The organism is Streptococcus parasanguinis (assembly GCF_901875555.1).
Lineage (GTDB): Bacteria > Bacillota > Bacilli > Lactobacillales > Streptococcaceae > Streptococcus > Streptococcus parasanguinis_H.
Map to the genome: position 1 here is coordinate 113,667 of NZ_CABFMD010000011.1, position 57,671 is coordinate 171,337.

General features: G+C 41.8%; 52 protein-coding genes and 1 pseudogene (2 of these 53 cut by a window edge). 45 read left to right on the forward strand and 8 right to left on the reverse strand.

Annotation, left to right across the window (positions count from 1 at the left end; genetic code table 11):
* Positions 1-1,501: the 5' portion of a peptide ABC transporter substrate-binding protein gene (locus JX304_RS03265; RefSeq protein WP_205011242.1), read on the reverse strand. 464 nt of this gene lie to the left of the window's left edge; the window shows 1,501 of its 1,965 coding nt (coding positions 1-1,501); its start codon is at positions 1,499-1,501; its stop codon lies beyond the left edge, outside the window.
* A 249-nt stretch (positions 1,502-1,750) separates the two neighbouring features.
* Here JX304_RS03265 and JX304_RS03270 point away from each other — a divergent pair, with 249 nt between their 5' ends.
* The 17 genes and pseudogenes from JX304_RS03270 to JX304_RS03350 all read left to right on the forward strand — a co-directional run bounded on the left by JX304_RS03270 (position 1,751) and on the right by JX304_RS03350 (position 17,453).
* Positions 1,751-2,080, forward strand: coding sequence for a PadR family transcriptional regulator (locus JX304_RS03270; RefSeq protein WP_205011243.1), 330 nt, complete (start codon positions 1,751-1,753; stop codon positions 2,078-2,080).
* Positions 2,074-2,874, forward strand: coding sequence for a hypothetical protein (locus tag JX304_RS03275; protein WP_205011244.1), 801 nt, complete (start codon positions 2,074-2,076; stop codon positions 2,872-2,874). The genes JX304_RS03270 and JX304_RS03275 overlap by 7 nt, the downstream gene beginning before the upstream one ends.
* Entirely contained in the window at positions 2,871-3,701 is an 831-nt protein-coding gene (locus JX304_RS03280) for a hypothetical protein (protein ID WP_205011245.1), read from the forward strand. The genes JX304_RS03275 and JX304_RS03280 overlap by 4 nt, the downstream gene beginning before the upstream one ends.
* A 108-nt stretch (positions 3,702-3,809) precedes the next feature.
* Entirely contained in the window at positions 3,810-4,046 is a 237-nt protein-coding gene (locus tag JX304_RS03285) for a DUF2829 domain-containing protein (protein ID WP_000141913.1), read from the forward strand.
* Positions 4,039-4,737, forward strand: coding sequence for a 3-oxoacyl-ACP reductase (locus tag JX304_RS03290; RefSeq protein WP_205011247.1), 699 nt, complete (start codon positions 4,039-4,041; stop codon positions 4,735-4,737). Before JX304_RS03285 ends, JX304_RS03290 begins: the two co-directional genes overlap by 8 nt.
* A 9-nt stretch (positions 4,738-4,746) precedes the next feature.
* A complete protein-coding gene (locus JX304_RS03295; protein WP_205011248.1) occupies positions 4,747-5,226 on the forward strand; it encodes an NUDIX hydrolase in 480 nt (159 codons plus the stop codon).
* A gap of 7 nt (positions 5,227-5,233) precedes the next feature.
* On the forward strand, positions 5,234-5,965 hold the full coding sequence (locus JX304_RS03300) for a GNAT family N-acetyltransferase (RefSeq protein WP_205011249.1): 732 nt from the start codon (positions 5,234-5,236) through the stop codon (positions 5,963-5,965).
* Positions 5,966-6,003: 38 nt separating this feature from the next.
* Positions 6,004-6,907 (forward strand): annotated as a pseudogene (locus tag JX304_RS03305) (putative PEP-binding protein).
* Complete coding sequence (locus JX304_RS03310) at positions 6,849-7,307, forward strand: ASCH domain-containing protein (RefSeq protein ID WP_205011251.1); 459 nt, start codon at positions 6,849-6,851, stop codon at positions 7,305-7,307. The pseudogene JX304_RS03305 and the gene JX304_RS03310 overlap by 59 nt, the downstream one beginning before the upstream one ends.
* Positions 7,308-7,650: 343 nt before the next feature.
* Entirely contained in the window at positions 7,651-9,030 is a 1,380-nt protein-coding gene (glmU, locus tag JX304_RS03315) for a bifunctional UDP-N-acetylglucosamine diphosphorylase/glucosamine-1-phosphate N-acetyltransferase GlmU (RefSeq protein ID WP_205011252.1), read from the forward strand.
* Between the two features lie 9 nt (positions 9,031-9,039).
* The gene (locus JX304_RS03320) at positions 9,040-9,585 is read left to right on the forward strand and encodes an NUDIX hydrolase (RefSeq protein WP_205011253.1); all 546 of its coding nucleotides are present in this window, start codon (positions 9,040-9,042) and stop codon (positions 9,583-9,585) included.
* An 11-nt stretch (positions 9,586-9,596) separates the two neighbouring features.
* Entirely contained in the window at positions 9,597-9,932 is a 336-nt protein-coding gene (macP, locus tag JX304_RS03325; protein ID WP_205011254.1) for a cell wall synthase accessory phosphoprotein MacP, read from the forward strand.
* Positions 9,933-9,956: 24 nt separating this feature from the next.
* Positions 9,957-10,649: a 5'-methylthioadenosine/adenosylhomocysteine nucleosidase gene (locus JX304_RS03330; RefSeq protein WP_205011255.1), complete on the forward strand. Its 693-nt coding sequence runs from the start codon at positions 9,957-9,959 to the stop codon at positions 10,647-10,649.
* Between the two features lie 134 nt (positions 10,650-10,783).
* Positions 10,784-11,407: an endonuclease III gene (gene nth / locus JX304_RS03335; RefSeq protein WP_205011256.1), complete on the forward strand. Its 624-nt coding sequence runs from the start codon at positions 10,784-10,786 to the stop codon at positions 11,405-11,407.
* A 264-nt stretch (positions 11,408-11,671) separates the two neighbouring features.
* Complete coding sequence (locus JX304_RS03340) at positions 11,672-13,639, forward strand: peptide ABC transporter substrate-binding protein (protein WP_205011257.1); 1,968 nt, start codon at positions 11,672-11,674, stop codon at positions 13,637-13,639.
* A 157-nt stretch (positions 13,640-13,796) separates the two neighbouring features.
* Complete coding sequence (locus JX304_RS03345; RefSeq protein ID WP_205011258.1) at positions 13,797-15,479, forward strand: Hsp70 family protein; 1,683 nt, start codon at positions 13,797-13,799, stop codon at positions 15,477-15,479.
* A gap of 9 nt (positions 15,480-15,488) precedes the next feature.
* A complete protein-coding gene (locus JX304_RS03350) occupies positions 15,489-17,453 on the forward strand; it encodes a DnaJ domain-containing protein (RefSeq protein ID WP_205011259.1) in 1,965 nt (654 codons plus the stop codon).
* 51 nt (positions 17,454-17,504) lie between these two features.
* Here JX304_RS03350 and JX304_RS03355 read toward each other — a convergent pair whose 3' ends face one another.
* Positions 17,505-17,891, reverse strand: a complete 387-nt coding sequence (locus tag JX304_RS03355) for a bleomycin resistance protein (protein WP_205011260.1) — start codon at positions 17,889-17,891, stop codon at positions 17,505-17,507.
* An 11-nt stretch (positions 17,892-17,902) separates the two neighbouring features.
* Positions 17,903-18,730, reverse strand: coding sequence for an exodeoxyribonuclease III (locus JX304_RS03360; RefSeq protein ID WP_205011261.1), 828 nt, complete (start codon positions 18,728-18,730; stop codon positions 17,903-17,905).
* A gap of 135 nt (positions 18,731-18,865) precedes the next feature.
* Here JX304_RS03360 and JX304_RS03365 point away from each other — a divergent pair, with 135 nt between their 5' ends.
* The 14 genes from JX304_RS03365 to JX304_RS03430 all read left to right on the forward strand — a co-directional run bounded on the left by JX304_RS03365 (position 18,866) and on the right by JX304_RS03430 (position 35,844).
* Positions 18,866-19,318, forward strand: a complete 453-nt coding sequence (locus tag JX304_RS03365) for a DUF3290 family protein (RefSeq protein WP_205011262.1) — start codon at positions 18,866-18,868, stop codon at positions 19,316-19,318.
* Positions 19,315-19,947 carry a DUF421 domain-containing protein gene (locus tag JX304_RS03370; RefSeq protein WP_205011263.1) on the forward strand — a complete coding sequence of 211 codons (633 nt, stop codon included), beginning with the start codon at positions 19,315-19,317 and terminating at the stop codon, positions 19,945-19,947. The genes JX304_RS03365 and JX304_RS03370 overlap by 4 nt, the downstream gene beginning before the upstream one ends.
* A gap of 138 nt (positions 19,948-20,085) precedes the next feature.
* Complete coding sequence (pbp2b, locus tag JX304_RS03375; protein ID WP_205011264.1) at positions 20,086-22,137, forward strand: penicillin-binding protein PBP2B; 2,052 nt, start codon at positions 20,086-20,088, stop codon at positions 22,135-22,137.
* A gap of 10 nt (positions 22,138-22,147) precedes the next feature.
* Positions 22,148-22,744, forward strand: a complete 597-nt coding sequence (gene recR, locus JX304_RS03380; protein ID WP_187540902.1) for a recombination mediator RecR — start codon at positions 22,148-22,150, stop codon at positions 22,742-22,744.
* Positions 22,745-22,820: 76 nt separating this feature from the next.
* Positions 22,821-23,867 carry a D-alanine--D-alanine ligase gene (locus JX304_RS03385; protein WP_205011265.1) on the forward strand — a complete coding sequence of 349 codons (1,047 nt, stop codon included), beginning with the start codon at positions 22,821-22,823 and terminating at the stop codon, positions 23,865-23,867.
* Positions 23,868-24,139: 272 nt separating this feature from the next.
* Complete coding sequence (locus tag JX304_RS03390) at positions 24,140-25,507, forward strand: UDP-N-acetylmuramoyl-tripeptide--D-alanyl-D-alanine ligase (protein ID WP_205011266.1); 1,368 nt, start codon at positions 24,140-24,142, stop codon at positions 25,505-25,507.
* Positions 25,508-25,564: 57 nt separating this feature from the next.
* Entirely contained in the window at positions 25,565-26,260 is a 696-nt protein-coding gene (locus JX304_RS03395) for a TIGR02206 family membrane protein (protein WP_205011267.1), read from the forward strand.
* A 9-nt stretch (positions 26,261-26,269) separates the two neighbouring features.
* Positions 26,270-26,950, forward strand: a complete 681-nt coding sequence (locus JX304_RS03400) for a TIGR02206 family membrane protein (protein WP_205011268.1) — start codon at positions 26,270-26,272, stop codon at positions 26,948-26,950.
* Positions 26,951-27,005: 55 nt separating this feature from the next.
* Entirely contained in the window at positions 27,006-28,931 is a 1,926-nt protein-coding gene (locus tag JX304_RS03405; protein ID WP_205011269.1) for a DUF2207 domain-containing protein, read from the forward strand.
* A 334-nt stretch (positions 28,932-29,265) separates the two neighbouring features.
* Positions 29,266-30,813 carry a peptide chain release factor 3 gene (locus tag JX304_RS03410; RefSeq protein WP_205011270.1) on the forward strand — a complete coding sequence of 516 codons (1,548 nt, stop codon included), beginning with the start codon at positions 29,266-29,268 and terminating at the stop codon, positions 30,811-30,813.
* Between the two features lie 79 nt (positions 30,814-30,892).
* Entirely contained in the window at positions 30,893-31,273 is a 381-nt protein-coding gene (locus JX304_RS03415) for a PH domain-containing protein (protein ID WP_187539401.1), read from the forward strand.
* 45 nt (positions 31,274-31,318) lie between these two features.
* Complete coding sequence (locus JX304_RS03420) at positions 31,319-32,227, forward strand: magnesium transporter CorA family protein (protein WP_205011271.1); 909 nt, start codon at positions 31,319-31,321, stop codon at positions 32,225-32,227.
* Between the two features lie 804 nt (positions 32,228-33,031).
* The gene (locus JX304_RS03425; RefSeq protein ID WP_205011272.1) at positions 33,032-34,603 is read left to right on the forward strand and encodes a DEAD/DEAH box helicase; all 1,572 of its coding nucleotides are present in this window, start codon (positions 33,032-33,034) and stop codon (positions 34,601-34,603) included.
* 347 nt (positions 34,604-34,950) lie between these two features.
* Positions 34,951-35,844 (forward strand): aldose 1-epimerase family protein, encoded by an 894-nt coding sequence (locus JX304_RS03430; protein ID WP_205011273.1) that lies wholly within the window; start codon positions 34,951-34,953, stop codon positions 35,842-35,844.
* Positions 35,845-35,860: 16 nt separating this feature from the next.
* Here JX304_RS03430 and JX304_RS03435 read toward each other — a convergent pair whose 3' ends face one another.
* The 3 genes from JX304_RS03435 to JX304_RS03445 form a co-directional block, all read right to left on the reverse strand.
* Positions 35,861-36,124 (reverse strand): GIY-YIG nuclease family protein, encoded by a 264-nt coding sequence (locus tag JX304_RS03435; RefSeq protein ID WP_004219743.1) that lies wholly within the window; start codon positions 36,122-36,124, stop codon positions 35,861-35,863.
* Positions 36,114-36,860 (reverse strand): tRNA1(Val) (adenine(37)-N6)-methyltransferase, encoded by a 747-nt coding sequence (locus JX304_RS03440; RefSeq protein ID WP_205011274.1) that lies wholly within the window; start codon positions 36,858-36,860, stop codon positions 36,114-36,116. Before JX304_RS03440 ends, JX304_RS03435 begins: the two co-directional genes overlap by 11 nt.
* A 232-nt stretch (positions 36,861-37,092) precedes the next feature.
* Positions 37,093-39,432 carry a cation-translocating P-type ATPase gene (locus tag JX304_RS03445; RefSeq protein ID WP_205011275.1) on the reverse strand — a complete coding sequence of 780 codons (2,340 nt, stop codon included), beginning with the start codon at positions 39,430-39,432 and terminating at the stop codon, positions 37,093-37,095.
* 172 nt (positions 39,433-39,604) lie between these two features.
* Between JX304_RS03445 and JX304_RS03450 the strand changes: the two genes are divergently transcribed.
* From JX304_RS03450 to JX304_RS03515, 14 genes are all read left to right on the forward strand, one after another.
* Positions 39,605-40,351 (forward strand): lysophospholipid acyltransferase family protein, encoded by a 747-nt coding sequence (locus tag JX304_RS03450; protein ID WP_205011276.1) that lies wholly within the window; start codon positions 39,605-39,607, stop codon positions 40,349-40,351.
* 66 nt (positions 40,352-40,417) lie between these two features.
* Complete coding sequence (locus JX304_RS03455) at positions 40,418-41,086, forward strand: helix-hairpin-helix domain-containing protein (RefSeq protein ID WP_205011277.1); 669 nt, start codon at positions 40,418-40,420, stop codon at positions 41,084-41,086.
* Positions 41,067-43,313 (forward strand): DNA internalization-related competence protein ComEC/Rec2, encoded by a 2,247-nt coding sequence (locus tag JX304_RS03460; RefSeq protein WP_205011278.1) that lies wholly within the window; start codon positions 41,067-41,069, stop codon positions 43,311-43,313. Before JX304_RS03455 ends, JX304_RS03460 begins: the two co-directional genes overlap by 20 nt.
* A 75-nt stretch (positions 43,314-43,388) precedes the next feature.
* The gene (locus JX304_RS03465; RefSeq protein ID WP_205011279.1) at positions 43,389-43,991 is read left to right on the forward strand and encodes a DUF805 domain-containing protein; all 603 of its coding nucleotides are present in this window, start codon (positions 43,389-43,391) and stop codon (positions 43,989-43,991) included.
* Positions 43,992-44,014: 23 nt separating this feature from the next.
* Entirely contained in the window at positions 44,015-45,049 is a 1,035-nt protein-coding gene (holA, locus tag JX304_RS03470) for a DNA polymerase III subunit delta (protein WP_205011280.1), read from the forward strand.
* 88 nt (positions 45,050-45,137) lie between these two features.
* Positions 45,138-45,743 carry a superoxide dismutase SodA gene (gene sodA / locus JX304_RS03475; RefSeq protein ID WP_061455362.1) on the forward strand — a complete coding sequence of 202 codons (606 nt, stop codon included), beginning with the start codon at positions 45,138-45,140 and terminating at the stop codon, positions 45,741-45,743.
* 194 nt (positions 45,744-45,937) lie between these two features.
* Positions 45,938-47,410, forward strand: a complete 1,473-nt coding sequence (locus JX304_RS03480; RefSeq protein WP_205011281.1) for a helicase HerA-like domain-containing protein — start codon at positions 45,938-45,940, stop codon at positions 47,408-47,410.
* Positions 47,411-47,487: 77 nt separating this feature from the next.
* Entirely contained in the window at positions 47,488-48,555 is a 1,068-nt protein-coding gene (locus JX304_RS03485) for a serine hydrolase (RefSeq protein ID WP_205011282.1), read from the forward strand.
* Between the two features lie 316 nt (positions 48,556-48,871).
* Positions 48,872-49,561: a Crp/Fnr family transcriptional regulator gene (locus JX304_RS03490; protein ID WP_205011283.1), complete on the forward strand. Its 690-nt coding sequence runs from the start codon at positions 48,872-48,874 to the stop codon at positions 49,559-49,561.
* 236 nt (positions 49,562-49,797) lie between these two features.
* The gene (gene arcA / locus JX304_RS03495; protein ID WP_205011284.1) at positions 49,798-51,027 is read left to right on the forward strand and encodes an arginine deiminase; all 1,230 of its coding nucleotides are present in this window, start codon (positions 49,798-49,800) and stop codon (positions 51,025-51,027) included.
* Between the two features lie 84 nt (positions 51,028-51,111).
* A complete protein-coding gene (gene argF / locus JX304_RS03500; RefSeq protein WP_205011285.1) occupies positions 51,112-52,128 on the forward strand; it encodes an ornithine carbamoyltransferase in 1,017 nt (338 codons plus the stop codon).
* 85 nt (positions 52,129-52,213) lie between these two features.
* On the forward strand, positions 52,214-53,158 hold the full coding sequence (gene arcC, locus JX304_RS03505; RefSeq protein ID WP_205011286.1) for a carbamate kinase: 945 nt from the start codon (positions 52,214-52,216) through the stop codon (positions 53,156-53,158).
* 124 nt (positions 53,159-53,282) lie between these two features.
* The gene (locus JX304_RS03510) at positions 53,283-54,794 is read left to right on the forward strand and encodes a YfcC family protein (protein WP_205011287.1); all 1,512 of its coding nucleotides are present in this window, start codon (positions 53,283-53,285) and stop codon (positions 54,792-54,794) included.
* A 17-nt stretch (positions 54,795-54,811) separates the two neighbouring features.
* The gene (locus JX304_RS03515; RefSeq protein ID WP_205011288.1) at positions 54,812-56,146 is read left to right on the forward strand and encodes a dipeptidase; all 1,335 of its coding nucleotides are present in this window, start codon (positions 54,812-54,814) and stop codon (positions 56,144-56,146) included.
* Between the two features lie 29 nt (positions 56,147-56,175).
* On the opposite strand, the gene JX304_RS03520 is transcribed toward JX304_RS03515, so the two are convergent.
* Positions 56,176-56,646: an arginine repressor gene (locus JX304_RS03520; RefSeq protein WP_205011289.1), complete on the reverse strand. Its 471-nt coding sequence runs from the start codon at positions 56,644-56,646 to the stop codon at positions 56,176-56,178.
* 11 nt (positions 56,647-56,657) lie between these two features.
* Positions 56,658-57,671 carry the 3' portion of a tRNA preQ1(34) S-adenosylmethionine ribosyltransferase-isomerase QueA gene (gene queA / locus JX304_RS03525; RefSeq protein WP_205011290.1) on the reverse strand. The gene runs 15 nt beyond the window's last position, so the window shows 1,014 of its 1,029 coding nt (coding positions 16-1,029); its start codon lies off the right edge, out of view — the gene reads right to left on this strand; it ends in the stop codon at positions 56,658-56,660.

Here is a 57,671-nt window from a genome sequence, read left to right on the forward strand (position 1 = left end):
CCCAACCAGTGATATCCATATCAAAGTCTTTTTGGTCTGGTGATTGGGCAAAGTAAGTAGCGTTATCAGCATCGTCTGTAGACAATTTTTGTACATCGATCACGACATTGTCTTTACCAAGGGCCGCTTCGATTGAGCTCTTCATAGAGTCTGCTTGTTGGACAAGAGCATTAGAAGATTGATCTACAACATAGTCGATATGGATTGGGAATTGAACACCTTGCGATTGCAATTCAGTCTTAGCTTTTTCAAGTTCTGCTTTGGCTTTATCCGCATTATGCAAGCTATCTTGAGCATCTGCGAAGCTAACACCTTTCCACTCATCTCCTGTTGCGGCAAGTTTTTCTTCAACGAGAGTACCGAAGTCTTTCCCGTCTGCTTGCACAAATGTCGGTGGAACTAGAAGGGTACGAAGGGTTTTGGTTGCTCCGTCTTTCCCGTTAACTTGAGCGCTGTAGGAAGTTCTATCTAAAGCAAAGTTCAAAGCTTGACGGAAGTTTTTGTTTTGAAGGGCTGTCTTAGTGCTGTTCTTTTGCTCATCAGATGTCTTCTTCGTATGGCCGTAGTTTTGACGGTTGACGTTGAAGTAAGCGTAGTAAACAGTAGAATCTTGTGGGGAATAAACGATGTTATCCTTGAATTTCTTCTCAATTGTACTGTAGGTTGAGCTTGTTGGGAAGAGGCGAGCAGTAGATAGGTTACCATCTGAGAAGTTACGAGCAAGATAGTCTTGGTCGGATCCATCGAAGTACGTTAATTTAACCGTATCGATGTGAACATTTTTCTTGTCGTAGTATTCAGGGTTTTTATCCAACTCAATTTGTGATTTTGAAGTGAAGGACTTCAAAATGTAGGCACCGTTGTAAAGGATACCATTTGGTTTCACGCTACCGAAGTCTTTCCCTGCTGATTCCAAGAATTTTTCATTGACCGGCATCATGGTAGAAGTGGTCAATTTAGAATTCCAGAAAGATTCTGGTTGGTTCAAAGTATATTGAAGAGTGTGATCATCAACAGCTTTGACCCCAACAGTTGAGAAGTCTTTGGTTTTTCCGTTCACATAATCATCCAAGCCTTTGACTGAGTTTTGAACCAAGTAAAGAGCATCGGATTTTTTATCGGCTACATATTTCAGAGCTGTCACGAAATCATGTGCAGTGACGTCAGCGTATTCATTTCCTTCTGAATCATACCACTTCGCGTCTTTTCGAAGCTTGTAGGTATAAGTCAGACCGTCTTTTGAAACGGACCAGTCCTCAGCAAGAGCAGGCACTAGGTTACCGTATTGGTCGTTTTCAAACAAACCATCGACCAAGTTGGTAGTAATGTCGCTTGTAGTTGAACGATTTGAAGTCAAATAGTTCAAGGAATCAGGGTCTGTAGCATACACGTAGTTGTAGGTTGTTCCCTTTGATGAGTTAGAAGATGAGCCACATGCAGCAAGGAAAAGTGTTGATGCTGCGGCTACACCTGCTAAGAGAGCAAGCTTAGATTTTTTCATATTCACAACTCCTTTTGAATAATTACGTTTATTATACTCCAATCAATTGCCAAAATAAAGTGTTTTTTGTACTTTTTTTGTATATTTACACACTAAAGGGCTGGAAAGCCTTTATTTTAAGGCATTTTTAAGGATTCAAAAAATTTTTACTATTATGCTTTACATACTAGTTAAGAAAGAGTATACTAAGAGTGAAAGGACTAGTATGTAAAACAAACTAGTAAGGTAGTAAACAAAGAGGTGAGAAGGATGAAAGAGTCCCAATTACTAAAGGGAATCCTGGAGGGCTGTGTGCTTGAGATTATTTCCAAAAAGCCCATTTATGGTTATGAATTGATCCAAAGTCTCAAAGAGATGGGATTTGACAAGATTGTTGCGGGGACCATTTATCCCTTGCTTCAAAAATTGGAGAAACAAGGGGTTATTCATGGGGAAATGAGACCATCTCCAGATGGTCCCGATCGCAAATATTTTTCACTGAGTGATGCTGGGAAAGAGCGCTTAGGGGAATTTTGGGACCAGTGGCAGGAGCTAGTTACAAAAGTAGAACGTATCAAGAAGGAGGGGGAAGAATGGTAGAAAGTTATACAGAAAAAATGTCAGATGAATTGATTCATTTAAATAAAGAGGATCAAGCCTATGTGAAAAAAATGGTCGCTTATATTGGGGCTAAGTCCTATTTTTATGATGATGAAGCACTCGGTGAACAGCTCTACAATATGGTTTGCGATCTAAAAGTTGCTGAGAAAGAAGGCATTCGAGCAGTGGATTATTTTGGAAAGGATCCACGAGCGATGGTGGATCAAGTGTTTGCTGAGTTACCTAAACGTTCTTTAGGATCTTATGTGGGACTCGTCTTCATCCTTGGAGTGATCTTAGTTGGCATGCGTTATTTAATGGATTTTACCTGGATGATGCCACTGAAAATACAACCCTTAACATATGTTGTCATTCTACTTAATTTCTTGGTATTCAATCAGTTCATCCTGTGGCTTTGGTCCAAACAGAGCTATGGAGAAATGAAGCGTCCTTGGGCTATTTTTATCAGTGTGATCAGCCTGCTAGTGTTTCTGAACATCGTACGACTATTTTCGACCTATTTTGGCCACATTGGGAGTATTTTCTTATCAGATGGTTGGGCGATTGCTCTTGCTGTCCTAGTCCTACTTGGGTTTGCGGTTATGGCTTATAGAAGTAGAGATCGTCTGATGTCGAGTCTGCTAGTACTGGGGCTGACTTTCCTTGTTACTGGATGCTGGATTCGTCTTGTGAATCAGGAAACTGCTCATTTAATAGGCTGGCTACTTCCTCTTATAGGACTAGTCCTGTTCCTCCTTGTATTTCGTCTCCAAAGAAAGGGGAAAGCAATATGACATCAGTTATTTATTATGAAGAAACGCAGGCTTTGGTTCAAACCTTTCGTCAGGAGGACCAAGCTTATTTCCAAGACCTCTGGGATTATTTCAATTTTGCCGGTTTCTTATATGAGGAGAAGGCTTTGAGAGAGCAGGTCTATAATCTAGCGCTAGATTTTTCGCAAGCAGGAGCGGATGGATTGACAGCAAAGGACTATTTTGGTCTCGATCCAAAGGAAATGGCAGACCAAATTATCGAGAATATGCCTAGAGAATCGGCTCGGTCTATTCTGCAATATGGGGCGATTGTCCCAGGAATAGTCATTTTTTATCGCCTCTTAAGTGATTTTGCTTCTCAAGCGGTCCTTGTGCTCAAGCCTCTAGTCTATTTTACCGACATCATTTTGGGACTCCTAGCAATTGGGCTACTCTTCTATCTCCTTCGTCGCCTCATTTTTGCAGAAGAAAAGTCGAAAAAAGCAATCCATGTGGCAATCGTTTTGGTTTTAGGATTCTATTTTGTCGGTGAAATAGTGGGCGTCCGCTTCTTGCCTGCTTTTGCTTGGTTGACAGTGCCGAATCCATGGGATACTCTCCTTATGACAGGGGCTAGTGGCGCCCTCATTTTGTGGCAGTGGAAAGAAGAGATTGGCAGAGCCTTCATCTTTCCTATCGTCGCCTTTTTAGTGGTTGGATTCTTACATCGCTGGACCTTGGCACAAGGGATTCAGAATCTTGGTACGACAGTTCTTCTGCCCACAGTGATCATTGGTATAGGATTGATGATTTACTATTGGTTTATGATTCGTGACTTGAAAAAGGACAAGGAGAAAAGTGGTGAATAGAAAGAAAAGGGGGAGGAAGCTCTCCTTTTTCTGTTGGAAACCAACGAGCAAGCCTGATTTTTGGTATAATGAAAGGTGTAACTAGGAATGATAATAAAGGAGAACACCATGACATTTGAAGAGATTTTACCAGGCTTAAAGGCCAAGAAAAAATATGTACGAACAGGATGGGGTGGAGCAGAAAACTATGTCCAATTGTTTGATACCATTGAGCAAAATGGAGTAGCTCTAGAAGTGACGCCTTATTTCCTCATTAACGTCTCTGGAGAAGGCGAAGGATTTTCTATGTGGAGTCCAACCCCTTGTGATGTCTTAGCGACAGATTGGGTGGAAGTCCATGACTAAACGAGTCTTGATTACGGGCGTAAGCTCCGGGATTGGCCTGGCGCAAGCTCGCCTGTTTTTAGAAAAAGGTTATCAAGTTTACGGAGTGGATCAAGGAGCGGATCCTCAGTTGCCAGGGGGTTTCCATTTTTTGCAACGGGACTTGACCCTAGATTTGACGCCGATTTTTGACTGGTGTCCTGAGGTAGACGTCTTGTGCAATACGGCTGGGGTCTTGGATGATTACAAACCGCTTCTTGAGCAAAGCGCTCAGGAGATTCAGGAGATCTTTGAGATCAACTTCGTGACTCCAGTAGAGCTGACACGGCATTATCTGACTCAAATGTTGGAGAAGAAGCAAGGGATCATCATCAATATGTGCTCCATTGCCTCCAGTCTAGCAGGCGGGGGTGGTCACGCCTATACCTCGTCTAAGCATGCTCTAGCAGGTTTTACCAAGCAGTTGGCTCTAGACTATGCAGAAACTGGCATTCAGGTCTTTGGCATCGCGCCAGGTGCAGTCAAAACTGGTATGACCGCAGCGGATTTTGAGCCAGGTGGTCTAGCAGACTGGGTAGCCGGTGAAACCCCCATCAAGCGCTGGATTGAGCCAGAGGAAGTAGCAGAAGTCAGCCTCTTTTTAGCTAGCGGGAAGGCATCCGCCATGCAAGGACAAATCCTGACGATTGACGGTGGCTGGAGTTTGAAGTAGGAGGATTTGATGGAAATCAAACATCACTTTGGGGTATATGGAGTTTGTCTTCAAGAGGGGAAACTGCTCTGTATTGAAAAAACAAGAGGCCCTTATCAACAGCGCTATGATCTACCGGGTGGTAGTCAAGAACTAGGTGAGGGACTGACTGAAACCCTCAAGAGAGAAGTTCTGGAAGAGACGGGCTATACGCTTAGCCGTTACTTAAATCCTAGGATTTATGATGTGCTGGTTCATGAAGAAGGGCAAGGCTTCGCAGTGCACCATATCATGGCCTTTTATGATATGGTACTCGATTTCGAACAATCTCAAAAACCACTTCTTCAGGAGGTTCATGATGGAAGCAATGATTCAGCAAACGTCATTTGGTTGAATTTGGAAGAAATTACCGAAGACAATGCCTCGCCTTTAGTATTAAAAGTGAAGGCAGAGTTACGAGGATTTCCTGAATTGGACAAGACCTCTTACACGAATTGGAAGGTAAAATAGAGGGATAATGGAACTATTTAAAACATGGAAGAAATATATGGTTCTCTATGGCCTTAAATCTCAAATCGGGACTGTTTATCGAAACAGTGATAGGACAACGAGTTTTTATGATATTGGGAATTTTCTATACCTAGCAGGGGAGTTGGATTCCAGATTTTGGGAAGATTTTGTTAGGCAATATGGTTTAGATGATAAGATTATTATTTCAGAAGACACTAAGTGGCAAGATTTTCTGCGTCAGAAAGTGGAGCTAATTTCTTTTACTCGCTATTCTTTTAAAGATAAGGCAAATTTTCAAGTTGAATTTCTAAATGATCTAGTTAGTCAGTTAGAGAAAGGTTGCAATATTGTGCCTATTGATAATCGTATTTATAACTGCCTTTCTGAGGAAGAATGGTCACAAGATTTACAGGGGGATTTTGAGTCCTACCAGGATTTTGCTTTAAAAGGTGGATTTGGCTTTGTGATTCTTAAAAATAATGAAGTGATTGCTGGGATTTCCTCAGGGTTAGTTTACCATGGAGCAGTTGAAGTGGAAGTTGCAACTAGACCAGATAAACAAGGAAATGGATTTGCTAAAAAACTTGGTGCTGCAATGATTCTAGAGAGTTTAAATAGAGATATATTTCCACTTTGGGATGCTCATAACGAGGCTTCCAAAAAAGTAGCAGAATTTTTAGGATATGAGTTAGTTGAACCTTATGAAGCTTTTGAACTAGAGGAAAGTGTCGTATACTGATATCTGATATTGTATCTTTTAAGACGAGGTGAATGAACATGCAAAATCAACTAGCTCTTAGTGGCGAAAAAATTGTTGAAAAAGTTTATCCCCATTTATTGCACAACGTCGGCTTGATTCGTGGGGAATACTTGTTGAGAGAACTAAACCAAAACATACTATTACCAAATTGTCAGCAATTCGTAAAAGATTATCTAAGCTCAATTTGCTCCTTATACTCAGATGAAGAAGTCTGGTATCGCTTTTCAGAGTTAACAAATGCAGAAGCAAATATTCTAGACGGGACTAAAGAGTATTTTGACGAACGCCACCCCTTATTTGGATACAGAGGCATCAGGCGTTTGTTGGCGTGTTCAGATGAATTTCAGGCTGAGACAAATGTTGTTACAGAAGTTTTTCAAACTAATCCCAATCTGTCTGTTGTTTTTCCTTTTGTCAATGGTGCCGAACAATTAAAACAAGCTATTACAGTATTACGTCAGTATGGTTTTACTGGGAAAGTCGGCACGATGATTGAATTACCATCAGCTTATTTCGACTTGGACAGGATACTGGAAACGGGCATTTCAAAGATTGTAGTTGGAATGAATGATTTAACTTCTTTTATTTTTGCGACTGTAAGAAACAGTCAATGGCATGATATGGAAAGTCCCATTATGTTAGAAATGCTGAGACAGATGCAGGATAAAGCAAGGATGAAAAAGATAGATTTCGCTGTAGCAGGCTATCTGAATACTTCTTTCATACAAAAAATGAATCAGATGGGTATCGAATGTATTCTCCATTACAGCTCTATTCCAGAGATTTTTGATTTAGAAATTGACCATCCAGACCATCTTAAACGTATAAAAGAAGAAAGTAAAAAATTACAAAGGAGCAACCTATGACACCTCAAGAAATGTGGAATGCCTACAAGCAAATGAACCCCTCAATTGGAGATGAGATAGATGCCTGGGCCTTTGGAGTGGATCCAGACCTTTTAGCGGATCTGGTCTATAAAGGCGAAAAAACAGCAACAACCTCAGCCTACGACCTCTATGCAGTGGAGGATGAACCTCTTCCGCAAGAAGGGTCCTTTGATGTTGTTTTAGACAGTCAAGATCAAGCTGTCTGCATTATCGAAATTACCAAGGTTTCTGTTCAGCCTTTCAAACAGGTTTCAGCCGACCATGCCTATAAGGAAGGTGAGGGAGACAAATCTCTGGCCTATTGGCGTCAGGTTCATGAAGATTTTTTCAAAGACTGCTTTGGAGAAGCGGGTCTGACGTTTACACCTGACAGCAAGGTTGTTTTAGAGGAATTTCGCAAGGTTTATCCATTGCAGGACAAGCTTAGAATGTAGACAAATTATTTCAAAATAAGTTAAGCGATTCTGAAAAGAAATAAAAATTGTTCTATTTATTAGAATGAATCAAAAAATCCCGAAACTTTCCGCTGTGAGAAAAGTTCCTGAAACAATTTAGTTTCAGGAACTCGGAATTATTGAGACCTTAGGCTCAATAATTAGTCATGGAACTTCGAAGAAGTTCGCTGACGTCCGTACTCACCTAAGGAAAGTTATTAAGAAGACTTTGACTTCAATCAGAGCTCTCCTATCAGGAGAGTTTTTTGGTTTGGGTCTTATTTTCCAAAAGGGGTGAAAAATGGTATAATAAGTACGATATCGTACAGAAAAGAGAAATGTTATGCCAAATTATGCCATTATTTTAGCAGCGGGGAAAGGTACCCGTATGAAATCTGATCTGCCCAAGGTTCTTCACAAGGTTGCAGGGATCTCTATGTTGGAGCATGTCTTCCGTAGTGTTGGAGCCATCTCACCGGAGAAGACTGTAACGGTTGTGGGCCACAAGGCGGAATTGGTAGAAAAGGTATTAGAAGGTCAAACAGAGTTTGTCAAGCAAACTGAGCAATTGGGAACAGGTCATGCGGTCATGATGGCAGAACCAGTCTTGGAAGGTCTTGAAGGCCACACCCTTGTCATTGCAGGTGATACTCCTTTGATTACGGGTGAAAGCCTCAAACACTTGATCGATTTTCATATCAACCACAAAAATGTGGCAACGATTCTGACAGCTGAAGCAGCCAATCCATTTGGCTATGGCCGGATTGTCCGTAATGACAATGCGGAAGTGCTTCGAATTGTTGAGCAAAAAGATGCGACAGATTTTGAAAAGCAAATCAAGGAAATCAATACAGGGACGTATGTCTTTGACAATGCCCGCCTTTTTGAAGCTTTGAAAAATATCAACACCAACAATGCCCAAGGAGAATACTATATCACAGACGTCATCGGTATTTTCCGAGAAGCAGGTGAAAAAGTTGGGGCCTATACGCTCAAAGACTTTGATGAAAGTCTTGGGGTTAATGACCGCGTGGCCCTTGCAACAGCAGAAGGCATCATGCGTCGCCGTATCAACCAAGCTCACATGGTCAATGGAGTGAGCTTTGTTAATCCAGATGCGACCTATATCGATGTCGATGTTGAAATCGCTCCTGAAGTGCAAATCGAAGCCAATGTTACCCTCAAAGGAAACACAAAAATTGGGGCTGAGACCGTCTTAACCAATGGAACTTATATCGTGGACAGTGAAATTGGGGTAGGTGCTGTCATTACCAACTCCATGATTGAGGAGAGCACGGTAGCCGACGGCGTGACAGTAGGGCCATATGCTCATATTCGTCCAGCTTCTAGCCTCGCCAAAGATGTCCATATTGGGAACTTTGTCGAAGTCAAAGGTTCGTCTATTGGCGAAAATACTAAGGCAGGTCACCTGACCTATATCGGTAATAGTGAAGTCGGTAGCAACGTCAATTTTGGTGCGGGAACCATCACGGTGAATTATGATGGCCAACACAAGTTTAAGACGACCATCGGAAACAATGTCTTTGTTGGTTCAAATTCGACCATCATTGCGCCAGTTGAGCTCGGGGACAATTGCCTAGTTGGTGCTGGATCTACCATTACCAAAGATGTGCCAGCTGATGCGATTGCCATTGGTCGTGGCCGTCAAGTGAACAAAGAAGAATATGCTCTTCGCTTGCCCCATCATCCTAAAAATAAATAGGAGATTCGTATGAATTTTGAAGAAAAAACCCTTGAACGCAAGGAACTCTATCAAGGACCGATTTTCAAAGTGGTGACTGATCAAGTAGAGTTGCCTGATGGAAAAGGTCAAGCGCAGCGCGATCTCATCTTCCATAATGGAGCTGTAGCTGTCTTGCCCATCACAGAAGAAGGAAAGACCATCTTGGTCAAACAGTACCGCAAGGCGATCGAAAAGACCTCTGTAGAGATTCCGGCTGGAAAGTTGGAAAAAGGAGAAAATGCAGATCCCAAAGCGGCTGCTCTGCGTGAATTGGAAGAAGAAATTGGCTACACAGCGGATTTAGAGTTGCTCTATGATTTTTATTCAGCCATTGGATTTTGTAACGAACGGATCAAACTCTATGTTGCGACCAACTTAAAAAAGGTGGAAAATCCTCGTCCGCAAGATGCAGATGAGACCTTGGAACTCTTAGAAGTGACTTTGACGGAAGCAAAAGATTTGATCCAGTCTGGCGAAATCTGTGATGCCAAGACGATTATGGCGATCCAATACTGGGAATTAACCAATAAATAGAGGAGGATCCGATGGGAAAACCTTTATTAACTGATGAAATGATTGATCGGGCACGACGTGGTGAGGATGTCAGAGGGCCAAGAATGGTCGATGAGGAAGAGACAAAAATCATTCGGACAGACCATAGAGGATTTGGCTATGAACGTCCCGTGAGAGAAAAACGTGTGGAACGCCCAAGGGCCAGTTATTCGCAAGATACCTTGCAGATCCAAGTGGAACCAACGGTTACAAAGAGCCGTCGCATTGAAGAGCAAAAAGAAAGTGTGCTTCAATCCAAACTCAATACCATTTTATTTTGGATTATTGCGCTCCTCATTGTCTTGATTTTGGCTATTTGGCTATTGTAAGGTCGTCACAAGGAGAAAACGAATATGAAAATTGGAATTATCGCAGCCATGCCACAGGAGTTGAAGATCCTGGTTGAAGCCCTTGAAAATGGGGAAAAGCATCTGCGTCTTGGGAAGGTCTACTATACGGGATCGATTGGTCGCCATGAAGTGGTTCTGGTGGAAAGTGGCATCGGAAAAGTCATGTCTGCTATGAGTGTAGCGGTCCTAGCCAATGATTTCAAAGTGGAAGCCATTATCAATACGGGTTCTGCAGGTGCTGTAGCACCGGGAATGGCCGTTGGGGATATCGTCCTTGCGGACAAATTGGCCTTTCACGATGTGGATGTGACGGCTTTTGGCTACAAGTATGGTCAGATGGCAGGCCAACCACTTTACTTTGAATCCAGCCGTTATTTCGTATCAGAAATGAAAAAAGTTCTGGAAGAAGAAGCTGCAACCACACATGTCGGCCTGATTACAACTGGGGATAGCTTTATCGCGAGCGAAGAAAAGGTCGCTGCGATTCGGGAGCAGTTCCCAGAAGTATTGGCAGTTGAGATGGAGGGGGCAGCTATTGCCCAAGCGGCGCACGCAGCTGGACGTCCCTTCATGGTGATTCGCGCCATGAGTGATACAGCAGATCATGCAGCCAATATCTCGTTTGATGAATTTATCGTGGAGGCTGGCGAACGCTCTGCTCAAACATTAATTACCTTTTTGAAGAGATTGGTATAAAACAACCAATAGATAGAAGTGGGATTGGATGAATTTTTTTACAATTCATTTTGTCCCGCTTTTTTGAAGCCGATTCTTTTAGAAATAGGGAACTTTCATGCTATAATAAGGACTAGTAACGTAAAGGAGAAGTTATGGTGTTATCAAAGAAACGGGCGCGCCATGTGATTGAAGAAATTATCGCCCTTTTTCCGGATGCAAAACCGAGTCTGGATTTTCGCAATCATTTTGAATTACTAGTAGCGGTCATGCTCTCTGCCCAGACGACTGATGCGGCTGTTAATAAAGCAACCCCAGGTTTGTTTGCGGCATTTCCAACCCCACAAGCCATGGCAGCAGCTAGTGAAGCAGACATTGCCAAGCATATTTCTAAATTAGGCCTCTATCGCAATAAGGCTAAGTTTCTTAAAAAATGTGCCCAACAACTGCTAGACAACTTTGATGGGCAAGTCCCTCAGACACGTGAAGAGTTAGAAAGCCTGGCAGGAGTGGGACGCAAGACGGCTAATGTCGTATTGAGTGTAGGCTTTGGAATTCCAGCCTTTGCTGTCGACACCCATGTGGAACGGATCTGCAAGCACCATGACATTGTCAAGAAATCAGCGACTCCCTTGGAAGTGGAAAAGCGGGTTATGGATGTTCTGCCAAAAAACGAATGGCTAGCGGCCCATCAAGCCATGATCTATTTTGGTCGGGCCATCTGCCACCCCAAAAATCCAGAGTGCGATCAGTACCCACAACTCTATCATTTTGATTAGGAATCAGTTCCTCTGTTCAAAAAAGCAGAGGTTCTTTTTTGTACTAAAACGCATATTTATTAAAAGAGCGTTCAAGAGGCTAGTTGATCGGATAGGATGTCCTGATTTAGCTAACAATGACTATTTTTATTGCGACCGATGTCATCCTTTCTTTCTTGACATCTTATTATATTCATTCATAAAAAACGAACATTTTCTAAAATTATTTGGTTTTTTTTAAGAAATAGTGTATAATGATAAAAAATCTAACATAAGGAGATCGTGATGAAAGCAAAAAAACTGTTAGCTCTTGCAGGAGTTTCTATTGCAGGTGCTTTTCTCTTAGCAGCATGTGGCGGTGGTAGTAGTAAACAAGCAACCTACTCGTTTGTTTATTCGGCTGATCCAAATACCTTGGATTACATTACAGCGACTCGTACAACAACTTCAGATATCACTAGTAACCTGGTGGATGGTCTTCTTGAAAATGACCAATACGGGAACTTTGTGCCAAGTCTAGCAGAAGATTGGACTGTCTCTGAAGATGGATTAACCTATACCTACAAACTTCGCAAGGATGCCAAATGGTATACCAGTGAAGGGGAAGAGTATGGAAAAGTGACGGCTCAAGACTTCGTGACAGGGATCAAACATGCCGTTGCAGCAAAATCAGAAGGTCTCTTCTTGATTCAAAATTCGATCAAAGGTTTGGATGCTTACGTCAAAGGGGAAACCAAGGACTTTAATACCGTTGGAGTGAAAGCTTTAGATGACCACACCATCCAATATACCTTGGTCCGTCCTGAAAGCTTCTGGAACTCTAAGACAACCTCAGGTGTTCTTTTCCCTGTCAATGCGGATTTCTTGAAATCACAAGGAAAAGATTTTGGTTCCTTGAAACCTAGTAGCATCTTGTACAATGGTCCTTACTACTTGAAATCATTAACTTCTAAATCTGAAATCGAGTTGGTGAAGAACAAAGACTATTACGATGCTAAAAATGTTCACATTGACAATGTTAAATTGACCTTCAATGATGGATCAAACCCAGATTCAATTATCAAAGGCTTTGAAAAAGGTCAATACTCCTTTGCGGGTGTGATGCCAAACAGCTCGACTTATAAGAATGTGAAGAAGAACTTTGGCAACAATATCGTCTATGGCTTGCAATTGGGTACTTCTTACTATCTTGGTTTTAACTTGGATCGTCAAAAGTATGATCACACCGCTAAAACAACGGATGAACAAAAAGCTTCTACCAAGAAAGCAATCTTGAACAAGGATTTCCGTCAAGCAGTGAACTTTGGATTTGACCGTAAATCGTATGCAGCGCAAGTTTCAGGTTCAGATGCTGCTGAGAAGACTCTCCGTAGCACTTTGGTGCCTCCAACTTATGTCCAAATCAATGGAGAAGACTTTGGTAAAGCCGTTGAAAAACAATTGGTGACTTATGGAGATCAATGGAAGGGTGTTAGCCTAGAAGATGGTCAAACAAGCCTCTATAATCCTGAAAAGGCCAAAGCTTCATTTACCAAAGCCAAAGCTGAATTGCAAAAACAAGGGGTTCAATTCCCGATCCATTTGGACTATATTGTCAGCCAAGTGGACAGCAGCATGGTCCAACAAGCTAGCTCTTTCAAACAGTCTGTAGAGTCAACTCTTGGTGCGGAAAATGTTGTGGTGGATCTTCAAAAAGTATCAGATGATGATTTCCAAAACATCACCTACTTCAGTGATAATGCAGCAGCTAGAGACTATGATATCTCAGGTGGTGGCTGGCAACCAGACTATCAAGACCCATCAACGTATCTTGAAAGTATCAGTCCAGTGAACGGTTCAGTTTCATACTATCTTGGTATTGATGCAGGATCAAATAACCCAGCCATTGCAGCAGTTGGTTTGGATCAGTACGCTAATATGCTGAAGGATGCGGATGGTGAATTGTTGGATCAAGCAAAACGCTATGAAAAATATGCCGCAGCCCAAGCTTGGTTGACAGATAGTTCCATTACGCTTCCAACCGTTTCAAATGGTGGAGCACCAATGCTTCAACGGACAGTACCATATAGCCGTGCTTCTTCATGGGTTGGTACAAAAGGAACAGGAAGTAACTACAAATATCTGAAATTGACCGATGGTGTAGTGACCACAAAAGAATTTGACAAGGCCAAGGAAACGTGGTTGAAAGAAAAAGCCAAATCCAATAAAAAAGCCCAAGAAGATCTTAAAGATCATATCGAAAAGAAAAAATAAATAATCCATCATTGTTCCATCAATGAAGATAAAAAAGTCGGAGCCGTTATGTGAGGGCTCCGGTTTTTTTGAAATTATCCTTAGTTAGGAACAAACTTTTAAATAAGAGGTTTTTCCTGTATAATAAAAGAATTAATGTTTATTATAGAGGTGTACCATGATAGTAGGAATAGATTTAGGGACAACAAATTCATTGGCTGGTATTTTTCGAAATGGGAAAGTTGAGTTGGTTCCAAATGTTTTTGGTGATTACCTAACTCCTTCTGTAGTCGGATTAGACGACGACGGAGAACTGATCGTTGGTAAACTAGCGAAGGAACGTCTTGTGACGAAGCCGGATCTAACTGTTTCACAATTCAAACGTTTTATGGGAAGCAAACATCCTATCCAGCTGGGAGAGCGAACCTATCAAGCAGAAGAATTGAGTTCCTTTATCATTCGTAAGTTGATTGAGGATACAGAACGCTATACAGGCGAAAAGGTAGAAGAAATTATTGTCAGTGTTCCAGCTTACTTTAATGATGCCCAGCGCTATGCAACTAAATTAGCTGGACAATATGCAGGTGTTAAAATCGATCGCATCATTAATGAACCTTCCGCTGCTTCATTGGCCCAAAAAATGAACAACGAAATGGAAGACCAAGCCTTTATTGTTGTCGACTTTGGGGGTGGAACCTTAGATATTTCTGTTGTCGAATCTTTTGACAATATTGTAGAAATTCTTGCAATTGCAGGGGATAATCGACTAGGTGGAGAAGATTATACTGCAGCAATTGCCCAAGAATTTTTGTTAGTTAATGATTTAAACAAGGACTTTATCTCAAATGAGTTCTATTATAAAGTGCTGGTCGAATCTGAAAAGGCGAAACTTACGTTAAATTCCCAGGATGAAGTGCAATTATCAGTAGCAGATCAGAACACTCAATATGACATGACTCTTAGCTATAAGCGATTTTATGAAATTAGTCAACCCTTGCTAGCACGAGTCAAGGCAGTTTTGGATCGAGCTCTTTTTGATGCGAATCATTCTCATGTGCATGCGGACGATTTTGTCTTGGTCGGAGGGACCTCTAAGCTCCGTTTGGTGCAAGAATTTTTATCTTTTTGTATTGGACAAGCTGTGACCACTACTGATGACCCGGATTTGATGATTGCTAAAGGTTGTGCATTAGTGGCTGGTATTAAGGAACGTCAAGGAGAAGTCCGTGATCTCTTGTTGTCAGATATTTGTCCATTTTCTTTGGGAGTCGAAGTTGTTGGGGATAAATACTCACCGATTATCGAACGGAATTCAAGTCTTCCTTCTTCTCGTGTAGAACGCTACTATGCACAAAGCCTTGGGCAGACCCAACTTCGATTTAATATCTATCAAGGTGAGCGGATGAGAGCATCAGAAAATTTGTTGCTTGGAAGCTTAGTGGTTGATGTTCCTGAAAATTACCAAGATTATGAAGCAGCAGATGTCCGTTTTACATATGATTTAAATGGAATTTTAGATGTCGAGGTGACAGTTCTTTCTACAGGTAAAGTTTCAAATAAAATCATTCTGCAAGATAGTATCAACCTGTCTGAGGAGGAAATTGCTAAGAAAAAAGCTGAGTTGGAAAAATATAAGATCAATGTACAAGAAACTGAGGTTTATCGCTACCTTATAGAACGAGCAGATCGTTTGTATAGTATGATTTTGGGCGTAGAACGGGAGAATTTGATGGAGAGAACCCGCTTCTTTGAGCAAGAAGTTGCAAAAGCGTCACTGCCACATCTACCAAAACTCTATGATGAATTTTCAGCTTATTTAGATCGGTTGGAAAGAGGCGATAGAGCCTATTACGAAAGATAAAGGAATGACATGAATATTTGGGACATATTAGGAATTGAGCCGACTAATAATGTAAAAGAGATTCGAAAGCGTTATGCAGAATTGGTCAAGGAGTACCATCCTGAGGAGCATCCAGAAGAATACCAACAAATTATGGAAGCTTATCAGCTCGCCATGGCCTATGCAAGAAAATCAAAAGTATCGAGCTCTTCTGAAGAAGTGACTGAAAAGCCAGGAAAGAAGGATACCAGATTTGAAAACGAAGGTGTTTTACCTTTTGACAAGCTTGCTGCATCTAAACCATTTCAAACGAAAGCGGAAGATCAGAGTGAGCTAGCCAGCTCATTAGACTTTTCTTCGCTCTTTTTTGAAAGTCAAGAGGAGCAAGAGGAATTTTCAGAAGCATCATCAGCCTCGGAACTTGATTTTAATGCATATAAACAGTTTGATCGATCAGTCATAGAGGAAGAACTAGAGGAATTGCTTCAACTGAATGTGTCTGACCTCGAACTTTTACGGGAATGGAAAGAGTTTTTCAACCGTTATCGATCCTTACCTTATCTCTTGATTCAGTTGCTGGACGAATTGGACGTCTATGCAATTGTGAATCCGAAAGTAGTCCATTTTTTAATCAATCAATTGAGTTCTTTTACTTTGGCACAGAAAGAACAGTTTTATTTGACTAAACTGAAGATGTGGTATCTGGTTTTGACAGACTTAAAACTGGATGCTGAAGTGGTCGAAAAAAGAAGAGAAACCATTGAAGAATGGATGAAATTTTCAAGGCTATTGTCCCAGTTTTTGGCAACAGAATCCTTAATCAATGATCCGGATAAGTGGAAGGAATTGTATACCTTACCTCATTTGAAGTTGGACACCTTTGCACAAATTAGTCAGCATTACCATAAAATTTCAAATGCAGAAGCATTGAAAAGCATGCTAGAGCCGTTTGAAACCTCAGCTTTAGGTTATGAGTGGATGACAAAAGAGATGGACCAGACATTAAGAGAAATGTGGGACTACTATCTTCAATTGCGTTATCCGAATAGTTCAAAAACCTTACAGAAAAGAAAAAAAGAAGAGGTTGGACAGCATGCACTACGAGCTCTTATCTTATTCTTTATGAGTTCCTTGTCTTATGGAATGAGCATTATGACAAGGGTTGAAAAACCATGGCTGCAGATTTCTTTTCTTACCTTTTTCTACTGTATCCGTTATGTTTGGTTGATCTACTATTCGAAAAGGAGTCCAAAAATTAAAGAGACTGGTTTAGCCAACCTATGGAGTGAATTTCGTTATTTTGTGTATCTCCTATTGGCTATTTTGATTCTTCCGACATTTTTATCTCCCTTTGTCTTGGTGATTTATTATGGATGGCTCAATTCTGGTCCCGTAGAATCTGTTGGTACAAAATGGAAGCAACACTTAGATTTCTCCATTCCAGTGTCAGTAGCGGTCTTGTCTTTCCTCTTTAGTAGTTTATCATTTATAACACTAGACGTCTTTGTCAATCTAATGATTTGTTTTTGGATGGGATTTATTGTTTTGGTTTTCCGATTTGTATTTGTACCAGTGACAGAAAAATCTTACCAGCCACTACCAAATCGATTTATCGGCTATTATCTTTTGCCAATGGTGACAGGCTTTGGACTAGCATATGGCATCAACTACTGGATAAACTGGCTTCATTTAACAGCTACTTTTGACCAACAGTTTTATATTATGAGTATTTTCTTGCTCTTGAATGCCTTTTTACTTGGAGATATCTCTGTTCAAAAACGATCTTATTATCAAGTAGCCCTTCTTTTTGAACCCTTCATTTTTCAACTTTTCATCATTATTAAACATTTTATCCTTGTTTATTATTTTGAGTTGAATCCAGAGGAAGTCATGTCTATCGGGGACAATCTTGTGGGGGGATGGATTCTCTTTTACTTATTGGAAGTCTTTTTACTAGCTAGATTCCGCACGGTTTTTCGTGCTATGACTAAATAAAAAAACGAAGTCGAAGACTTCGTTTTTTAGCATCAAGAGAAACAGATGTTTCTATTCACTAAATCTTAAAAAATAGCCATCTGGGTCTAAAACTGCAAATTCATGAGGATAGATATAATGGTCGCCAACCAGAAATTCTCTTTTGGTCAAAGGACGATAAATAGGATAGTTGGCTTCTAACAATTTCTGATAGAGCCTAGGGACATCCTTGATGCCAAAGGAGATGTTGACTCCACGACCAAAGGGGTAGTTTAGTTCAGCTAGTTCCTCCTTACTCCCCTCCTCTAGCATTAGTTGGCAATCTTCAAGAGATAGGAAGAGAAAGTTTTCTTCTGGTCGTTCGTATTCGATCGTAAAACCGAGTAAATCGCAGTAGAAGGAACGGGACTGTTCTATATTTGAGACCATAAACTCGGGAATTACTGCATTGTAGTTCATAAAGCAAATCCTTACAATTCAATCTCCAAGACAATCGGGGTGTGGTCTTGGCGTGGGCCTGAGTCAATCATGTCTGACTTGGTAACCTTATCTGCTACACGGTTACTTGTAAGCCAGTAGTCGATTCTCCAGCCAGTGTTGTTAATTTTTGATGTCTTGCTGCGTTGTGCCCACCAAGTATAGCGTTCTGGCACATCGCCATGGATATGGCGGAAGGTATCTGTAAATCCTTTGGCTAAAAGGTTTGTAAATCCTTCACGTTCCTCGTCTGTGAAACCTGGTGAACGGTGGTTGCTTGCTGGGTTGGCAAGGTCAATTTCCTTGTGGGCAACATTGTAGTCTCCTGTTGCTAGGACAGGTTTTTGCTTGTCTAGTTGAGCCAAGTACTCCGCATATTTAACATCCCAGACTTGACGTTCTTCCAAGCGTTTGAGTCCATCACCAGCATTGGGAGTATAGACTTGTGTCACAAAGAAGCCATCAAATTCCAGAGTAATGATCCGACCTTCCAAATCCATGGTTGAAGGAGCACCGATCTCCGGGAAAGTCACAACGGGAGTAAGCTCTTTTTTATAGAGGAACATGGTCCCAGCATAGCCTTTGCGAGCTGGCTCTTGAGAAGAACGCCAGGTGTTTTCATAGCTAGGGAAGAGTTCTTCCAGTACTTCAAGGTGTTTTTTAGTAGGGCCCTTAGCTGAGAGCTTGGTTTCTTGGATAGCGATGATATCTGCATCCTCAGCGACCAAGGTTTGAAGGACTTCTTGAGAGAGTTTAGCGCGTGCCGAATCGCTGGTCAATGCTGCGTTTAGGGAGTCGATATTCCATGAGATCAGTTTCATTGTATTTCCTTTTCTTGACAAAATAGATAATTTTATTATAACAAAAATTTAGTTTTTTTCTGATCTGAATGCCTTGAAATCTCCATTGAAATCATTTATAATAGTTTGAATTCACTGAATGAAAGGGTGTCCCCTATGAAATTTTACTCTTATGACTATGTATTGAGTCAGATCAGCCAGCAAAATTGGGTGACTATCGGGATCTCGATTTTTCTGATTGTACTGACTGGTTTTTTTGCGGTGAAAGCCTATCGGGAGAAACACGATAGCAAATTCCGCGAATTATCTATTATCTCCATTTTAACTCTGGTTGCGGTTGTCTTAATCGGGATCAGCAATTTCCAAATTAGTAAAAGTAATAATGACCAATTCCAACGCTCACTGCATTTTATTGAAGTGATTTCAAAAGAATTGGATGTTAAAAAAGAAACCGTCTATGTTAATACTTCTGCAGCTACAGATGGAGCAATTCTAAAAGTTGGGAAAGATTACTATCGGGCGATCGCTGGATCGGATCCAGATAGCTACTTATTAGAAAAGATAAATCTGTATAAGACAGATGTAGAACTCGTGGAGGTCAGCAAATGACATATAATTTTATTGAAATTTTTATCAAATTAGCGCTAGGTCTGATTTCATTGGTGTTTGTTATCAATGTAACCGGTAAGGGAAATCTTGCTCCCAATTCTGCCACAGATCAAATTCAAAACTATGTTCTTGGTGGGATTATTGGGGGTGTCATCTATAATAGTTCGATTACGATTCTCCAATATGTGGTCATTCTCTTGATGTGGACCATTTTAATTCTACTTTTGAAATGGCTCAATACCAACGTTCGTTTTATGAAACATTTGATCGATGGAAAACCAACGGTCATCATTAAAAATGGAAAGCTTGATCCAGAAGCTTGTCGTTCCAAAGGACTTTCTGCTTCGGATGTTGCCTTGAAATTACGTGGACAAGGTATTTTTCAATTAAAAGATGTGAGGCGTGCTGTGATTGAACAAAATGGTCAATTGATCGTTGTCCGTGCGGGGGATGAAAATCCTAAATACCCGATCATTACTGATGGCGTGGTTCAGCTTGAAATTTTGGAAACAATTGGGAAAAGTGAAGAGTGGTTGCTAGCTGAATTGAAAAAAGAAGGCTATGACAACGTTTTGGATATTTTCATTGCTGAGTATGACAAAGGAACGATCAACGTTGTGACCTATTAGTGAGGAGTCGAAAGACTCTTTTTCTATTGTGAAATGATAAAAAAATAATGTAAATTGCTCTTCCTTTTCTTGAGATACAGATCGAAAAATAGTAAAATGGAAGGTAAGTGTTACAGAGAATAGAAGGGCAAAAAGTTCATGAAGAAAAAAATACGGAAGTTTGAAAATCATTCGATTACACGCAGACTTTATCTGTTATTTAGTTTGATTTGTCTTCTTTTTTTGGTTCTGATTGCCCGGCTTGGCTACATGCAGATTACCCACCAAGCTTATTACACGGATAAATTAGCTAAGGCAACGAAAAAGACAGTCAAGCAAGGAAGTGTGCGAGGACAAATCTATGATGCCACTGGGAAACCCTTGGTAGAAAATATTGGAAAGCAAGTCTTGACCTTTACGCGGGATCGGAAAATGACGGCCCAAGAAATGAGAGAGACAGCTGGAAAACTCTTGCAGTATGTTGATGTAGAGAATCCCAAGGTGACTGAACGCCAGGAAGTGGACTATTATCTTGCCAATACCAAGGTATACAAAGAAGTGGTCGACCACCTGTCTGACAAAAAGAAATTTGATACTGATGGGAATCGTTTGCCGGAAGCCAAGATTTATCAAGCAGCCGTGGATAGTATTGACCCTTCAAAACTTGGCTATACAGACGATGAAAAAAAGACCATTTATCTTTACAGCCAGATGAATGCTGTGGAGAACTTTGCGACGGGGATTATTTCAACGCAGCCACTAGGGGCTGAACAAATCGCAACGATTGCTTCAGATAGTCAGAACCTTCCAGGTATTGCGATTACCACTAGCTGGGACCGTAAGGTTCTGGATACGCCCCTTGCTTCTATCATCGGAAGTGTCTCGACCGAGCAGGCTGGGCTTCCTGCCGAAGAGGTCGATCAGTATGTTAAAAAAGGCTATGCACTCAACGACCGTGTTGGAACCTCTTATCTCGAAAAGGAGTATGAGGATGTCCTTCAAGGAAAACGAAGTGAAAAAGAAATTCTCCTAGATAAAAATGGCAACATGGAAAAGGTAGTCGACATCGCAAAAGGGGCCAAAGGGGAAAACCTCAAGCTCTCGATTGACTTGGATTTCCAAAAAGGAGTGGAGGACATTCTTCGCTCTGCCTTTAGCTCTGAGTTACAAGCTGGAAATGCCACCTTCTCCGAAGGCGTCTACGCGGTTGCTTTAGAGCCTGATACGGGGAAAGTCCTTGCCATGGCTGGTATTAAACACCAAATCGGCAACCAAGATTTATCAGCAGATGCTTTGGGAACTGTGACCAATGTTTTTGTCCCAGGTTCTGTAGTCAAAGGAGCCACCTTGACTTCTGGTTGGGAAAATGGTGCCATTTCCGGCAATCAGGTGCTGACCGATCAGCCCATTGTTTTTGCAGGATCTGCTCCTATTAATTCTTGGTTCACTCAATACGGTAGCCGTTCCATCAATGCGGTGGAAGCTTTGGAATATTCTTCCAATACCTATATGGTCCAAATTGCCCTCAAGATGATGGGACAACCTTATCGTCCCAATATGACCTTACAAGTTGATCAGGTCGATCCGGCCATGAAAAAATTGCGTTCAACCTTTGCCGAGTATGGTCTTGGAACGTCAACGGGGATTGACCTTCCCAATGAATCGACAGGCTTTATTCCGAAAGAGTACACAGTTGGTAATTATTTGACCAATGCCTTTGGTCAGTTTGACAACTATACACCAATGCAATTGGCCCAATATGCGGCAACGGTTGCCAATGATGGCAAGCGGGTTCGTCCTCATGTCGTCGAAGGTATCTATGACAATAATGCAGAAGGTGGACTTGGTCAGTTGAAAAAGACGATCGAACCCAAAGAACTCAATCAGGTACATATTTCGGCTGAAGATATGGCTTTGATCAAGCAAGGATTCTACCAAGTGGCCAATGGGACGAGTGGGTTAACGACAGGGAAAACCGTTGGTCGTGGGGCCAATGTTTCCATCAGTGCTAAAACTGGTACAGCCGAAACCTCTGTAGACGGTGGCAAGCAAGCTATCAATACCAATGTGGTGGCTTACGCCCCTTCAAACAACCCCAAGATTGCGGTCGCAGTGGTCTTTCCGCATAATACCAATCTCCAAGCGACGGTCAGCCATTCGATTACGCGCGATATTATTAACCTATACAACCAGAAGCACCCCATGAATTAGAAAGGAAACTATGCTCTATCCAGCACCTATTGCAAAATTAATTGACAGTTATTCGAAGTTGCCGGGAATTGGGATCAAAACAGCGACCCGTCTCGCTTTTTACACCATTGGCATGTCGGATGATGATGTCAATGAATTTGCCAAGAACTTACTCAATGCCAAGCGTGAGTTGGGCTATTGTAGTATTTGTGGCAATTTGACCGATGAAGAGACTTGCGAGATTTGCCGAGACGAAACGCGAGATCCATCCATTCTTCTTGTTGTAGAAGATAGCCGGGATGTCTCTGCTATGGAAAATATCCAAGAATACCACGGCCGCTATCATGTCTTGCACGGCTTGATCTCACCCATGAATGGTGTGGGACCCGATGATATCAACCTCAAGAGTTTGCTCAGTCGCTTGATGGATGGAACGGTTACGGAGGTGATTGTTGCGACCAATGCGACGGCAGACGGGGAAGCAACATCCATGTATATCTCACGTGTCCTCAAACCTGCAGGGATCAAGGTGACTCGTTTAGCGCGGGGACTAGCAGTTGGAGCCGATATCGAGTATGCGGACGAAGTGACCCTACTTCGTGCGATAGAAAATCGGACAGAATTATAAGGGTCGTCCTTTCACAAGGACGGTCATTGTGGTATACTATCAAGTAAGAAATCAAGGGAACAATTAGGGAGAAACTATGAGTAAACAAGACTTAATCCTATTGTATGGTGGACGCAGTGCAGAGCGTAAAGTATCTGTTCTTTCAGCAGAAAGCGTGATGCGCGCGATTGATTACCAAGCATTTTCAGTTCAAACCTACTTTATTACGCAATCAGGAGATTTCATCCAGACGCAAGCTTTTGAAGAGAAGCCAGCGGATGATGAGAAATTGATGACCAATGAGACGATCGATTGGTCTAAAAAAGTGGCACCATCAGCGATTTATAAGGAAGGGGCGGTTGTTTTTCCGGTTCTTCACGGACCGATGGGGGAAGATGGTTCCATTCAAGGATTTTTAGAAGTCTTGAAAATGCCTTATGTTGGCTGTGGGATTCTAGCCTCTAGTGTAGCGATGGACAAGATCACCACCAAACGGGTCTTGGAATCTGCAGGGATTCCGCAAGTTCCTTATGTAGCTGTGGTAGAAGGCGATGACCTAGATGAAAAAATTGCTACAATTGAAGCGACTCTCTCTTATCCCGTCTTCACCAAACCATCCAATATGGGTTCTAGCGTCGGCATTTCAAAAGCTGAAAACCAAACAGAGCTTCGGGCTGCTCTCGAGTTAGCCTTCAAATACGATAGCCGGATTTTGGTTGAGCAAGGGGTCAATGCGCGTGAAATCGAAGTTGGTCTTCTTGGAAACTATGATGTGAAAAGTACCTTGCCTGGTGAAGTTGTCAAAGATGTGGCCTTCTATGATTATGAAGCCAAATACATTGACAATAAAATTACCATGGCTATTCCAGCTCAATTGGACCCTGAGGTTGTGAAAATAATGCGAACCAACGCAGAAAAAGCCTTTCGTGCGATCGGTGGTTTGGGCTTAGCTCGTTGTGATTTCTTCTATACGGATAAAGGAGAGATCTTCTTAAATGAGCTCAATACCATGCCAGGCTTTACCCAATGGTCTATGTATCCCTTACTTTGGGACAATATGGGACTCAACTATACAGATTTGATCACCAAGTTAGTAGAGCTTGGAAAAGGAGTCTTCCAAAAACACGAAGCGCATTTGTTGTAAAAATAGGGAGAGTGGGACAGAAATCGGTCATTCGTAGAATTCGATTTCGTCGTCCCACCTCCGCACAGTTGAGTAGGACTGTAAAGCTGATGAAATCAGCCTAGTAGAGCCCACTCAACCACTGCGTCTTGCTCGACAATCCAAAAACAATCAAGAGGCTAGGACTTCTGTCCCAGCCACTTTTTTTGTGGTCTAGAATATGGTATAATGAGAAGAATTTGATAGGAGCGTCCCCGTTATTGTGGGCGCAATGAAAGATTGAGGAGTCGGATATGAATCTCACCTTACATGAAGTTGCTCATCTTGTACATGCAAAAAATGATATCAGCCAATTTGAAGATGTGGCCCTCGTCAAGCCTGAATTTGACAGCCGGTTGATTGGGCCTGGAGACCTTTTTGTTCCGTTAAAGGGAGCGCGTGATGGCCATGATTTCATCGAGACAGCTTTTGAAAATGGCGCTGTCGCTACCTTTTCAGAAAAAGTGATTGAAGGGCATCCGTATATTTTAGTGGAAAATGTGTTAACTGCTTTTCAAGCATTGGCTGCAGCCTATCTTCAAAAAACGAAAGTAGATGTGTATGCAGTGACGGGATCTAACGGGAAAACAACCACAAAAGATATGCTGGCCCAGCTCTTGTCCACCACCTACCTAACCTATAAAACACAGGGAAACTATAATAATGAAATTGGTCTGCCTTATACGGTACTGCATATGCCAGAAGGGACGGATAAACTCGTCCTTGAAATGGGACAAGACCATCTAGGAGATATCCATCTTCTCTCAGAAATTGCCCATCCAAAAGCAGCAATTGTCACCCTCATTGGGGAAGCCCATTTGGAATTCTTCAAAGATCGAAGCGAGATCGCAAAAGGAAAACTCCAAATTGCGGATGGCATGCCAGAAGGTGGCCTTCTGGTGGTTCCAGCGGATCCGATCGTAAATGCCTACCTCCCTAAAAAGCAAAAAGTGGTCCGCTTTGGTCCAGATGAGGAGATTTTCCTTACCGAATTGGTAGAGCGAAAGGATAGCTTGACTTTCCGAACGAATTTCCTAAAAGAAGCTATTGATCTTCCTGTCACTGGAAAATACAATGCAACCAATGCCATGATTGCAGCTTATGTTGCCTTGCAAGAAGGAGTGAGCGAAGCGGCGATTCGGGATAGTTTTGCGACCTTGCAATTGACCCGCAATCGAACAGAGTGGAAGAAGGCCAGTAATGGAGCAGATATCTTATCCGATGTCTACAATGCCAACCCGACAGCCATGCGCTTGATTTTAGAGACCTTCTCGACTATTCCAGCCAATCCAAATGGCCGGAAGCTGGCAGTTCTGGCCGATATGAAAGAACTAGGGGAGCAATCGATTGATCTCCACAACCAAATGATTCTTAGCCTCTCACCAGATGTCTTGGATACCGTTATTTTCTATGGACAAGACATTGCAGGATTGGCCCAGTTAGCGAGTCAGATGTTCCCACTCGGACATGTCTATTATTTCAAGAAGACCGCTGAGGAAGATCAGTTTGAGGACATGGTCAAACAAGTCAAGGAAACCTTAAAAGAGCAGGACCAAATCCTCATCAAGGGAAGCAATTCGATGCATTTAGCCAAATTGGTAGAGGAGTTGGAGAAAGCCTAGCAAAAAGTGAAGGAAGTTTTCCGAAGAGAGACGTATATAAACTAAAGGAATAGAAAGATGACACTTTGGGATTTATTGTTTACCAACCAAAAATCAGCCCCGCCTGAGTTCGGACTCTGGTACGTTTTCATGCCAGTTTCTTTGATCGTCATTGGCTACTTTTCAGTCAAATATGCCCAGTCGAAAAGTTACCAACGCTTTTGGTATTGGGCGCAATTGATTCAAGTCTTGAGTATCAATACTTGGTATATGTGGGCGCACATGCCGTTGTCCGATAGCCTTCCTTTTTACCATTGTCGCTTGGCCATGCTAGTGATCCTTTTTGCACCGAAGCGAACAGTGGTAAAACAGTATTTCGCCCTTCTTGGGGTGTTTGGGTCAATCGCTGCTCTGCTTTATCCAGTATTTGATCCTTTCCCATTCCCACATATTACGGCACTGAACTTAATCTTTAGCCACTGGGCTCTTTTTGCCAATTGTTTGCTCTATTTGCAAAGGGATTACCAACCCATGCGTGTTACAAGTTGGTCCATCTGCAGGATTACTTTTGGTTTGAATGCTTTGATTTTTCTAATCAATAGCTTGACGAATGGAGATTATGGTTTTCTTCGCCATCCGCCTTTGATTGGAGATCAAGGCCCACTCCTCAATTACGTGATAGTTAGTAGCGTGATGTCAGTGGCGATTGTTTTGGTTCATGTTTTATGGAAATCTAGATTTGTAGAAGAAAACGAATTGTCTCGCCTGAATTAAGGAGGTTATATGCATCATTTTTTCACTACGGAAGCAACAGCACCACCAGCTATTTCAGTACTTTGGTATAGTATCATGGTTTTGTTCGTTGTGACAGCGATTTTGGTGTCACTGCGTTTTTATCGAAGCGACCAATTTAAGAAATGGTTTCAATACTTACAGGCTTTTCAGTTGATCAGCTTGTATCTGTGGTATTTTTTCTATCAGATTCCTTGGTCCAATAGCCTGCCTTTCTATCATTGTCGCTTGGCCATGTTTGCGGTCTTGCTCTTGCCAGACCGTTGGAAGAGCAAACAGTATTTTGCCTTGATGGGAGTGAGTGGCGCGATCTTTGCCTTGGGTTATCCAGTCTTTGATCCCTATACCTTCCCTCATATTACGAGCTTTTCCTTTTTACTTGGGCATTACTGTCTCTTGATCAATTCTTTGGTTTATCTCTTACGGTGGTATGATCGAAATCTCTTAAAAAAAAGTCAGATTGTTCTCTACACCTTTGTTTTGGATTTGTTTCTGGTTGGGGTCAATCAACTAACGGGAGGAAACTATGGCTTGATGGCTCGCCCACCGATTATGAGAGGGGATAAGGTGTGGCTCAATTATCTCGTTGTTTCGAGTATATTGGCCTTGGCCTTGGTCCTCTTTAATCAGATCTTCCAAAGAAGAAGTGAGCGGGTGAAAGTGACCAAATAAGAGTGGAAAGGTTGGGATAGTAAGTTCTCAACCTTTGTTCGTTAAAGGAGAAAACATGAAGCGATTTTTACTGATGATCAGTCTCTTTTTAGGATTTGTTGGCTCCATAGTAGTAGCCAAAGCAGATGAGCAGGTTCGCTATTCGATTGAATCCTATGTGGGACACCTTCAATTGCAGGAAGATAGCCAAGCTATTTTTACACAGGAAATTACCTATCAGTTTCAGACGGGTTACAATGGCCAGTATGTGACCTTAGGAAGTGCAGACCCGCTGCCAAAAGGGTTTAAGATTCATCGAAATCCTCAGGTGGAAGCCTATGTGGACGGGGAGAAGCGTGAGATTCGTGTAGAGGAAACGGATCTCAAAGACGGCCGGCAATTAAAAATATACAATTCCAGAATTGTAGGAGGAAAGGTTCAGATCAAAGTAATCTGGAAGATAGACCATCTCTTGAATTTGTACAATGATATTGCAGAACTAAATTGGTTTCCCATTTCAGATGGAGATGAAAAAGTTGCGAAATTAGATTTTTATGTGGATGGTTTGGATGCCAAGCAGGGAGACTTGTATGCTCATACCGGTTATTTCAATCCGCCAGTTCAGGTCGAACGGACTGCAACTGGTTATCATATTTGGACAAAGGACTTTCCTAAGAATGGAAAGCTTGAACTGCATGCTTATTGGCCAATGACGGATTCCCTTCGTCAGTCTCAATCGCGTTCGATTCAAAAAGAAAATAGAAAAGACACATTCCTAAAAAAAGAAACATCCATACAACAAAAAACAGTCATCTACAAGACATTGTTTCTCAAAGTCGTTCCAATTGTATCGCTTCTTTTATTTGTTCTAGCTTTCATTCCATGGATCCGCTATATGATCAGTACCAGAACTCGTCGGATTGCAAAAGGAGTACGGTTATACGAACCCCCACAGAATTTGCCACCCTTTGTCCTAGCTAAGGCCTTGTATCAACTTGATTTTGAACAGATGGTGATGTCTAGAGAGAAAGGGCAACTAAAATTTAATCATCTCATTCAAGCAACCATATTGGATCTTATTGATCGAGGAAATCTTCGTTTGACGAGAGATGAAAATGGGGAAACCTTAACTTGTCTCCATTATGAAGGTTTGGCTGATTTTGAATTAAAGTTTATCGAAATGATCTTTAATCAAAAAACTGAAATCAGGATCAGCGAGGTATTCTCAAAGTATAAAATTAATCAAGCGGCCCTAAAAAAAGATTTCCGAGCTGCTAAAACAGACACACAACGAGACCGTATTCGAAAGGTCGGAAGTGATGTTCGATCCCTTTTAAAAAAGGATGCCCAGCAATTGTCAAAAGGTGTCGACAAGGAGATTGCGAAATTAGGATTGCCCTCTTATTTTAGAGACTTAACTGAGAAAGAAGAAGCCCTTTCAAAAACAGGCTGTGCCTTACACTTTTGGGTCTTACTGATCTTATTTGTGAGCATGTGTTTCTTATCTTTTGGATTTGGTTCACATCTATCTTCCTTCTATTTTTGGATGATTGTATTGTTGATCGTCTTCTTCATTCCGTTTTATATTGTTGTAAAACTTCGTGAAGATCATCTACAATCTTTAGAAAACTTGGATGCACAATTTAAATGGATGGCCTTTCGAAATATGATCGAAAGTATTCCAAATTTCAACCAAGCAGAGCTTGAGAGTATTGTCCTATGGAATCGGATCTTAGTCTATGCGACCCTGTATGGTCAAGCTAAAAAAGTGAGCCAGGTACTCCAAAATCACCGAATTGCTACACCATATGAAGACTGGGACACTGTTCTTTGGCTAACGACCTCTTCAAATTCCTTCCTAGATGGCTCGACCTTAATGAGTTATGCGGCTGATTCCTATAGTGTTTCAAGCTTTTCTGTTAACTCCTCAGATGGGAGTGGTGGTTTTGACGGCGGTGGATTCTCTGACGGCGGTGGTGGCGGAGGATTCGGGGCTTTCTGATAGCCGTGGTAAGAGGAGGCTGGGACAGAAGTCTTAGCCTCTCAATTGTTTTTGGATTGTCGATCAAGACGCAGTGGTTGAGTGGGCTCTACTACGCTGATTTCATCAGCTTTTACAACCCTACTCAACTGTGCGGAGGTGGGACGACGAAATCGAATTCTAACGAATGACCGATTTCTGTCCCACTCTCTTTTTTGTTTCCCCGAAAAGATCCATCATTGAAAAAAGTGCCTCTTTTCGCTATAATAGAAAAGATAGAGAAATTGAGGAGAGATCCGATGTAGAGATGAATTTGTAAATTTATCAAAAATTAAAAAGAGAAAGAATTAGGAACATGAACGTACAAGAAGAAATTAAAAAACGCCGTACCTTTGCCATTATCTCCCACCCGGATGCTGGAAAAACGACGATTACAGAGCAGTTGCTCTACTTTGGGGGGGAGATTCGTGAGGCTGGTACCGTAAAAGGGAAGAAAACAGGAAACTTTGCCAAGTCCGACTGGATGGATATCGAGAAACAACGTGGGATTTCGGTAACCTCATCTGTCATGCAGTTCGACTATGATGGGAAGCGTGTCAATATCCTAGATACCCCAGGGCACGAGGACTTCTCAGAAGATACTTACCGTACCTTGATGGCGGTGGACGCTGCCGTCATGGTCGTAGACTCTGCCAAGGGGATTGAGGCCCAAACCAAGAAATTGTTTGAGGTTGTCAAACACCGTGGGATTCCCGTCTTTACCTTTATGAATAAGCTAGACCGTGATGGACGTGAGCCACTGGACCTCTTAGAAGAATTAGAAGAAGTCTTGGGTATTGCCAGTTACCCAATGAATTGGCCAATCGGGATGGGGAAAGCCTTTGAGGGACTTTATGACCTTTATAACCAACGCTTGGAACTCTACAAAGGAGATGAGCGTTTTGCGAGTCTAGAAGACGGGGACAAGCTTTTTGCTAATAACCCATTCTACGAGCAAGTAAAAGATGATATTGAACTCTTGCAAGAAGCAGGAAATGAATTCTCAGAAGAAGCGATTTTAGCGGGTGAATTAACTCCAGTCTTCTTTGGATCAGCTTTGACGAACTTTGGTGTGCAAACCTTCCTTGAGACTTTTCTCAAGTTTGCTCCAGAACCTCATGGACATAAGAAGACAGATGGTGAACTTGTCGATCCTTACGACAAGGATTTCTCAGGTTTTGTCTTTAAAATCCAAGCTAACATGGACCCTCGTCACCGTGACCGTATCGCCTTTGTACGGATTGTATCGGGTGAATTTGAACGTGGTATGAGTGTTAATCTCCCTCGTACTGGTAAGGGCGCTAAGTTATCTAACGTGACTCAATTTATGGCCGAAAGCCGTGAGAATGTTAGCAATGCCGTAGCAGGAGATATCATTGGGGTCTACGATACGGGTACCTATCAGGTCGGAGATACCTTGACAGTTGGCAAAAACAAGTTTGAATTTGAACCACTGCCAACCTTTACGCCTGAAATCTTTATGAAGGTGTCTGCCAAGAACGTTATGAAGCAAAAGTCCTTCCATAAGGGAATTGAGCAATTGGTGCAAGAAGGAGCCATCCAGCTCTATACCAACTACCAAACGGGTGAATACATGTTGGGTGCTGTCGGGCAACTCCAGTTTGAAGTCTTCAAGCACCGGATGGAAAATGAATACAATGCCGAAGTGGTCATGAATCCAATGGGGAAAAAGACCGTTCGCTGGATCAAGCCAGAAGACTTAGATGAGCGCATGTCTTCAAGCCGAAACATCCTAGCTAAGGACCGTTTTGACCAGCCTGTTTTCCTTTTTGAAAATGACTTTGCCCTTCGCTGGTTTGCGGATAAGTATCCAGATGTTGAGCTGGAAGAAAAAATGGGTTAAGAAACCATTCGTTACCGATGTATTAAAATAAAAATACGAAAACAGAAACTAATCTGTTTTCGCTTATAAAGGAGAAACTATGGGATTACTAAGTGGTTTGATGGGCAATGCCTCTCAAAAAAATGTCGACAAGGTGGAAAGAGATCTGGAAGATATCTTGGTGCCGGGAGAGCAAGTGACCCTTGCTTTTAGCTTGATTCGGGACCTCATTGTCTTTACAGAATATCGCTTGATTTTGGTGGATAAACAAGGAGTGACTGGGAAGAAAACGTCTTACAAATCCCTTCCTTATCGCTCCATCTCTCGCTTTTCCGTTGAAACCTCTGGTCATTTTGATTTAGATGCGGAATTAAAAATCTGGGTCTCTTCTGCAGTGGAGCCTTCAGAAATCTTGCAATTCAAGAGTGACAATAGCGTCATTGAAATCCAGCAAGCTTTAGCCAGTGCTGTTTTTAAATAATCAGCTGCACCAAACCATTGATAAATAGTAGGGAAAGGAGTCAACATGTTTATCGATAAACAATTGGGTCAAGATCGGAAATGGATCAATATCGATTCAGATAGGATCACAGAGAATTCCTATCTCTATAAGAAATACGATATTGACAAAGAAACGATTGAGTACGCTCTGGATAAAAATGAACGAGCGCATATGGACTACAATCGAGAAAACGGGACGATCACCTTTATCTACAATGTCTTGAACCTGGAAAAAGATAAGGAATATTACGAAACAATTCCTATGGCTTTTATTGTTCAGGATACCCGTCTGGTCACGATCAGTAACCAAGAAAATGTTTACATCATTGAACAGATGATGAGCTACTTGGAAGCTCATGGAGAGTTGTCCATTTTTAAGTTGCTTTTTGCTGGTCTTGAAATGATCAGTAATGCCTATTACCCGATTATAGACCGTTTAGATAAGCACAAGGATGACCTCAATCGCCTCCTTCGAAAAACCACAACCAGTAAGAACCTCTATGCCCTATCCGACCTTGAGACCGGTATGGTTTACCTCCTTGCTGCAGCCAAGCAAAATCGGATGTTGCTAGAACATATCAAAGCGCATGCCATTTATCGCAGGATGAATGATGTTGAAAAAGAGCAGTTTGATGATGCTATGATCGAAGCGCGTCAGTTGGTTTCCATGACCGAGTTGATTTCGAATGTCTTACAGCAGTTGTCTGGATCCTACAACAACATCCTAAACAATAACCTGAATGACAACTTGACCACCCTAACCATCTTTGAAGCCTTGTTGGCGGTCTTAGCCGTTATCACTGGTTTCTTTGGGATGAATATTCCCCTTCCTATGACAGAGGATCCCAATGCTTGGATCTATGTATCCGTATGTAGCTTTATATTATGGCTCATTTTGGCAAAGGTTATGCGGTGGATTGTGAAAAAAAGATAAAAAGAGGCTTGGAGAAATCCGAGCCTCTTCGTATCTAAAATAATCTGAGAAATAGGAACCATCTAGACACCTGCCCTCCTCTCCAAAGAAGGGGCAGTGTGAATAGTTCATCGACTGTACAAAATCTTCTTGGAAATAGTAGGAGTAGATTTAATAGTACTGAGTGGTTTCTAAATAAATTAGAACTTAGAATAAATCGTTGAATCAGATAAAATGATCCTATTTCTTTATACAGAAATATTTTAGATACTAACTGTATTATACATATTTATTTGTAAAAACGCAAGATAAGACCTACCAAAAAATAAAAGTTTTTCCGAATTTTTTATACTCCTATGATGAAGTATATGAAATGGTTACAAGAAGAAAACCAGTTCTGGCTAGGTTTAGGGGCACTTTAATAATCTTAAGCTATCTAAGATTTTTTCCTAAAAAATAAAATTAGTCTCCTGTGACTATCATTTACCTCTTCATTGTGTTATACTAGATAAGTTGCAAACTTGTATGAGAGAAATGGTAGGGAGACTGAACAGATGGAAGGATTCTGTTCGAAAGAAGACTCCCGCAAGTAGGATCATGTTGCCTATTTGTTTGAAAAAACAATTCTAGTCAACAACATCCGTTAGGACGCAAAACATTTTTCTCTAAAGAAAATGTAGTCTCAAACAGACAAACTGATTTTTTCTTTAGATGAGTCTTGCGACAGGTAACCGGGAAGGTGACTTCCTATGCAATCAGTGCGTTTTCGCATTGAACGAAGTGTGATAAAGTGGCTTCGCACCACTTTTTAGAAAGAAGAAAGAATTGAAATTCAATGAATTTAACTTATCTGCTGCATTATTAGCAGAAATTGAAAAAGCTGGCTTTGTAGAAGCAAGCCCGATCCAAGAACAAACCATTCCTTTGGCCCTTGAAGGAAAAGATGTCATTGGTCAAGCGCAAACAGGGACCGGTAAAACGGCTGCTTTCGGTCTTCCAACTTTGGAGAAGATTGATGTCGATAACACAGTAATCCAAGCCCTAGTTATTGCCCCAACGCGTGAATTGGCGGTTCAAAGTCAGGAAGAACTCTTCCGCTTTGGACGTAGCAAGGGTGTCAAAGTCCGCTCAGTCTATGGTGGGTCAAGTATTGAAAAGCAAATTAAAGCCTTGAAGTCAGGCGCTCACATCGTTGTGGGAACACCTGGACGCTTGCTAGATTTGATCAAGCGCAAGGCCTTGAAACTCAATCATATTGAAACCTTGATCTTGGACGAAGCAGATGAAATGCTCAACATGGGCTTTTTGGAAGATATCGAAGCTATCATTAGTCGTGTTCCAGAAACACGCCAAACTCTTCTCTTTTCAGCAACCATGCCAGAAGCCATCAAACGCATCGGTGTTCAGTTTATGAAAGAGCCCGAACACGTTAAGATCGCAGCCAAAGAATTGACCACCGACTTGGTCGATCAATACTATATTCGTGTCAAAGAAGGCGAAAAGTTTGATACCATGACTCGATTGATGGATGTCGAGCAACCGGAGCTTGCCATTGTCTTTGGTCGGACTAAACGCCGGGTTGATGAATTGACGCGTGGCTTGAAGATCCGTGGTTTCCGAGCAGAAGGGATTCACGGAGATTTAGATCAAAACAAACGTCTTCGTGTCCTTCGCGATTTCAAAAATCGGAATCTGGATGTTCTTGTAGCAACGGACGTTGCGGCACGTGGTTTGGACATTTCAGGTGTGACCCATGTCTATAACTACGATATTCCACAAGATCCAGAAAGCTATGTTCACCGGATCGGACGGACAGGTCGTGCTGGGAAAACAGGACAATCCATTACCTTTGTATCGCCAAATGAAATGGGCTATCTCCAAATTATTGAAAACCTCACCAAAAAGCGGATGAAGGGAATGAAACCTGCAACAGCAGAAGAAGCCTTCCAAGCGAAAAAACAAGTAGCACTGAAGAAAATTGAACGTGACTTTGAGGATGAAAGCATCCGGACCAACTTTGAGAAGTTTGGTAAAGATGCTCGCAAACTGGCAGCAGAATTTACTCCGGAAGAATTGGCCATGTATATTTTGAGCTTGACCGTTCAAGATCCAGACAGCCTTCCAGAAGTTGAAATTGCACGTGAAAAACCATTGCCATTTAAACCATCTTCTGGTGGATTTGGTGGAAAAGGCAAAGGTGGTCGTGGAAATGGATACCGTGGAGACCAACGCCGTGATCGAAACCGTAGAGAAGACCGAGATGGTGGACGCCGCGATTTCAAACGGAAGTCCAATAAAAACAGCCGCGACTTTGAAGGGAAGGGCAATAAACGTCCTCATCGTACATCCAATGAAAAGAAAAATGGCTTTGTCATCCGCAATAAAGGGGATAAATAAAGCCTAAGAATGGTCTAGCAATAGGCCGTTTTTATATACCGGAAATCAAAAATACAAGGGTTAACTAGCTGTTAACCCTTGTATATTTATAAGGAGACCTAAATGATAACTGACTCTTTTAGAAAAATGTATCATGATAGGGGGCATCCAAAAAAGTCAGACAACAGAAAGAATTCCTAAAATAGAATATTTCTGTTAACATATTAATTTTACAATTATTTCTGAGCGTTGTCAAGGATTTTTTATTATTTTTTTAAAATTTTTGACTAGAAAATAAAAATTGACAATCAAATTTAATAGGTTATAATGAATATAATAACTATGCTAATTATAAAGAGGTGTTGGCCGTGGTGATTGCATTAAAGAATGATGATTTAGAAGTACAATGTAAGATAATTGGAGGGGAATTGAACTCCATTCGAAGTAAAGAAGGCATAGAATATCTCTGGCAAGGGGATCCAGAGTATTGGTCAGGACAAGCGCCGGTTCTGTTTCCAATTTGCGGAAGCGTTCGTAATGGCCAAGTGCAGTACCATCTACAAGACAGGGTGAAGACAGGTCAGCTTCCAAGACACGGTCTCATTCGCAAGAGAGAGTTTGAACTCAAAGAACGAACAGACAATTGTCTTGTCTTTGAAATCACCTCTAACAATGAGAGCTTACAAAATTATCCCTACCATTTTCGAGTGGAAATTGCTTATGAATTGAAAGGAAAAGAAATCACCATTACCTATCGCGTGCAAAATCTAGAGTCTGATCAAGTCATGCCTTATTTCATTGGGGGGCATCCAGCCTTTCGTTGTCCCCTTTTAGCAGATGAAGACTATGAAGACTATGAGTTGATTTTTGAAAAAGAAGAAAGCTGTAGCGTCCCTCTCTTGTTCACAGAAACCGGTTTGGTTGATCGCCTGCAGCGGATGCCATTTTTAGACCATAGTCGTAACCTACCTTTGCGCCATGAACTGTTTGAAAAAGACGCCATTATTTTAGATCAATTAGCCTCTAAATCTGTGCAGCTTCTCTCGAAAAAATCCGGTAAAGGTTTGGAATTTTCCTTTGCAGATTTTGAAAATCTGGTCCTTTGGTCTACTAATAACAAGGGCCCCTTCATTGCCTTAGAGCCTTGGACAGGGCTACCAACATCTGATGAAGAAGGGGATTTCTTCGAAGATAAGAAAGGGGTCATTCTCTTGCGACCACAAGAACTGCGAACTCATCAATACCGTATCACCATTTTGTAAATGAAAAACCGTTGGACTATGGAGTCCGACGGTTCTTTTTGATATAGTTTAGCTTTGCCTGGCGTGATTTCTTTTTAAAGAGAGCCTCGGCAGACATGGCAGAGGGTTTATCTGGATAGGATTCTTGGTAAAGAAGTTTAACGGGGAGACGAGCCCGTGTGTATTTGGCGCCTTTTCCAGCATTGTGCGTCTTTAGGCGTTTTTCGACATCTGTGGTGTAACCAGTGTAGAGGGAGCCATCCGCACATTCTAAAACATACATGTAAGCCTTAGTTTCCATAGTAGATCTCATGAATCTCGTCTGTATAGCTGCCATCTTCATTGTGAATAAAGAGAGGTGGCAGAATTTTTAAACCATCCAGTGAGCCATCCTTGATCGCCTCAATCAATAACATATTGGCCTCTTTGGTCACTTTTGGATAGACAAACTGGATCCGCTTAGGTGCAAGATTGTAATGCTTCATGGTTTCGATGATATCTAAAAAGCGATCTGGACGATGGACCATCGCTAAGCGACCATTTGATTTGAGAACTCGCTGGGCCACATGGCAAATCTCATCTAAATTGGTGGTAATTTCATGCCGGGCTAAGAGGTAGTGTTCGCTTTCATTGAGATTGGAATGTTCATCTACCTTGAAATAAGGAGGATTACAAAGGATAATATCCACCTTACTGCCCTTGATATGTTGAGGCAAATGCTTGAGGTCATCGGTGATCATGGACATTTGCTGGTCCAAGCCATTGAGGGCAATCGAGCGGGTAGCCATATCCGCCAAACGTTCCTGAATCTCAACACCAATGATCTGAGCTTCTGTCCGAGTGCTCGCAAAGAGTCCCACAGCTCCATTTCCAGCGCAGAGATCCACGATCAATCCTCGCTTGGGCAATTTTGGAAAACGCGAGAGCAGGACGCTATCCACGGAGTAACTAAAAACTTCCCGATTTTGTATGATTTTTACATCACTTGAAAAGAGTTGGTTGACGCGCTCGCCGTCTTTTAATTCGATATCTGTCATGGCTCTATTATAGCATGAAAAAAGGCTCGGGGAAAGATGGGCAGAATAGAAAAAGAGAGTGGGACAGAAATCGGTAATTCGTTAGAATTCGATTTCGTCGTCCCACCTCCGCACAGTTGAGTAGAGCTGTAAAAGCTGATGAAATCAGCGTAGTAGAGCCCACTCAACCACTGCGTCTTGCTCGACAATCCAAAGACAAGAAGAGGCTAGGACTTTTGTCCCAGCCTCTTTTTTAATCAAATTCATATTTTTGTAGAATCGTAGTGAGGATAAAGACTCCTGTAAAGACGGCCATCAATGCCAGATAAACTGGGAAAGTAGTGGCTGTAAGGAGGGAAATCTCGATCAAGTTTTTCAACACGACCGCAGATGCGTAGAATCCTACTACAGAGAAGAGGATGAGGAGGAACCGCCAGATATTTAGTGGCAGGCAAGCACGGATAACGGATAGGAAACCGATGGATCCAAGTAAGTAGTAGGATACAGTAGACATATCGGCTGCAGACCAACCATGGCTTGCTCCCCAAAGGCGAATGAACAAGACGCTAAAGACGACCATCAAGGCGCTTGGTAAGGCTAACAGAAGGGAACGTCTTAAGAAGTGTTTTTCAACCGGTTTGATATTGCGTTCAAAGGTCAACACAAATGGTGGGAAGCCTTCGACGAATTGGTCGATCAAGGTGATTTGAATAGGGATGAAAGGGAAAATCAGCAAATAATTGACGTTGAAGAAGAGGGCACTAGCGATACAGATGATAGCCAAGAGGAAGGAATAAATGGTCTTAATGAAGAAGATTGGAGCGATTCGTCCAATATTATTCACCACACGACGACCTTCAAATAGAATTTCTGGAACGTCATTAAAGTCAGAGTTCAAAAGTACAATATTTGCAATTTGACGGGTTGCAGGATCTCCTTCAGCCATCACGATCGAGCAGTCAGCTTCACGAAGAGCGAGGATATCATTGACCCCATCTCCAGTCATAGCCGTTGTCCGGCCAGCTGCTTTCAAGGTCTGAATGAGCAGTTTCTTTTGGTGAGGGGACACGCGTCCAAAGATAGCTGTTTCTTCTGCTTGATCCACTAATTGATCATCAGAAATTTTTGAACAATCGACGTAGTTCTCATAATTTTTAAAGCCAGCTTGTTGAGCAATATAAGAGACCGTCACAGGGTTGTCACCGGAGATGATTTTGAGATCCACTCCTTCAGAACGCAAATACTCAAGAGTATCTGAAGCCCCTTCACGAATAGGGTCTGTAATCTCAATAACCGCAATCCCTTCAAGATTTTCAGGCAGTTTCAATTCCTGCATGCTGATCAGTTCTGAACTGTGGGCCAAGACGAGAACGCGCGATCCGCGGGCTTGTGCTTCGACGACAGCAGTTGGATTTTCTTGAAGCAGCATTTCAGGAGCACCGAGAAAGACAGTTCCGAGGTTAGATAGGTGCATAGCTCCCCATTTTCGATCACTCGAAAATGGAATGATGTTTTCAGCAGAATAGGCGTGCTCCAACTCCCCATAAGCCTTGCGAATAGCTTGAGCAGTAGGATTGGTGTCCTCACTATTTTGCATGTAAGCAGAGAGGATGACCTGGATCGTCTGTTCGGAAAAATGATCCGTTAAGCTATGGAGAGCTTCGACTGTCATCTTCCCTTGAGTGATGGTACCGGTTTTATCCAGACACAAGGTATCCACACGCGCTAGGGTTTCTACTGAGTACATTTCTTGAACTAGAACCTTGCGCATGCCGAGCTTAATCACCGCCGTCAAAAGAGACGTAACCGTCAGTAGGGCAATTCCTTTTGGCAACATTCCTAAGAGAGCAGTGGAAGAATTCACAACGGAATCCTTGATGGGCAACATTTTAATCAACAGAGCTTCAAAGAAGAGGGCAAGACCAAATGGGATGATAATTTTTCCAGTGAAGCTAGAGATTTTCGCTAAGTTATAGAGAATGCGCGAATTGATGGGCTTCAAGGTTTTGGCTTCCATCATGAGTTTGTTGGCATAGTTGTTTGCTCCAACTCGTTTGACACGGGCATAGACTTGACCACTGGCAATATAACTACCAGAAAGCAGTTCATCACCAACTTCTTTTAAGACCAGGTCACTCTCACCTGTTAGCATCGCTTCGTTGGCTTCAGCAATTCCAGACATGACCTCAGCATCACTAGGGATCTGCTCACCCGAAGACAGAAGCATTAAATCACCCAGAACAAGCTTTTCTGGAGGAATCGCATCTTTTTCCCCGTCTCGAATGACAGCCACCAACTCACGACTCATGAGATTGAGTTTATCAATCATCCGCTTGGCGCGCATCTCAGTCATGATCCCTGTAATGGCATTGAAGCAAATAACCGCGAAAAAGATCATATTGCTCCAGGCCTGTACAGCAGCTAAGGCTACGGCAATTACAAAGTTTAAGGTATTAAACAAGGTGAAGACGTTGCGCTTAATGATTTGCCAGGTACTGGTACTGGTATTCGTTGTAAAATCATTGGTTTGTCCGCGATCCGTTTTCTTGCGGACTTCACTGAGGGATAACCCCTTTAATTCATTCGTTTCCATAGACAATATGATATCATTTTTTTGCGAAAAAGACTATCTAGAATCGGTCCGCTGACATATTTTTTATCTAAAAAAGTTTGCGGTCAAAATAAGGATACGGTATAATAAGAAAGAACGTTTTACATGATGGAATATCTTGTAGAGATTAATGAAATGGATTTGAGGAACAACTATGTTTTATACCTATTTACGTGGCCTTGTTGCCTTTATTCTTTGGGTTTTAAATGGCAATGCCCATTACCATCATAAGGACAATATTCCAGATCGGGAAGAGAACTACATATTGGTATCGCCTCACCGGACATGGTGGGATCCAGTCTATATGGCCTTTGCGACCAAGCCAAAGCAATTTATCTTTATGGCGAAAAAAGAACTCTTCACCAATCGTATTTTTGGCTGGTGGATTCGCATGTGTGGGGCTTTTCCGATCGACCGTGAAAATCCGGGAGCAGAAGCCATTAAGTATCCTGTCAATATGCTAAAAAAGAGCAACCGTTCCTTGATTATGTTTCCAAGTGGAAGCCGTCATTCTCAAGACGTCAAAGGTGGTGTTGCCATCATTGCCAAAATGGCTAAGGTCCGTATCATGCCAGTGACATATACTGGTCCAAGAGACTTGAAAGGGTTGGCAACGGGTGAACGCATTGATATGAACTTTGGACATCCGATTGATATTTCGGATATTAAAAAGATGAATGACGAAGGAGTGTCAGAAGTTGCCCGTCGTATTCAAGAGGAGTTTGACCGTTTGGATGCGGAAGCGCAAGCGATCAACACTCCAACAAAACCCTTTATCTTGATTCGTTTGTTAAAAATCCTTTTGATTCCACTTGTCTTAGTCGTGGGCATCTTAACCTTGCTCTTTAGTTACCTAGCCAGCTTTGTATGGGATCCGGACAAACATCGAAAAAACAAGTAAAAAAACTGAGATTTTTTCTCTGTTTTTTTTATTTTTACGAATAATAAAAGTGAGAGGAGGTTTCTTATGGAGGATATCATCGAAAAAATTAAAGAATATAAGCTCTTTTTAGCTCTTACTGCTATTGGACTCTTACTTGGAGGGTATTTTCTTTTTCATCGACCTCAGTCAAGTGCATCCACCATACCGGATCTTTATCAGTCTTCTAGTTCAACTTCGAGCAAAGAAAAGGTGCAGACCAATAGTTCCAAAGAAGAAAAGACGGTTACTTCAGTGTCTGATACACCCGAGATCATTACGGTCGATGTCAAAGGAGCCGTCAAACAACCAGGTGTCTATGAGTTGCGCTCAGATAGCAGAGTCCACGATGCCATTCATAAGGCGGGTGGGATGACAGCAGATGCCAATAGCCAATCGGTCAACTTGGCGCAAAAACTCTCTGATGAAGCAGTGATCTATGTTGCCAAAGTAGGGGAAGATGTTCCAGCACTTGGAAGTTCAGAAAGTTCCGCAACTTCGTCAGCATCAACAGATAAAACAGGCAAGGTTCATTTAAATCGAGCGACAGAGACAGAGCTTCAAACAGTATCGGGAATTGGTCAGAAACGAGCCCAGGATATTATCGCTTATCGCGACGCAAATGGCCCTTTTCGATCAATCGATGATCTGAGGAATGTTTCAGGAATCGGAGAGAAAACACTGGAGAAACTAAGAGATGCTTTCACGGTGGATTAAAGTACTTCCATTTTCTCTTGTCCATCTTGCTTTCTTGCTCCTATGGCTGTATTTTAGTTTCTATCAACCATCTTGGCTTTCGATCAGCGGTCTAGTAGTAGTGGTAGTTTTAGCGGTTCATCACTATAAAGGGGATCGCTCAAGTTTGCTAGGGCTTGGTTTAGCAACCCTTTGTTTTGCGGCCTTCTTTGTTTTTCAGCGACTACAGGATCATCCAGTACAAGTAGCAAGGCAGATCCCACCCCAATTACAACTGATTCCAGATACTATCAAGATCAATGGGGATGCCCTGTCTTTTCGAGCAAAAAATCAGGGTAGAACTTACCAAGTCTTCTACACTTTAAAATCAGAAAAAGAAAAACAGCAGTGGCAAAGTCAAACCCACTTGCTGGAGTTGACATATAAAGGTGTTATAGAGGAGCCAGAAAGGCAGCGAAATTTTAGAGGATTTGACTACCGGTCTTATTTGAACACACAGGGCATTCACTATCAAATAAAAATCGAAGAGATCCAATCCGCGCTTCCCATCCAAACGTGGAATGTTTTCGATTGGCTATCTCAATGGAGGCGCCAAGCCATTGTTTGGAGCAAGGAGCACTTTCCACAGCCAATGAACCAGTATATGACCGGCCTTCTTTTTGGTTATTTAGATACGGATTTTGAGGAAATGGATCAGCTTTACACGAGTTTAGGAATTATTCATTTATTTGCCTTGTCTGGAATGCAGGTCGGCTTTTTCATCAATGGGATCCGAAAAGCTCTCTTACGTCTAGGAATCTTGCAAGAGACAGTCGATATCTGGATGTTTCCAATCTCTTTGATCTATGCTGGCTTGACAGGTTTTTCTGTTTCAGTGGTTCGCAGTCTCTTACAAAAACTCCTCTCTCAAAAGGGCATCCGAGGGATGGAAAATATGGCGGTGACCTTGATGCTCTTAATGATTCTCATGCCTAAGTTTCTCCTGACAGCTGGAGGCGTCTTGAGTTGCGCCTATGCCTTTATTTTGACCTTGGTAGATGCTAATTCTTATTCAGGAATTAAAAAAGTGCTAGTGGAAAGTTTCTGGATTAGTCTGGGGATCTTGCCGCTTTTGACCTATTATTTTAGTGTCTTTCAACCATGGTCACTCCCTTTAACCTTCCTCTTTTCTTTCTTATTTGACCTTGTCCTTCTTCCAGGTTTAACGGTGCTATTTATCTTATCGATTCTAAAGCCCCTTACAATTTTTAACAGTTTTTTTCTTCTCATAGAGGAGTGTATTCGTTGGATTTCAAAGCTCACGTCGGTACCTTTGGTATTTGGTCAGCCGACGGGACCAGCTCTAATTGCTCTCTTCCTTCTTTTAGGGATCTTGTATGATCTTCGAAAGAAAAAGAACGTTCGTTTCCTGTTAATGGGCATGATCCTACTGATCTTTTGTTGGACCAAGCATCCTTTAGAAAATGAGATCACAATGGTGGATATCGGTCAAGGAGACAGCATCTTTTTACGCGATTGGAAAGGAAGAACCATTTTGATTGATGTCGGAGGACGCATCACTTTTAAAAGTGGAGACAAGTGGCAAGAACGCAGTCAATCTGCCAATGCTGAAAAAACTCTGATTCCCTATCTCAAGAGTCGAGGTGTTGGAAAACTCGATGCTTTGGTCTTGACTCATACAGACCAGGACCATATGGGCGATATGGTGGAGGTTGCCAAACAAATCCCGGTTAAAAAAGTGTATGTCAGTCCAGGTAGTCTAACCAATTCTCAATTTCGGGAGAAATTGAAACAGCTTCATAGTACAGTTAAAGTAGTCCAGAGAGGGGATCAACTTCCAATTTTTGATCATCATCTCGAAGTCTTATCTCCTGATGAAGTGGGGGATGGTAAAAATGATGATTCGATTGTCCTCTATGGACAGTTCTATCAGAAACGATTTTTGTTCACAGGTGATCTTGAAGAGGCTGGAGAGAAAAAACTATTGGAAAACTATCCACAATTACAAGTGGATGTCTTGAAAGTAGGGCATCATGGATCTAGAGGTTCCTCTAGTGATGTATTTTTAGACCAGTTACATCCTCAATTGGCCTTGATCTCTGTTGGAAAGAAAAATCGCTACCAGCATCCTCATAAAGAATTGCTCGATCGTCTAGAGGAACGATCCATTTCTTATCTTCGTACCGATGAAAGGGGAGCGATCCGCTTGATTGGATGGGACCATTGGAGGGTGGAAACGGTTCGCTAGGTATGAGGAGAGGTTTGCTTTCTATGCTGAAAATTGCTATTATAGAAAGTGAAATCAATGTAAAGGTAGAATCGTATGAACGCATTTAAGCAATTTTGGATACAGTATGCAGATTTTTCAAGTAGGACCAGTCGGGCTCATTTTTGGCTAGCTTTTTTCTGGAATTCCCTGATTTCTTTGCCTCTTTGGGTTTTTTACATCGTGACCTCTTTGTCCCATCAAAATGCTCAAGAAGCATTCAATTTTTCAGCTGTTCATTCTAAGACAGGTTTATGGGCGCTTGCTTTCTTAGCATTCTTTTACTTCCTCATTTTGGTACCCAGTCAAGCCATTTGTGTGCGTCGCTTGCGGGATGCTGGGATCCATTGGTCTTGGATCTTTTTGAACCTTGGTCCGGTCTTGCTCTATTTGTTGACGGGTCTAGATATTTTTCTATTTCTTTGGGTGATTACAGTTGTTTCTCTCCTGATTCTCATGATGCTTCCAGGAAAAAATACCTTCCCACAACCAGTAGAAACTCCTAAGGGAGTAGCTTCTGAACCACAGGTCACCGCGACAGGGGGGAGCTTTGGAGGCAACTCGTTTGAGCAAATTCCTAATTTTGTAGGAGCACCTGATTTGTCCGATGAAAAACCACCATTGGAACAAAAAATGGCTGCTGAACACGAAATCCACTAAACGGATAAAGATAAGAGAGTTTCATGCAAGCAATTACCGACACTAAACATCTGACGGTTCAAACTCTGCCTTCTATTCTTGTCTTGACAGGCGAGGATGTAGGTCAATTTGAATGGTTAAAAAAAGACATTTTAAAAAAAATAGGCTATGATCCCTCAGATTTGAATTATTCTTATTTTGATATGAAGGAAGCCTCCTATGCTGAGGTAGAGCTGGATTTGGTCAGTCTTCCCTTTTTCGCTGATGAAAAAATTGTGATTTTGGATCACTTATTGGATCTGACTACTGCCAAAAAGCGTAACTTAACAGATGACGACCTGAAGCAATTTGAAACCTTTCTGGAAAACCCTTCTGAATCGACCCGTTTGCTGATATTTGCAGAAGGAAAATTAGATAGTAAGCGTCGCTTGGTCAAACTCCTAAAACGGGATGCCAAAATCATTGAAGCGATAACTCCTAAAGAGCAAGAGGTAAAGAGTTATTTTGCAAGTCAAGCACATGAATTGGGCTTGCAGTTTGTGGGCGATTCCTTGGACCAACTACTATTAAAATCTAGCTATGATTTTGGAGAGTTACAGAAGAATCTCGCACTATTGCAGGCCTATAAAGAAGATGGTCAGATTACCCTCGAAGATATCGAGGAGGTTGTTCCCAAAACCTTGCAAGATAATATTTTTGATCTGACCCAAATGATTCTCAAACGCCAAATCGATCAAGCCCGGAATTTGGTGAAAGATCTCCGCTTACAAGGAGAAGATGAAATAAAATTAATTGCCATTCTGTTGGGGCAATTCCGAATGTTTTCTCAAGTAAAAATATTTTCAGAAGAAGGTCAATCCGAAAGCCAAATCGTAGCGAGCTTGTCGGAGTTGTCAGGACGAAAGGTCAATCCATATCAGGTGAAGTTTGCCTTGCGGGATAGCCGCAAGCTTTCCCTGTCCTTTTTGAAGCAGGCCATGATGACCTTCATCGAGACGGATTATGCAATTAAAAGTGGAACGTATGATAAAGACTACTTATTTGATTTGGCACTTTTAAAAGTGGCAAACAGCGTCTAAACATGAATGAAATTGCAAGCAGATTAGTTGAATAATTTAGCTGTTTGCGTTATCATCAAGTCAGTAATAAAGAAAAGAGGACCATAAAATGGCTATCATTTTACCAGAATTACCATATGCTTACGATGCATTGGAACCATATATCGATGAAGAAACTATGCATTTGCACCATGATAAACATCATCAAACATATGTAAACAATGTCAATGCGGCTCTTGAAAAACATCCTGAAATTGGAGAAGACCTTGAAAGCTTGTTAGCTAATGTTGAATCTATTCCAGCTGACATTCGCCAAGCTGTGATCAACAATGGTGGTGGTCATTTGAACCACGCTCTTTTCTGGGAATTGATGACTCCAGAACAAACAGCTCCTTCAGCAGAACTTGCTGCAGCTATTGATGCCACATTTGGTTCATTTGAAGACTTCAAAGCAGCCTTCACAGCAGCAGCAACGACACGTTTTGGTTCTGGCTGGGCATGGTTGGTTGTCAACAAAGAAGGTAAACTTGAAGTTACTTCAACAGCAAACCAAGATACACCAATCTCTGAAGGAAAAACGCCAATCCTTGGTTTGGATGTTTGGGAACATGCTTACTACGTGAAATACCGTAACGTACGTCCTGACTACATCAAAGCTTTCTTCTCAGTGATCAACTGGAATAAAGTTAATGACTTGTTTGCAGCAGCAAAATAATAAAATAAAGGAATCTATAAGAGCGACAATTCGCTGTTATAGATTTTTTTGTGCTTTTAACCTAAAATCTAAGTAGAATTTCTTGCGTTTGGACAGGAAAATGATACACTAGAAGAAGTGTGTGTCTTGCTTGTCTGAGCCTATTTTGGGGGCTAAGAAAAGGAAGACAAAAGAAAAATCTAGGGAGAAATGAAATGACGACTATCACCATTACCAAAGGAGCGGTTGAGACGCCTATCTACTTACGGATGCTGAATCGCCATGGATTGATTGCAGGAGCGACAGGGACAGGGAAAACCGTTACCCTCAAAGTTTTAACAGAGAAATTAAGTAAAGAAGGCATTCCGGTCTTTCTAGCCGATATCAAGGGAGATTTATCAGGCTTAGCCAAAGCCGGGCAATGGACGCCAAAATTGGAAGAACGCTACAAACTTCTTGGTATCACAGATCCTTTTGAGCCACAAGCTTTCCCAGTACGATTATGGGATGTCTTTGGGCAAGCAGGTCATCCTGTTCGTGCGACTGTCGAAGGAATGGGGTCATTGCTTCTTTCTCGTCTGCTTGATTTGAATGAAACTCAATCAGGAATTCTTGCAATTGTCTTCAAAGTGGCTCAAGAGAAAGATTGGCCCTTGATTGATTTGAAGGACCTGCAAAGCCTTTTAAAGGAAGTCTATGAACACAGCTCAGACTATTCTGCCCAATATGGTAATATTACCAAACAATCTGTCGGTGCGATCCAAAGAAGCCTCTTGGTTCTTGAAGAAGAAGGAGCGGATCAGTTTTTCGGAGAGCCTTCCCTTGATTTAAATGACTTTATGCAACTCGATGCATCAGGGCGTGGGTATATCAATATTCTTTCGGCTACAAAGCTCTTTCATTCACCAAAATTGTATTCAACCTTTTTAATTTGGATGTTGTCTCGTCTCTTTGAAACACTTCCCGAGGTTGGGGATCCTGAAAAACCTAAATTGGTCTTCTTCTTTGACGAGGCCCATCTCCTTTTTAAAGATGCAAGCAAGCTCTTTCTTGAGAAAGTTGAGCAAGTGGTTCGCTTGATTCGTTCAAAAGGGGTAGGAATCTACTTTATTACCCAAAATCCTCAAGATCTACCAGAATCTGTTTTGGCACAGCTTGGAAATCGTGTACAACATGCTCTTCGAGCTTATACACCAAAAGAAATGAAGGCCATCAAGGTAGCTGCCCAAAGTTTTCGTCCGAATCCAGACTTTGATACAGAAACAGTGATCACAGAATTAGGGACAGGGGAAGCCTTGGTTTCTTTCCTGAATGAGAAGGGGCAACCTAGTGTTGTTGAGCGTGCTTATATTCTCTCTCCTCAATCGAGTTTTGACCTCTTAAATGAAAGTGAACAATTGGCCTTAATCACGACATCACCTTTCCATCAAAAGTATGCGACGACGATTGATCGGGAATCTGCCTATGAAAAATTAGCAGCTAAAGCAAGCAAGGAAGCACAAGAAGAGGATAAAAAAGAAGCAGAAAAAGAACAGGCTGCAGCAGGTAAGGCAGCTCAAAAACGTGGTCCAGGTCGTCCAAGAAAATCTAGTCTTGAAAAGGCAAAAGATTCCTTCTTGAGTTCCTTATTCCGGACGATTGCGCGTGAGATCGCTAAGCTAATTATGGGCTCCTTTAAACGGAAATAAACTTTTTAAAAAGAATCCGTTTTCTCTTTCTGATAATTCTTGTTATTTTCAGTAGAATCTTTTATAATTAGTCTCGTATGAAAAAATATTTTAATCTACGCTCGATCATGATTGCGATCAGTATTTTATTATGCTTAGTGGGAACAAGCGCACTGGGCTACTTGCATGTTACGCAACCAACAGCATCAGCAATTGAAAAAAAAGCAAAGAAAACAAAAGAAGCAAAAGAACAAGATATAGAAAAGTCTACGCCTGAGACGAGAAAACCACGTGTCAAATCTCCTGAAGCCAAGCAAGCAGTAGTAGATGCAGACATGGAAACCATGAGCGCTTATGGCCTTGTCTATGATTATGCGAATAAGGGTTTGGTAGAGGTTGTCCAGGACTTCCTAGCGGAAAGTGGAATTGATCCGTCACAAGTTGCCTTCACGTATCGCAATGCCATTACTGGAGAGCAATTTGCCATGAATGATCTTCAACCAATGACAGCAGGTAGTACCTATAAGCTACCCTTGAACATGTTGGTGGTAGATGAGGTCGCAAAGGGCAAACTCAATTTAACAGATCGATTTGATATTACCAATACCTACTATGAATATGTAGGAGAACATGACAATTACGTTGCAGCCTTTGATGGAGCTATGTCTATCCCTGACATGCAACGCTATTCATTGGTTTACTCTGAAAATACACCAGCCTATGCCTTGGCAGATCGTTTAGGGGGGATGGAGCAAGCGCGCAAATTGTTCAGTCGCTACGGTCAATCGCGTTCACCAGAAGTCAAAACCTTTAGCGAAGATAATAAAACGACAACGGATTATTATATCCATGTCTTGCAATATCTTTGGAACCATCAAGAAAAATATGCAGATTTGCTGGAATTGATTGGGGAATCTTTCCCGGGTGAATACTATAAGAAATTCTTGCCAGACTTGCTCATTCAACAAAAGCCAGGTTATGTTGCTGAAGCGCTAAATGTGGACGCCATTGTCCATGAATCGACTCCTTATTTGGTTGCCATCTATACTGCGGGACTTGGAGGAACGACTCCAGAAAGTTCGGAAATCAGTGGTGTTGGTCTTTATCAGTTGGGAGAACTAGCTTATGTCATCAATGAATGGCATCGAGTGAATATGAATGAATAATTGACGGAAGAGGCTGGGACAAAAGTCCTGGTCTCTTCAATTGTCTTTGGATTGTCGAGCAAGACGCAGTGGTTGAGTGGGCTCTACTGCACTGATTTCATCAGCTTTTACAGCCCTACTCAACTGTGCGGAGGTAGGACGACGAAATCGAATTCTAACAAATTACAGATTTTTGTCCCACTCTCTTTTCTTCTATCACAGTAGCATAAAATTCACTTGGTGTTTCGAAATACTTTTCTGTTTTAAAGAGGCTTCTTTCCCTCTTCTATCAAAAAATATGTTATACTAATTAATAGTAATAAGAGGAAGTATAGACATGATTACAAAGGAAGATTACCAGTTGGTCCGCTCGCATCCAGCCTTCTCTGCGTTGCCAGTGGAGCTATTTGATAAATTAGCTGTTGAAATTCATGCTAGGGATATCCAAAAAGGACAAATTTTATTTTATGCTGGAGATAAGCGGGATCGCATTTTTCTTCTTGCAAAAGGCTTTGCTCGCATTGAGCAATTCGATTCGTCTGATCAATTTTCTTATATGGATTATATCAAGAAAGGGGCCCTATTCCCTTATGGTGGGATGTTTCAGGATGAGCGTTACCACTATACAGCTAGTGCGGTGACGGATTTGCGTTGTTTCGTTATCCCCGTCAACCTCTATGAATTATCTGCCCAAGAGAGTAAGGAGCAGTTGCTCTTCATTACGAGAAAGCTCTCATCAATTTTAGAATTTCAAGAGTTGCGTCTACGTAATGTCGTGACCGCCAGTGCCAGTGAGCGTGTGGTTCAATCTTTAGCTATCTTGTGCAAGGACTATGAAAGTATAGGAAATCAACTTCCATTTCCGGTTAGTATGAAGGAAATGGCCAAATTAGCGGCCACAACCCGAGAAACCGTCAATCAAGTTTTAAAGAAACTCATCGATTCTCATAAGATACAGTATGAGAGAAAACAATTAACCTTTCTAGATACAGCTTACTTTCTAAGAAGTTTTGAAGAGATCAACTAATTTTGTTGATCTTTTTTATATTTTACAAAAAAATATATATTCATAAAAGTAATATAAAAGACAAAATATGCAAAGAAAACGCTTCATATTAACTAAAAAATAGGAAGAATTCAAAAAAATGCCAAATTCTTTGCATTAAAAAAGCAGAATCCTTCATGAAAGCGGTAACAATAAAGGATATAATAACAATTGTAATAAAGCTTGTGAACAAGCTCGAATAAAAAGGAGGATGACAGATGTCAACTAAACCAATTCATGTTTTCTCAGAAATTGGAAAACTGAAAAAAGTAATGTTGCACCGCCCAGGTAAAGAGTTGGAAAACTTGATGCCTGACTATCTAGAGCGTCTTCTTTTTGATGATATTCCATTCTTGGAAGATGCTCAAAAAGAACACGATAATTTTGCTCAAGCGCTTCGTAATGAAGGGGTTGAAGTACTTTATCTTGAAAAATTAGCAGCTGAGTCATTGACTACTCCAGAAATTCGCGAACAGTTCATCGAAGAATATCTTGATGAAGCAAACATTCGTGGACGCCAAACTAAAAATGCTATTCGCGAAATCCTTCGTGGTATTGAAGACAACCAAGAATTGGTTGAAAAAACAATGGCAGGTTTCCAAAAAGCTGAGCTTCCAGAAATTCCAGAAGCTGATAAAGGCTTGACAGACCTTGTTGAATCTGACTACCCATTTGCGATTGATCCAATGCCAAACTTGTACTTCACACGTGACCCATTTGCTACAATTGGGAATGCAGTATCATTGAACCACATGTATGCTGATACACGTAACCGTGAAACTTTGTATGGTAAATACATCTTCAAACATCATCCAGTATATGGTGGTAATGTAGATTTGGTATACAACCGTGAAGAAGATACTCGTATCGAAGGTGGGGACGAATTAGTCCTTTCTAAAGATGTCTTGGCAGTTGGTATCTCACAACGTACAGATGCTGCATCAATTGAAAAATTGTTGGTAAACATCTTCAAGAAGAACGTTGGCTTCAAGAAAGTATTGGCCTTCGAATTTGCGAACAACCGTAAATTCATGCACTTGGATACAGTATTCACAATGGTAGACTACGATAAATTCACGATCCACCCAGAAATTCAAGGCAACCTTCGCGTCTTCTCTGTAACCTATGAAAATGAAGCATTGAAGATTGTTGAAGAAAAAGGTGATTTGGCAGAATTATTAGCTGCAAACCTTGGTGTGGAAAAAGTGACTCTTATTCCATGTGGAAATGGCAATGCCGTTGCTGCTGCTCGTGAACAATGGAACGATGGATCTAATACTCTTACAATTGCACCTGGTGTAGTAGTCGTATACGACCGTAACACTGTTACCAACAAAAAATTAGAAGAATACGGACTTCGTTTGATCAAGATCCGCGGAAGTGAATTGGTTCGTGGTCGTGGTGGACCTCGTTGTATGTCTATGCCATTTGAACGTGAAGAAATCTAATAGAGAAGACCGAGAGCTGGTCTCTGGAGATCAGCTCTTCCTTCTTACTGATCAATACTAAAAAGAAAATAGGAGATAATTAGAATGACAAATTCAGTGTTCCAAGGACGTAGCTTCTTGGCAGAAAAAGACTTTACACGCGCAGAGTTAGAGTACCTCATCGGACTTTCAGCTCACTTGAAAGACCTTAAAAAACGCAACATTGAACACCACTATCTTGCTGGTAAAAATATTGCGCTTTTGTTTGAAAAAACTTCAACTCGTACTCGTGCTGCCTTCACTACAGCAGCTATCGACCTTGGTGCTCACCCAGAATACCTTGGTGCAAACGACATCCAACTTGGTAAAAAAGAATCTACAGAAGATACTGCTAAAGTTCTTGGACGTATGTTTGACGGTATTGAATTCCGTGGTTTCAGCCAACGCATGGTTGAAGAATTGGCAGAATTCTCAGGTGTTCCAGTATGGAATGGGTTGACTGACGAATGGCACCCAACACAAATGCTTGCAGACTACTTGACTGTTCAAGAAAACTTTGGACGTTTGGAAGGTTTGACACTTGTTTACTGTGGTGATGGACGTAATAACGTTGCAAACAGCCTTCTTGTAACAGGTGCTATCCTTGGTGTGAACGTACACATCTTCTCACCTAAAGAACTCTTCCCAGAAAAAGAAATCGTTGAATTGGCAGAAGGATTTGCAAAAGAAAGTGGCGCTCATATCTTGATCACTGAAGATGCTGACGAAGCTGTGAAAGGTGCTGACGTACTTTACACTGACGTTTGGGTATCTATGGGTGAAGAAGACAAATTTGCAGAACGCGTTGCCCTTTTGAAACCTTACCAAGTAAACATGGAATTGGTTAAGAAAGCTGATAATGAAGACTTGATCTTCTTGCACTGCTTGCCAGCTTTCCATGATACAAACACAATTTATGGTAAAGATGTTGCTGAAAAATTCGGCGTAGAAGAAATGGAAGTTACTGATGAAGTGTTCCGCAGCAAATATGCCCGTCACTTTGACCAAGCTGAAAACCGTATGCATACCATCAAAGCGGTTATGGCAGCAACTCTTGGTAACTTGTACATTCCAAAAGTTTAAGACTTTTTAACCGTATACCAACAGCTATAGGGGCTGGACTGCTAGCTTTAGTCCTGCTCCTATTTTTTATAGAAAGAGAAAACGTATGTCAAGAAAAATCGTCGTTGCTTTGGGAGGAAATGCTATTCTCTCATCTGATCCTTCTGCACAAGCTCAACAAGAAGCACTTGTAGAAACAGCTAAACACTTAGTCAAATTAATCAAAAATGGGGATGACTTGATCATCACTCATGGAAATGGTCCTCAAGTAGGTAACCTCTTGCTTCAACACTTAGCTGCAAATTCTGAAAAGAACCCAGCTTTCCCACTTGATTCATTAGTGGCTATGACCGAAGGAAGCATTGGCTACTGGCTTCAAAATGCTCTTCAAAATGCTCTTCTTGAAGAAGGAATTAAAAAAGATGTGGCTTCTGTTGTGACACAAGTCGTTGTGGATAAGAACGACCCAGCTTTTGTTAACCTCAGCAAACCAATTGGTCCATTCTACTCAGAAGAAGAAGCAAAAGCAGAAGCTGAAAAATCAGGTGCAACCTTCAAAGAAGATGCTGGTCGTGGCTGGCGTAAAGTTGTGGCTTCACCAAAACCAGTGGATATCAAAGAAATCAATACCATTCGTACTTTGTTGAACGATGGTCAAGTCGTTGTAGCTGCAGGTGGTGGCGGTATCCCTGTTGTGAAAGAAGCAGATGGTAGCTTGACGGGTGTTGAAGCTGTTATCGATAAAGACTTCGCATCTCAACGTTTGGCTGAATTAGTAGAAGCAGACCTCTTCATCGTCTTGACTGGTGTCGATTATGTCTTTGTGAACTACAACAAACCAGACCAAGCAAAATTGGAACATGTGAATGTGGCTCAATTGGAAGAATATATCAAACAAGACCAATTTGCGCCAGGAAGTATGCTTCCTAAAGTGGAAGCTGCCATTGCCTTTGTAAATGGTCGTCCAGAAGGAAAAGCAGTTATTACGTCACTTGAAAACCTTGGCGCTTTGATTGAGTCTGAAAGTGGAACAATTATTCAAAAAGACTAATGAAAGATTAGGAAAAAACTAGTGTTTTGAAACTTATTATGATAGAATAAACCTATCGGTAAGCGTTTTACAAGATGTTCTTGTAAAATCTCACTCACACTTTGTTGCGTTAGGAGGAAGACAAATGAGTGAAAAAACGAAAAAAGGATTTAAGATGCCTTCATCTTTTTCCGTGTTGTTGATCATCATTGCCATTATGGCAGTGTTAACTTGGATCATTCCAGCTGGTCAATACAAAGTTGATAAAGCTGGTGCCATTATCGCAGGTAGTTATGAATCTGTGAAACAAAATCCTCAAGGGATTTGGGATGTTTTGATGGCCCCAATCAATGCCATGCTTGGTAAAGCACCAACCAATGCAGCGATTGACGTAGCTTTCTTCATCTTGATGGTTGGTGGTTTCCTTGGAGTTGTGAACGAAACAGGTACCCTCGATGTAGGGATTGCTTCTATCGTTCGTAAATACAAAGGTCGCGAAAAAATGTTGATCTTGATCTTGATGCCTTTGTTTGCCCTAGGTGGTACAACTTATGGGATGGGTGAAGAAACAATGGCCTTCTATCCACTTCTCGTACCTGTTATGATGTCTGTTGGTTTTGACAGCTTGACAGGGGTAGCCATTATTCTCTTAGGATCACAAATCGGATGTTTGGCGTCAACATTGAACCCATTTGCGACAGTTATCGCTTCTGATACTGCGGGTATCTCAAGTGCTTCAGGTCTCTTGCTCCGTGTCATCTTCTGGTTTGTCTTGACAGGACTTAGCACCTACTATGTATACCGTTATGCAGATAAGATCCAAAAAGATCCTACAGCATCTCTTACATATGCAACTCGTGAAGAAGATTTGAAACACTTCAACGTAGAAGGTGGCGAAGAAATTCCTTCACAAATGAACAAGAAACAAAAACGTGTCTTGCTCGTCTTCATTTCAACATTCGTCATCATGGTTGCTGGATTTATCCCATTCAAAGATTTGGGAATTAAATTCTTTGAAAACTTTAACGAATCTCTCCATAAAGTTCCAGTGCTTGGTCAATTGATCGGTAACACAGATGCTCTTGGTACATGGTACTTCCCTCAAACAGCTATGCTCTTTGCCTTCATGGGAATCCTTGTTGGTATCATTTATGGCTTGAAAGAAGATAAAATTATTTCATCCTTCATGAATGGTGCAGCTGACCTCTTGAGTGTTGCTCTTATCGTAGCAGTAGCACGTGGTATCCAAGTCATCATGAACGACGGTATGATCACTGCAACAATTCTTCACTGGGGTGAAGAAGGACTGAAAGGTCTTTCATCTCAATTGTTCATTGTCTTGACTTACATTTTCTACTTGCCAATGTCATTCTTGATCCCATCATCATCTGGTCTTGCCAGCGCAACAATGGGTATCATGGCACCTCTTGGTAAATTCGTCAATGTACCAGGTAGCTTGATTGTCACAGCTTACCAATCTGCATCTGGTGTCTTGAACTTGATCGCACCAACTTCAGGTATCGTAATGGGAGCTCTTGCTCTTGGACGTGTTGACTTAAGTGCATGGTGGAAATTCATGGGTAAATTGGTCGTAGCGATTGTTGTGATCACCATTGCCCTTCTTCTACTCGGAACTATGGTTCCATTCTTGCAATAGAATAAAGTAGGTGTTTCATGAAAAAAAGAATTAAGGACGATGTGAAAGAGCAGTTTTTAAACTCTCTTCAAACCATCATTTCTTACCCTTCTGTATTAAATGAAGGGGAAAATGGAACACCGTTTGGACAAGCTATCCAAGATGTCCTAGAAAAAACCTTAGAGCTTGCTCAAGAATTAGGTTTTCAAACTTATATAGATCCTGAAGGATACTATGGATATGCAGAGATCGGTCAGGGGGAAGAACTCCTGGCCGTTCTTTGTCACTTGGATGTTGTTCCAGCCGGTGATCTAAAAGATTGGCAAACGCCACCCTTTGAAGCGACTGTTGTCGGTGACTATCTAGTAGGTCGTGGTGTGCAGGATGATAAGGGGCCCTCACTCGCTGCCCTCTATGCAGTTAAGAGTTTGCTGGATGATGGCATCCAGTTTACCAAACGAATCCGCTTTATCTTTGGGACGGATGAAGAAACCTTGTGGCGCTGTATGAACCGCTACAATCAAATGGAAGAACAAGCAGATCTTGGGTTTGCACCAGATTCCTCTTTCCCCTTAACCTATGCTGAAAAAGGCTTGTTACAAGTGAAATTGCATGGCCCAGGTTGGGATGATCTTCCTTTACAGGCTGGACAGGCCCTCAACGTCGTCCCAGATAAGGCGACCTATGCAGGTCATCGTTTAGAAGAATTGCTTCCTGTTTTGGATCAAAGTGGGGTTCAGTATAGCCAAACAGCAGATTCTGTAACGGTTATGGGTGTTTCCAAGCACTCTAAAGATGCAGCCGAAGGAGTGAATGCTATTGTTGGTTTAGCGGAAAGTCTGTCCCTCATCCAACCCCATCCAGCCTTGCTCTTTATTGCAGATGCTGTTGGTGAGGATGCAACGGGAGAAGCTCTATTTGGAAAAATTACAGATGAACCAAGTGGGGATCTTTCCTTCAATCTTGCGACCCTTGTGATCGATCAAGAGCAATCGGAAATCGGAATTGATATTCGAATTCCGGTCCTAGCAGATAAGGAGAATTTAGTGGCTCGTTTGCAAGAAATTGCAGCTAGCTATCAGTTGGAATATGAAGAGTTTGATTATTTGGCTCCTTTATATGTTCCTTTGGATAGTTCTTTAGTCAGCTCTTTGATGGCCGTGTATCAGGAAGAAACTGGGGATAGGACGCCAGCTATGTCTTCTGGTGGTGCGACATTTGCGCGTACTATGGAAAACTGTGTAGCTTTCGGCGCTCTTTTCCCAGGTGCAGAACAGACCGAGCACCAGGCCAATGAACGAGCAAAAATTGACGATCTCTACGCTGCGATGGAAATCTATCGAGAAGCCATTCAGCGCCTAGCGACAACATAAAAAGTTTGGAAACTTAGTTTCCAAACTTTTTATTTACTAAAGAAGAAGGGGGGAGTGAATTCTTTTAATTTTTCAAAACAATCTAAAGCTCCTTGGTTGTCTTCGCAGATGATCAAACAGACATCATCTCCACAGATGGTGGCTACGATTTCTTGGAGTTCCAGTGCATCTAAGATAGCTCCAAATGATTGAGCGAGTCCTGGAAGAGTTTTTACAATGACCTGGTTTTGAACGGGCCGCAACATGACTAAGGCATCTTCCATATACATCCGCAGGCGCTTTTCCCAACGGGAAGGAGCGATGGTGTTCATGGCATAGTAGGAACTATCCCCCTCGTTAATTTTCACTAGATTCAAGGATTTAACATCCCGTGAAAGGGTGGATTGGGTAACGAGAACCCCATTGGCTTCAAGGGCTTCTTGAAGTTCTTGTTGGGTATGAATCCTACGCTCAGAAATAATAGAGCGGATCAAGCGGTGGCGGCTTTCAATTTTATTCATGAGAGACTCCTTTACTTGATGAACATAGCATCCCCAAAACTGAAGAAGCGGTACCGTTCCTGAATAGCATGGTGGTATGCTTCTAAGGTTAATTCACGGCCAGCAAAGGCAGAAACCAACATGACTAAAGTTGATTTTGGAAGATGGAAGTTGGTCGAAAAGGCATCGACGACTTTCCATTCATAACCCGGTTTAATGAAAATATTGGTCCAGCCAGAATCGGCTTGGATATCACCTGCAAATTTATTTCCGATCGTTTCAAGCGTCCGGATAGAAGTTGTTCCAACAGCTACGATGCGCTTCCCTGCAGATTTTACCTGTCGAAGGGTTGCAGCAGCCTCTTCTGAAAGTTGGTAAAATTCAGAGTGCATCTCATGGTCTTCGAGATTGTCCACTGATACTGGACGGAAGGTTCCTAGGCCCACATGCAGAGTCAAATAGACCAGGTGGATCCCTTTTGCTTCAATCTTTTGGAGCAATTCTTGGGTGAAATGAAGTCCTGCTGTTGGGGCTGCAGCAGAACCGTTTTCTTTAGCATAAACGGTTTGGTAGCGTTCGCGGTCAGCAAGCTTTTCGTGAATATAGGGAGGAAGTGGCATTTCGCCAAGGCTTTCTAGAACTTCTAAGAAGATCCCTTGATAGTGGAAGCGAACGATGCGGCCCCCGTGTTCCAATTCTTCTTCGACAGTTGCAGTCAAACGACCATCTCCAAAGCTGACTGTGGCACCTACCTTTAAGCGTTTTGCAGGTTTTGCCAAGACTTCCCAACAGTCATCTTGAGTATTTTTAAGGAGAAGGAATTCGACGTGACCACCTGTTTCTGGTTTGACTCCATGAAGACGGGCAGGTAGTACGCGCGTATTGTTCATGACAAGAGCATCTCCTGGCTCCAATTCATCCAAAATGGCATCAAAATGACGGTCTTGGAATTGCCCTGTTTTTCGATCCAGGATCAAGAGTTTAGAGGCATCTCGTTTTTCAAGAGGGGTTTGGGCAATCAGTTCTTCAGGCAAATCAAAGTCAAA

Bases quoted from the DNA above. Each gene is read 5' to 3' on its own strand.
- JX304_RS03270 (WP_205011243.1), top strand. From the start codon at position 1,751: ATGAAAGAGTCCCAATTACTAAAGGGAATCCTGGAGGGCTGTGTGCTT.
- JX304_RS03275 (WP_205011244.1), top strand. From the start codon at position 2,074: ATGGTAGAAAGTTATACAGAAAAAATGTCAGATGAATTGATTCATTTA.
- JX304_RS03280 (WP_205011245.1), top strand. From the start codon at position 2,871: ATGACATCAGTTATTTATTATGAAGAAACGCAGGCTTTGGTTCAAACC.
- JX304_RS03285 (WP_000141913.1), top strand. From the start codon at position 3,810: ATGACATTTGAAGAGATTTTACCAGGCTTAAAGGCCAAGAAAAAATAT.
- JX304_RS03290 (WP_205011247.1), top strand. From the start codon at position 4,039: ATGACTAAACGAGTCTTGATTACGGGCGTAAGCTCCGGGATTGGCCTG.
- JX304_RS03295 (WP_205011248.1), top strand. From the start codon at position 4,747: ATGGAAATCAAACATCACTTTGGGGTATATGGAGTTTGTCTTCAAGAG.
- JX304_RS03300 (WP_205011249.1), top strand. From the start codon at position 5,234: ATGGAACTATTTAAAACATGGAAGAAATATATGGTTCTCTATGGCCTT.
- JX304_RS03310 (WP_205011251.1), top strand. From the start codon at position 6,849: ATGACACCTCAAGAAATGTGGAATGCCTACAAGCAAATGAACCCCTCA.
- glmU (WP_205011252.1), top strand. From the start codon at position 7,651: ATGCCAAATTATGCCATTATTTTAGCAGCGGGGAAAGGTACCCGTATG.
- JX304_RS03320 (WP_205011253.1), top strand. From the start codon at position 9,040: ATGAATTTTGAAGAAAAAACCCTTGAACGCAAGGAACTCTATCAAGGA.
- macP (WP_205011254.1), top strand. From the start codon at position 9,597: ATGGGAAAACCTTTATTAACTGATGAAATGATTGATCGGGCACGACGT.
- JX304_RS03330 (WP_205011255.1), top strand. From the start codon at position 9,957: ATGAAAATTGGAATTATCGCAGCCATGCCACAGGAGTTGAAGATCCTG.
- nth (WP_205011256.1), top strand. From the start codon at position 10,784: ATGGTGTTATCAAAGAAACGGGCGCGCCATGTGATTGAAGAAATTATC.
- JX304_RS03340 (WP_205011257.1), top strand. From the start codon at position 11,672: ATGAAAGCAAAAAAACTGTTAGCTCTTGCAGGAGTTTCTATTGCAGGT.
- JX304_RS03345 (WP_205011258.1), top strand. From the start codon at position 13,797: ATGATAGTAGGAATAGATTTAGGGACAACAAATTCATTGGCTGGTATT.
- JX304_RS03350 (WP_205011259.1), top strand. From the start codon at position 15,489: ATGAATATTTGGGACATATTAGGAATTGAGCCGACTAATAATGTAAAA.
- JX304_RS03355 (WP_205011260.1), bottom strand. From the start codon at position 17,891: ATGAACTACAATGCAGTAATTCCCGAGTTTATGGTCTCAAATATAGAA.
- JX304_RS03360 (WP_205011261.1), bottom strand. From the start codon at position 18,730: ATGAAACTGATCTCATGGAATATCGACTCCCTAAACGCAGCATTGACC.
- JX304_RS03365 (WP_205011262.1), top strand. From the start codon at position 18,866: ATGAAATTTTACTCTTATGACTATGTATTGAGTCAGATCAGCCAGCAA.
- JX304_RS03370 (WP_205011263.1), top strand. From the start codon at position 19,315: ATGACATATAATTTTATTGAAATTTTTATCAAATTAGCGCTAGGTCTG.
- pbp2b (WP_205011264.1), top strand. From the start codon at position 20,086: ATGAAGAAAAAAATACGGAAGTTTGAAAATCATTCGATTACACGCAGA.
- recR (WP_187540902.1), top strand. From the start codon at position 22,148: ATGCTCTATCCAGCACCTATTGCAAAATTAATTGACAGTTATTCGAAG.
- JX304_RS03385 (WP_205011265.1), top strand. From the start codon at position 22,821: ATGAGTAAACAAGACTTAATCCTATTGTATGGTGGACGCAGTGCAGAG.
- JX304_RS03390 (WP_205011266.1), top strand. From the start codon at position 24,140: ATGAATCTCACCTTACATGAAGTTGCTCATCTTGTACATGCAAAAAAT.
- JX304_RS03395 (WP_205011267.1), top strand. From the start codon at position 25,565: ATGACACTTTGGGATTTATTGTTTACCAACCAAAAATCAGCCCCGCCT.
- JX304_RS03400 (WP_205011268.1), top strand. From the start codon at position 26,270: ATGCATCATTTTTTCACTACGGAAGCAACAGCACCACCAGCTATTTCA.
- JX304_RS03405 (WP_205011269.1), top strand. From the start codon at position 27,006: ATGAAGCGATTTTTACTGATGATCAGTCTCTTTTTAGGATTTGTTGGC.
- JX304_RS03410 (WP_205011270.1), top strand. From the start codon at position 29,266: ATGAACGTACAAGAAGAAATTAAAAAACGCCGTACCTTTGCCATTATC.
- JX304_RS03415 (WP_187539401.1), top strand. From the start codon at position 30,893: ATGGGATTACTAAGTGGTTTGATGGGCAATGCCTCTCAAAAAAATGTC.
- JX304_RS03420 (WP_205011271.1), top strand. From the start codon at position 31,319: ATGTTTATCGATAAACAATTGGGTCAAGATCGGAAATGGATCAATATC.
- JX304_RS03435 (WP_004219743.1), bottom strand. From the start codon at position 36,124: ATGGAAACTAAGGCTTACATGTATGTTTTAGAATGTGCGGATGGCTCC.
- JX304_RS03440 (WP_205011274.1), bottom strand. From the start codon at position 36,860: ATGACAGATATCGAATTAAAAGACGGCGAGCGCGTCAACCAACTCTTT.
- JX304_RS03445 (WP_205011275.1), bottom strand. From the start codon at position 39,432: ATGGAAACGAATGAATTAAAGGGGTTATCCCTCAGTGAAGTCCGCAAG.
- JX304_RS03450 (WP_205011276.1), top strand. From the start codon at position 39,605: ATGTTTTATACCTATTTACGTGGCCTTGTTGCCTTTATTCTTTGGGTT.
- JX304_RS03455 (WP_205011277.1), top strand. From the start codon at position 40,418: ATGGAGGATATCATCGAAAAAATTAAAGAATATAAGCTCTTTTTAGCT.
- JX304_RS03460 (WP_205011278.1), top strand. From the start codon at position 41,067: ATGCTTTCACGGTGGATTAAAGTACTTCCATTTTCTCTTGTCCATCTT.
- JX304_RS03465 (WP_205011279.1), top strand. From the start codon at position 43,389: ATGAACGCATTTAAGCAATTTTGGATACAGTATGCAGATTTTTCAAGT.
- holA (WP_205011280.1), top strand. From the start codon at position 44,015: ATGCAAGCAATTACCGACACTAAACATCTGACGGTTCAAACTCTGCCT.
- sodA (WP_061455362.1), top strand. From the start codon at position 45,138: ATGGCTATCATTTTACCAGAATTACCATATGCTTACGATGCATTGGAA.
- JX304_RS03480 (WP_205011281.1), top strand. From the start codon at position 45,938: ATGACGACTATCACCATTACCAAAGGAGCGGTTGAGACGCCTATCTAC.
- JX304_RS03485 (WP_205011282.1), top strand. From the start codon at position 47,488: ATGAAAAAATATTTTAATCTACGCTCGATCATGATTGCGATCAGTATT.
- JX304_RS03490 (WP_205011283.1), top strand. From the start codon at position 48,872: ATGATTACAAAGGAAGATTACCAGTTGGTCCGCTCGCATCCAGCCTTC.
- arcA (WP_205011284.1), top strand. From the start codon at position 49,798: ATGTCAACTAAACCAATTCATGTTTTCTCAGAAATTGGAAAACTGAAA.
- argF (WP_205011285.1), top strand. From the start codon at position 51,112: ATGACAAATTCAGTGTTCCAAGGACGTAGCTTCTTGGCAGAAAAAGAC.
- arcC (WP_205011286.1), top strand. From the start codon at position 52,214: ATGTCAAGAAAAATCGTCGTTGCTTTGGGAGGAAATGCTATTCTCTCA.
- JX304_RS03510 (WP_205011287.1), top strand. From the start codon at position 53,283: ATGAGTGAAAAAACGAAAAAAGGATTTAAGATGCCTTCATCTTTTTCC.
- JX304_RS03515 (WP_205011288.1), top strand. From the start codon at position 54,812: ATGAAAAAAAGAATTAAGGACGATGTGAAAGAGCAGTTTTTAAACTCT.
- JX304_RS03520 (WP_205011289.1), bottom strand. From the start codon at position 56,646: ATGAATAAAATTGAAAGCCGCCACCGCTTGATCCGCTCTATTATTTCT.